Below are 55,173 nucleotides of genomic sequence, written 5' to 3'. Positions count from 1 at the left end.
CGCAGCGGCGCAAGCTGTTGCGCCATACGCTGGGCCGTTGGCTGGAGGAGCGAGGCTTTGGCGGCGCCTTCGACGTGCAGCGCCGCGCCGAGGAGGTGCCGGTGGCCGACTACGTCGCGCTGGCGCAGCGGCTCGCCGGCCTCACGCCAGCCTGAGCAGGATGCCGATCAGCACGCCGAACTGGGCCAGCGCCAGGCCGACGATCCACTTCAACAGGTCGTACTTCAGTTCCGCCAGATCGTGTTTGGTGGCGACCTGCGAGTCGGTGACCGCGTCCTTCAGCGCGTCGACCAGCGCCTCGGCCTGCTCCGGCGTCAGTCCGGAGGACTGCAGGCGCTTGACGAACTTGTGCGTGTCGAACGCAATGCTGCTCATACCTGCATGGTAGCGCAGGCGCGCCGGCGGCGCACGACCGCTGCCGGCCTCACGCCGCGCTGAGCCAGTAGCCGGCGTTGAACGGGCTGCTCATGCGCAGCGCCTGCGGGCTGACATCGACCAGCTTGTCGGTCAGCAGCGGCTCGTCGGTCTGCTCGAGGTCAGCGGGCTTGGGCGCGCGCGCCACCGAGAACGAGTAGAAGCAGCGGAACGGCACCTTGCGCTCGGCCCAGAAGTCGGCCACGTCGCGGAAGACATCGAGCAGCTGCTCGCGCGCCTCCTTGTCAAACTTCGGACTCGTGGGGATATGCTCCAACACCACCACGAAGCCGGTCTGGGGGCCGGACTTGAACACCGTGTCGGTCAGGCAGTCATAGAGCGCGTCCAGGTTTTTGCCATTGTGCGGCGGCAGCTGGAACTGGGTCGAAATCAGCTCCAGGATGTCCTGCTTGTTCAGCGCCGTGGCAAGGTTGGCATACAAAAAATGATGCCCGAGCGCCTCGGCGGCGGCTTGCAGATCCTTCACCGTAAAGGCGCGGATCGACTGAACGATGTTGGATCGAACGTTGCGCAGCGGCTGTTCCATGGTCTCGTTGCAATTGGGATAGGGTCAAAGACGATCGGCCTGATCGCACCTGCTGCCACAGCAGCACTGGCATCGGCCTCACGGCACGATACGGCGAAAGCTCGCGTAATGGTCGGCCGTGTAATAACAGGCGTCGGGCTCGGTGGGCGTCCAACCTCCGCAAACGATGCGCCGCGCTCCGCGGTGGTTCAGCCCTGGAGTGGGCACCGTGTATTCGCGGTAATAGCCGCGCTTGGCTGGCGGCAGCAGACGCTCGCGGTTGAAGAACACCGTCCCGTCCTTTTCGTAAGGGAATGGGCCCCCTTGGCGGATGCGTTGCCAGACAAGCTGCGCTTCGCGCGGCAACTGGCTTAAGGCTACGGTGGCGTCGTCCGGCAGGGGGCCGCGGGCCCAAGCCAGCAACGCCCAGCTCAAACTCAACCATACGATGGCCGCCCACGCAAGCCAACGCCATCGAAGCCTGTCGCGCACCGATCGCAACGCCTAGGGAAAACCCTCGAAACAGGGGCTTAAGTGTGCCGCAAAGAGGCTTGCAAAACAAGGTCTTGACAGCGCGGCCGCTTTTTGATCAAGCGATCCGCGATCAGCCCTCGGCTTCACTGGCCACCGCCCGCGGACCGACGTTGGCCTCCGCCACCGTCAGCGCCGTCATGTTGACGATGCGCCGCACGGTGGAGCTGGCCGTCAGGATGTGCACCGGCTTGGCCACGCCCAGCAACATCGGGCCGATGGCGATGCCGCCGCCGGCGGCGGTCTTGAGCAGGTTGTAGGCGATGTTGGCCGCGTCAATGTTGGGGCAGACCAGCAGGTTGGCCTCGCCGGTCAGCGTGCTGCGCGGCATGATGGCCTGGCGCATCGTCGCGTCCAACGCCACGTCGCCGTGCATCTCGCCGTCCACCTCCAGCCACGGCGCCTGCTCGCGCAGCAGGGCCAGCGCCTGGCGCATCTTGACGGCGCTGGGTGCATCCGACGAACCAAAGTTGGAGTGCGACAGCAGCGCGGCTTTGGGCGTGATGCCAAAGCGCATGATCTTGCGCGCAGCCATCTGCGTGATGGCCGCCAGCTGCTCAGCGCTCGGATCCACGTTGATGTGCGTATCCACCAGAAACACCTGCCGGCCCGGCAACAGCAGCGCGTTCATGGCCGCGTAGCAGCTGGCGCCCGAGCGCAGGCCAATGACCTGGTCGATGTAGGTCAGATGCATCGGCGGCGTGCCCCAGGTGCCGCAAATGAGGCCGTGCACGTCGCCGTGGCGCAGCAGCATGGCGCCGATCAGCGTCAGCCGCCGGCGCATCTCGATCTTGGCCAGCTGTTCGGTCACGCCGCGGCGCTCCATCAAGCGGTGGTAATCCTGCCAAAACGCCTTATAGCGGCGGTCGTGCTCCACATTGACCACGTCGTAATCAACGCCTTCGCGCAGACGCAGACCGAAGCGCTCGATGCGCTGCGCGATGATGGCCGGGCGCCCGATCAGCACTGGCCGCGCCAGCCCCTCGTCCACCACCACTTGGGCGGCCCGCAGCACGCGCTCTTCCTCGCCTTCGGCGTAGGCGATCAGCTTGTGCCGCGCCTGTTTGGCGATCGCATACACTGGCTTCATCAGCGTGCCGGAGGCGAACACAAAGCTTTGCAGCCGCTCGCGGTAGGCGTCCAAATCCTCGATCGGACGCGTGGCCACGCCGCTGCGCGCGGCGGCCTCGGCCACCGCAGGGGCAATGCGGATCATCAGCCGCGGGTCAAACGGCTTGGGGATCAGGTAGTCCGGCCCAAAGGCCAGCTGCTCGCCGGCGTAGGCCTGCGCCACCACGTCGCTCTGCTCGGCCTGCGCCAACTCGGCAATCGCGTGCACCGCGGCGATTTCCATCTCGTCGTTGATGGTGATGGCGCCGCAGTCCAGCGCGCCGCGAAAGATGTACGGAAAGCACAGAACGTTGTTGACCTGGTTCGGGTAGTCGCTGCGGCCGGTGGCGATCACCGCGTCGTCGCGCACCGCGCGCACCTGCTCCGGCAGGATCTCCGGCGTCGGGTTGGCCAGCGCCAGGATCAGCGGCCGCGGCGCCATGCGCGCCACCATCTCGGGCTTGAGCACGCCGCCGGCCGAAAGCCCCAGGAACACATCGGCGCCGTCGATGACCTCGGCCAGCGTGCGCGCCTCGGTCTTTTGCGCGAACTGCGCCTTGTCGGGGTCCATCAGCTCGGTGCGCCCCTCGTGGACGACGCCGGCCAGGTCGGTGACCCAGATGCGCTCGCGCGGCAACCCGAGCTTGACCAGCAAGTTCAGGCACGCCAGCGCCGCCGCGCCGGCCCCGCTGGTGACGAGCTTGACCTGCCGCAGGTCCTTGCCGACGACCTTGAGCCCGTTGAGGATCGCCGCGCCGACGACGATGGCCGTGCCGTGCTGGTCGTCGTGGAACACCGGAATCCGCATGCGCTCGCGCAGCTTGCGCTCGACGTAGAAGCAGTCCGGCGCCTTGATGTCCTCCAGGTTGATGCCGCCAAAGGTGGGCTCCAGCGCCGCGATGATCTCGACCAGCTTGTCAGGGTCTTTCTCGTTGATCTCCAGATCGAAGACATCGATGCCGGCGAACTTCTTGAACAGCACGGCCTTGCCTTCCATCACCGGCTTGGCCGCCAGCGGGCCGATGTCGCCCAGCCCGAGCACCGCCGTGCCGTTGGTGATGACCGCCACCAGGTTGCCGCGCCCGGTGTAGCGAAACGCGCTGGCCGGATCGGCGACGATCTCCTCGCACGGTGCGGCAACGCCCGGCGAGTAGGCCAGCGCCAGGTCGCGCTGGTTGGACAGCGCCTTGGTCGGCGTGACGGCCAGCTTGCCGGGCTGCGGATGGGCGTGGTAGTCCAGCGCGGCGCGCCGCAGCTGCGCGCGCGGGTCGGCGGCGGGATCGGTCACCTCAACAAACCTCCTGTGGGCAAAGATCCGAGTCTGAGCAGCTGCGCAGCTCGCAGGGCTTCTGCTCCCTATGGATCGCAAGCATTGTAGAAAGCCCTGGCTGTTGCTGTCCGCCGCCGGCTGTGCATGGCATGATGCGCGTTATGCATCCGCTGGCACCCCACGCGACGCTGCGCGCCGCCATCAATCTCGGCAACGCACTCTTGGCCCGCCGCAACCCTGACGCCACCCTGGCTGGCTTGTCGGTTGATTTGGCACAGGCGCTGGCCGATGAATGTCACCTGCCGTTGCAGCTGCTGGCGCTGCCCACCGCTGCGGCGGCAGTGGCAGCGGTTCGAGACGGTCAAGCCGACATCGGTTTTTTCGCCGTCGATCCCCAGCGCAGCGAGGGGCTGGCGTTTACCGCGCCCTACCTCTGGATTGAAGGCAGTTACCTGATCCGCGCGGACAGTGCTCTGCAATGCAACGACGACATCGATCAACCCGGCGTGCGCGTGGTGGTCGCGCAGGGCAGCGCCTATGACCTGTTTCTGAGCCGCACCTTGCGCCACGCCCGCATCGAGCGCGCGCCCTCAACCCCTGAAGTGGTGCCGCACTTCATAGCCAGCGGAGCCGAGGTGGCAGCCGGCATCCGGGCCGTCTTGCAGGGCGAGGTGAATCGGCAACCCGGCCTGCGCCTGTTACCCGGTCATTTCATGCGAATCGAGCAAGCGATGGCGTGCCGCGCCGCAGCCGGGCCCCAAGCGGCGCAGATATTGTTCGATTTCGTCGAGCGGGCCAAAGCCAGTGGGCTGATAGCCGCCCTAATGGCGCGCCATGGCGTCAACGGCGCGACCGTCGCGCCTGCAGCACGAGACTTATCGAGCCATGGCTCGTGAACGTTTCAGGGTCTGCGAAGGTTTTTCCGCGAACAGGATTCGATACTCTTTTGAGAAATGGCCCATATGCCAGAATCCCCAGCGGGCCGCAATATCGATCACCGTCTGACCCGGCGTCGCCTGCAACAGCTCCTGACGCACTCGATTCAAACGCACAGCTCTTAAATAGGCAGCTGGACTCATACCAAGCACCGATTGGAAACAGTTCTGCAGCGTTCGACGAGTGACATACAGCGCTTGACATAACTGATCCACGGTTAGGTAAGAAGCGGGATCGCTCAGCACCAACGATCGAGCCCGGTGCACAAGGTCGAGCCTGCGGCGCCAACGAAGCGTCACCGTCGGCTCCGTGTTTTCTAAACTTAAAACTTGAACCAGGGTCGATAAAATTGCCGACTGCAGCGCGGCTACGCTGCCCGCATGGCGCACAACCTGGGGATAGGCTTGCAAATTGTTGAGGGCCTCTCGCAACAAACCGGATAATCGTAACCGAGTTGGAAGCGTCAAGTTAAAAACCCGGGGCATCTCTAGTTGCCAGGCAGCAGCCTTGCTGTCATCGTCCATGGCGTGGGCGAGCTTCCAAGCAGTCTGCAGTTGCTGGGCCTTGATCACCACACCATAAAGACCGAATCCCTCTGGAACTTGGAGATCAAACAGGGTCCGGCCTTGCGCCACCATCATTTGGTTTGGTCGTAGCGCATGGCCCATATAAAGCAAATTCTGCCCCGTTTCCTCGACGGGCAAACCAAACCAGACACCCTCATCCCACGTCTGACAATATTGTGTGGTTGATCGATTGGCGATCTCCTCAAAAATCTGCAGCACCGAGTCTTGATACTCCCTCACCAATCCTTCAAACAGTCCAGGTGAGGTCTGCTCATAGTCTTGTCGCCAGCCGGTCAGGTTCTGCGCGTGGCAGTGCACTTCGGTGGTGCGTTTGACCGCAAAAACCGCCCCACTCCTAAGCAGAGTCCCGTTCATGGTGCGCCGGCGCCCTTATCTTCTTACGGGGGTTCTCACTATCAAGGTTCATGCCAGTCTTGGCCATGGGGCTTTCCCTTAGATCGCTATCCCATTTCGGCAAAAAAAGCTGCCTCAGCTGACTTTTTCCGACCTGGGATAGCCGCCTCACGCGTCCTTGTCGATGATGATATCCGGCTGCCCGAGCCATTCGGGTATCAACGGAATCTCGATTACCATGAGTACCACGACCTCCCAAGTTACACGTGAGCTCAAACCGGTGCTCGGCGCCCTGCCGCTATGGGGCATCGCGGTAGGGCTCGTTATCTCCGGAGAGTATTTTGGATGGAGCTATGGCTGGGCCAGCGCGGGAACGCTGGGGTTTTTAATCGCGACGACATTTGTCGCATTGATGTACACCACCTTTATTTTCAGTTTTACCGAACTCTCAACAGCTATTCCGCATGCTGGAGGCCCTTTTGCCTATGCTCGCCGGGCTTTCGGACCCACCGGAGGATACATCGCGGGCTTTGCCACTTTGGTTGAGTTCGTTTTTGCGCCACCAGCCATCTCCCTTGCGATAGGTGCCTACTTGAACGTTCAATTTCCTAGTTTGGATCCTAAAATTGCCGCGGTCGGAGCCTATATAATTTTCATCACCCTAAATGCTCTAGGAGTAACCATCGCCGCCACCTTTGAGCTGTTTGTAACGCTCCTGGCTGTTATTGAACTCTTGGTGTTTGCCGGAGTCGTGGCGCCCGGCTGGTCGCTGAGCAATTTTGTCGCAAACGGCTGGGCTGGATCGAATACTTTTACAGCCGCGACTTGGGCTGGAATTTTCGCCGCGATCCCGTTTGCCATATGGTTTTTCCTTGCTATTGAAGGGGCCGCAATGGCCGCTGAGGAAGCTAAGGATCCTCGTCGGACGATCCCAATCGCTTACATCGCTGGCATCCTCACGCTGGTCGCTCTCGCGTTTTTGGTCATGATCATGGCGGGCGGAGTTGGCGACTGGCGCGAGCTTTCGAACATCAATGACCCGCTTCCTCAAGCCATGAAAATCGTTGTTGGCCATGGGAGCGTTTGGCTTCACATGCTTGTCTGGATCGGGTTGTTTGGGCTTATTGCGTCATTCCATGGAATCATCCTAGGCTATTCCAGACAAATTTTTGCGCTCGCTCGAGCCGGCTATCTTCCTCGCTATTTTTCCAAAGTTCACCCACGGTTTCGCACACCAGTCAGAGCTCTTATCGCAGGCGGTGTCGTTGGAATTGCCGCCATCTACAGTGATGAGTGGATTACTTTCGGCGGTCAACCGTTAACAGCCAATATCGTGACCATGGCCGTCCTCGGCGCTTTGGTCATGTATATCGTTTCGATGGCGGCTTTGTTTCGCCTGAGAAAAACTGAGCCGAATTTGCGGCGGCCTTTCAAAGCTCCCTTCTACCCGGTTTTTCCGGCCATCGCGCTGGCTGGCGGGATCGTATGCCTGGCGGCTGTTGTTTATTTTAATTTTGAGCTTGCAGTCGTTTTTCTGCTGCTTCTAATTGCAGGTTACGGCTATTTCCGCCTCACCGAGCGACAACGTGCTCAGGCTCCACATGACGAGCTTCTAACAGGACGCTCCCATTCCTCCGTATCTGAATAAACCTTAAGGTAGGACGATAAGATGCGGTATCGCGCTCGCTTAGGCACCCAGCAATATGTTTTTGGAACGTTACGGGAAGTTTTGGCGAAAGCTAGCCCCTTGCGCTCAGGCGATTGCTTGGCCGGCGTTGCAGCAGCCAGCGAACAGGAGCGAGTGGCCGCCAGAATGGCGCTAGCCGAGGTTCCATTAAGCAGGTTTCTCGAAGAAGAGCTAATACCTTATGAAAAAGACGAAGTCACTCGGTTGATCTTCGATCAACATGACAAAGCAGCTTTTGCAACGGTTGCTGACATGACGGTCGGAGAATTTCGGGATTGGCTATTGAGCGAAGAAGCGAGCAGCGAGGCGTTAAAAAAACTCCGCATGGGCTTAACACCTGAAATGGTTGCAGCGGTTAGCAAGCTCATGCGCAACCAGGATTTGGTTATCGTCGCCCGCAAATGCGAAGTTGTCACGGCGTTTCGCAACACACTAGGTTTACGAGGGCACATGGCAACCCGTCTTCAACCCAATCACCCGACCGATGATCCATTCGGCATTGCCGCGGTCATTCTCGACGGATTAATACTGGGAGCGGGCGACGCAGTCATTGGAGTCAATCCGGCTTCGGACAGCGTTCCCGACCTTGTCAGATTAAATCACGTTTTAGCCGAAATAATAGAGAAAGGAAAGATTCCTACCCAAACCTGTGTTTTGACGCATATCACCAACACTATGGAGGCCATGCGTCTTGGCGCCCCGGTCGATTTAGTTTTTCAATCGATAGGGGGCACGGAAGACACGAACCGCTCTTTTGGAATTACATTAGCCATTTTAGATGAGGCTTATGAAATGGCGTTAGCCTTACAGCGGGGAGTCGTCGGCAACAATGTGATGTATTTTGAGACTGGACAGGGAAGCGCCTTATCAGCCAGCGCTCATCACGGGGTCGATCAGCAAACATGCGAAGCCAGAGCTTATGCCGTGGCCCGGCGCTATCAACCGTTGCTCGTCAACACCGTTGTTGGTTTTATTGGCCCCGAATATCTATATGATGGCAAGCAAATTACCCGAGCAGGATTAGAAGATCATTTTTGCGGGAAACTTTTAGGGCTGCCCATGGGTTGTGATATTTGCTACACCAATCATGCCGAGGCGGACCAAAATGACATGGATAACTTGCTGGTGCTCCTTGGCGTTGCTGGCATTAATTTTATCATAACCGTCCCCGGGGCCGACGATGTCATGTTAAATTACCAGAGCACTTCATTTCATGATGCCTTGGCTGTTCGAGATCTTCTCGGATTGAGGCGCGCGCCAGAATTTGAAAAGTGGCTTGACGAACAGGGGTGGGTTGATCGGCACGGACGTGTTTTAGGCGCAGAGCGCACGCTGAAAAAACTTTCCTTTTCGTTTTGGCCCGCAATGGAGGCTGCCGGATATGGCTGACAAATTAATAGATTCTCAAATCGTCCCCGACGAAGGCAAAACGCCTCCTTCGCTCAATTGGTCTGATTTACGCCGACTCACGCCGGCCCGTATTGGTTTAAAACGAACCGGGAGCTCGCTTACGACCGCGGAAATTCTACGGTTTGACGCTGCGCATGCACAGGCAAGGGATGCCGTTCACAACCCTCTGGATATCGATTGCCTTCGGCAGGAGTTGGTTTCCAGCGGATGGAATAACATGATCACAGTTCGCTCCCAAGCTCGAGACCGATCGCAATATTTGCTGCGACCTGACCTCGGCCGGCGACTTGACCTCGCCAGCCGACAGCTGTTAGAAGAATATCAGCTTAAATCAGGGCGCGCAGACGTCGTTTTTATATTGGCTGACGGCTTGTCGTCCAGTGGGATCCAACAGCATGCTCCGTCTTTACTGTTCCATATCCGCCAGATGATTGAGCGTGAATTTGTTATAGCCCCCCTTGTTATCGCAACCCAAGCTCGCGTAGCGTTGGGAGATGAAGTTGGCGAAGTTCTTCAAGCACGCATGGCTGTCGTGATCATTGGCGAACGTCCTGGCCTGAGTTCACCCGATAGCATTGGGCTTTATATGACATTTCAGCCTCGCGTCGGCTGCGTCGATGCCCAGAGAAATTGCATTTCAAATATCCGACCTCAGGGCCAACAGCCCAACATCGCCGCGCTGCGGTTTGCTTGGTTGCTTCGAGAAGCGTTTCGGCTGGGCGCAACTGGGGTCACCCTTAAAGATCACAGTGGTTTGCCCCTTATCAGTGGGACTTCTGCGCAGCATTGCTTAGGCGGCACGGCTTCGGCAACCGAGGCCGTGCTTCGGTCGTGATCGGGGCTGCTCCGTTTCAAACGCGCAGCCAACCCCGCTGCACCAGCGCCGCGCGCAGCCGGCGCGCGGTCTGCACCGCCTGCGGCTCGTCGCCGTGCACGCAGACGCTGTCGATTGGCGTCGGCAGCACGCGCCCGCCGCGGGTGATGAGGCCGCCGGCCTGCAGCATCGCCAGCACGTGCGCCACCGCCTCCTCCGGGTCGTGCAGCACGGCGCCCGGCTCGCGGCGGGGCACCAGCTGGCCGTCGTCCTGGTAGGCGCGGTCGGCGAACACCTCGCGCAGCAGCGGCTGGCCCAGTGCGAGCGCCGCGCGCTCCAGCGCCGAGCACGCCGGCGCCAGCAGCGGCAGCGCGGGGTCGTAGGCCCGCACCGCCTGGACCACGGTGCGCGCCAGCGCCTCGTCGGCGCAGGCCATGTTGTTGAGCGCGCCGTGCGGCTTGACGTGCGCCAGCCGCACCCCTTCAGCTTGGCACACGCCGGCCAGCGCGCCGATCTGGACGATCAGCAGCGCCTGCAACTCCTCGGGATCGAGGTCCATGCGCCGGCGGCCGAAGCCCTGCAGGTCCGGAAAGCCCGGATGGGCGCCGATGGCCACGCCGCGCTCGCGCGCCAGCCGCACGGTGCGGCGCATCACCAGCGGGTCGCCGGCGTGAAAGCCGCAGGCGACGTTGGCGCGCCCGACGATGGCCAGCAGCGCCTCGTCGTCGCCCATCGTCCAGGCGCCGAAGCTCTCGCCCAAGTCGGCGTTGAGGTCCACGCAAGGGGTTCGGGGGGTCATCCTCCATCCTCCAGCCCCGCCCACGGGGCGTCGTCGAGCGCAGCGCGCAGCACGCCGCTGATCAGGTTGGCGCCATGCAGCCGCGCCTCGTCCAGGTACCCGGGCGGGCGCCACGCGCGCCGCCGCGCCGCCCACGCGGCCCAAGCCGACTGGCGCGCGTGCAGGGCCGCGCGCGCCTGCTCCAGCGTCACCGCCGCAAAGCGCAGCGGCCGCGCCGCCGGCCAGCGCGCCAGCCGGCCCAGGTCGGCTTGGATGACGGTGGCGATCTTCGGGTAGCCGCCCACGGTCTGCGCGTCGGCCAGCAGCACGATCGGCTGGCCGCTGGCCGGCACCTGGATCGCGCCGGGCGCCACGCCGTCGGAGACGATGTCGGCATGCGCCGGGGTCAGGTGCTCAAGCGGCGGGCCCGCGAGCCGCATGCCCATGCGGTCGCGCTCGGGCGTGAGGCGCCAGTCGGCCTGCAGCAGCAACGTCCGCGCCGCCGGGGTGAAGTGGTCGTCCTGCGGGCCCCAGAGCACGCGGATCGGGCCGTCGTCGTCCGGCAAGGGGTCGGCGCGGCACTCGACGCCGCGGTCGGCGTCCGCCGCGGCGCACGGCAGCCGGTCGCCGCTGCGCAGCATCCGGCCCTGCAACCCGCCCATCGCGGTGCGCTCGTGGGTGGCGCGGCTGCCCAGCACCGGCGGCACGTCGAGGCCGCCGGCCACCGCCACGTAGGCCAGCCCCTGCACCGCGCCCAGGCGCAGCGCGTCGCCGGGCTGCAGCGTCACGCTGCACCAGCCGGGCAGCGGCTGCCGCGCGCCGGCGGCGCGCTCCACCGTGGCCGGCACGTCCCCCACCACCGCCACGCGCACGGCGGCCCCCCCAGCGCGCAGGCGCGGTCCCAGCAGGCGCAGCTCCAGCAGCGCCGCCTCGGGCGGGTTGTCCAGCAGCGCGTGGGCGGCGCGCGCCCACCACGGATCCAGCGCCCCGGCCAGCGCCACGCCCCAGTGGCGCCGTCCGCGGCGGCCCAGGTCCTGCACCGTGGCGCCGACGCCGCCGTCAAGCACCTCGAGCACCGCGCTCACGCGGCGGCCTCCGCGGGCGCGCCGCACCAGGCGGCCACGTTCAGCGCCCCGCGCTGCGCGGCCTGCCGCAGCCGTTCGTATTCGGCGGCGTCGATGGCGCGCCAGCGCACCACGTCGCCGCTGGCCAGCAGCGCCGGCGGGTCACGGCGCAGGTCCCACAACGGCACCGGCGTGCGGCCCACCAGGTGCCAGCCGCCGGGGCTTTCCCACGGGTAGACCGCCGCCATCGCGCCAGCCAGCGCGATCGATCCCGCCGGCACCGCCTTGCGCGGCGTGGGCAGGCGCGGCACCTGCAGCGCCGGCGGCACCCCGCCCATGTACGGAAAGCCCGGCATGAAGCCGATCTGGTAGACGCGCAGCTCCATGCTGAGCAGCTGCTCGACGACCGCGGCGGGGGTGAGCCCCTGCCGCGCCGCCAGCGCTGCCAGGTCCGGCGCCAGCGTCTCCTCGAAGCAGGCCGGCAGCGTCCAGCACCGCCCGCGCGGCGGCGCCGCGCCCGCCTGCTGCGCGAGCAGCAACAGCGCCTGCCCCAACGCCAAGCCATCGCCGGCCAGCGGGTCGTAGTGCACGGTTAGCGAGCGGAAGGTCGGCACCACGTCCTGCACCGCGTCCCACGGCGGCGCGCCGCTGGCACGCGCGGCGCACACCGCGGCCTCCAGCGCCAGCACGCGCGCGTGCAGCGCCGCATCGATCGCCGCGCCGAATTCCACCGTCCAGGCCGCGTCGCCCAGCGGCAGCAGGCGCGGCGCGGGACTCAGCCCGCCATGCGCTGCGGCAGCCACGTCACCAGCTCCGGAAAGACGGTCAGCAGCACCACCGCCAGCACCATGATGACGAACATCGGCGCTGCGTGGCGGGCCAGCTCCGTCACCTGCCGCCCGGTCATGCCCTGCAGCACGAACAGGTTGAAGCCCACCGGCGGCGTGATCTGCGCCATCTCCACCACCACGACGACGAAGATGCCGAACCAGATCAGGTCCAGCCCGGCGGCCTGCACGGTCGGCAGCAGCACGCCCATCGTCAGCACGACGATCGAGATGCCGTCCAGAAAACAGCCCAACACGATGAAAAAGAGCGCCAGAGCGGCGATGAGCTGCCAGGGCTGCAGCCCCAGTGAGCCGATCCACGCCGCCACATGGCGCGGCAGGCCCAAGTAGCCCATCGCCAGCGTCAGGAAGGCCGCGCCGGCCAGGATCAGCGCGATCATGCAGTACATGCGCACCGCACCCAGCAGGCTGTCGCGAAGGGTCGCCCAGGTCAGCGCCCGCTGCGCCGCGGCGATCAGCAGCGCGCCGACCACGCCGACTGCCGCCGCCTCGGTGGCGGTGGCAATCCCGGTGTAGATGGTGCCGAGCACCCCGCCGATCAGCAGCAGCACCGGCAGCAGGTGGCGGCTGGCGCGCAGCTTTTCCGCCAGGCTCAGCCGCTGGTGTTCTGGCGGGATGGCCTGCGGGTGCAGCAGCGACCAGACGATCACGTAGCCCATGAACAGCGCGGCCAGCAGCAGCCCCGGCACGATGCCACCGACGAACAGGCGCGCGATCGACACCTCGGCCGTCACGCCATAGACGATCATGATGATCGACGGCGGGATCAGCAGCCCGAGCGTGCTGGCACCGGCCAGCGTGCCCAGGCTCAGCGCGTCGGGATAGCCGCGGCGCTGCAGTTCGGGCAGGGTCATCTTGCCGACCGTGGCGCAGGTGGCCGCCGACGAGCCCGACACCGCCGCAAACAGCGTGCTGCCCAGGATGTTGGTGTGCAGCAGCCGCCCCGGCAGGCGCTGCAGCCATGGCGCCAGCCCCCGGAACAGATCCTCCGACAGCCGGGTGCGGAACAGGATCTCGCCCATCCAGATGAACAGCGGCAGCGCCGTCAGCGTCCACGACGAGGCCGAGCCCCAGATGGTCAACGCCATCGCGTCGCCGACCGAGCGCTGGGTGAACAGCGCCATGCCGATCCAGGCCACGCCGATCAGCGCCAGGCCGATCCAGACCCCGGCGGCCAACAGCAGCAGCAAGGCGCCGATCAACACCCCGGTAATGAGCAAGTCCATGGCCGTGTCCCCCGCCGCGTCATTCGATGCGTGCGGGCTCGTCGCCCGGCGCAGCGGGCGCGGGCTGGCCGCGCAGGTGTTCGACGAACTGCACCGCCAGCGCCAGCACCAGCAGCACGGTGCCCGCTGCCATGCCGAGCTGCGGAATCCACAGCGGCGTGGCGTCCAGCCCGGTGGAGATGTCGTGGAAGGCGTGGCTCTGCCACACCAGCCGCAGCGAGAACCACGCCAGCCCGCCGGCCAGCGCCAGACCTACCGCGTGCACCGCCAGCTCCAGCGCGCGCCGCGCCGGCACCGGCAGGCGCTGCAACACCAGCATCACGCGGATGTGCTCGCCGCGGCGCAGCGTCGGCGCCAGCGCCAGGAACGCCGCCGCAGCCATGCAGTAGCCGGCATAGGCGTCGGAGCCGGGCAGCGCCAGCGCGGGCCAGAGCCGCCCGGCGATGCCGAGCAGCACCATCGCCAGCGTGCCGATCAGAAAACCCGCCGCCAGCCAAGCGGCGAGGTCGAACAGGCGGTCCAGCGCCTTCATCGCCGGCTCGGGCACGTCGCCGTCACTTGCGGTAGGCGGCCAGCACCGCCGCGCCCTCGGCCCCGGCCTGGCGCGTCCACTCCTCGATCATCGTCTCGCCGATCTTGCGCAGATCGGCCTGCAGCTGCGGCGAGCCCTTGCTCACCGTCATGCCGTTCCTGCGCAGCTGCTCCAGATACCAGGCGGTCTTCTCCTCGCTCTCGCGCCAGCCGCGCGCCTCGGCGTCGGCCGCAGCCTTCAGCAGCGCCTGCTGGGTCGGCTTGTCCAGCGCATCGAAGGCCCGTTTCGACACAAACACTACGTTTTTAGGCAGCCAAGCCGCGACATCATAGAAATATTTGATCTGCTCCCAAACTTTGCTGTCATAGCCGGTGGCGCCGGAGGTCATGAAGGCGCTGACCGCGCCAGTGGCCAGGGCTTGCGTCAACTCGGCAGCTTGAATCGTCACCGGCTGCGCGCCCACCAGCTGCGCAATGCGGCTGGTGTTGGGGTTGTAGGCCCTCCATTTGACGCCTCTAAGATCAGCCACAGACTCAATTGACTTGGCGCTGAAGATGCCCTGCGGCGGCCACGGCACGGCATACAACACTTTCAAGCCTTGCTTGTTCAGCGCTGCTTCGATGGCCGGGCGTGACACCTGCCACAGCTTGCGCGCGTCAGCATAGCTGGTGGCCAGGAACGGGATCGAGTCGACGCCGAACAGCGGGTTCTCGTTGGAGAAGTTGGAGATCAGCACCTCGCCGATCTGCGCCTGGCCGCTCTGCACGGCGCGCTTGATCTCCGGCGCCTTGAACAGCGAGCCGTTCTCGTGCACGGTGATCGAGAGCTTGCCGCCGCTGGCGCGCTCGACGTCCTTGGCGAACATCAGGATGTTGGCGGTATGGAAGTTGCCGGCCGGGTAGGCGGTGGGCATGTCCCACTTGACGCTCTGGGCGGCGGCGGTGGCGTGGGCCAGCGCGAGCGTCGCGGCGGCGGCGAAGGAGGCAAGGGTGGCGCGCATGGTTTGCTTCTCCTGTCGTAGAGGGGTAACCCAAGGTCTGGCAGTAACCTTCTTGAACTTTCTCAAGAGGGAGCACAATAAAATCATCAAACGTTGTGTAGAAAACATAAACGTTTTCTTGACGAAGCGAGACTAGGGATATCCCTAAAGCTGGCGCTGATCAAGCCCAACAGGCTAGGATTCGCTCTCATGACGCCTAGCGCCGCTGCCATGAAACCTTCTGCCTCTTTGTCATCCAACGAGGAGTCTCCAGCGCCGGATCGGCCCATCGTATCGTCGGCTCACTTGATTTCAGAGAAGTCACCCGAACTATCGGAATTTGAGTTCGGTCTGATCATCGCGGCGCATGCGTTTCAGCGCTGGCTAATTCGCTGCATGGGCGCCGCCGGCGTCAAGGACATGACGCCTACCGACGTGCTGGTGCTGCACCACATCAACCATCGCCGCACCCCGAAGCGCCTGGCGGATATCGCCTTTGTGCTCAACATCGAGGACGCGCACGTGGTGTCCTATTCGGTGCGTAAGCTACAGGGCATGGGGCTGGTGGCTGGCACCAAGCGCGGCAAAGAAGTGTTCTACGCCACCACCGATGCCGGCCACGCGCTTTGCCTGCGCTACCGCGCGGTACGCGAGGCGTGTCTGATGCCGGGCTTTTCCGGCGCACCGGAGGAAAACCGCCGCCTGGCGGAGGTGGCGCGCACGCTGCGCCAGCTCAGCGGCCGCTACGACCAGGCGGCGCGAGCGGCCACTGCTTATGGGTAAGGCCGCGGATGCTTGTCACCCGGACGTGCCGCACGCAGCTTGGGGTGTTAGGCCGACTGCCGATGCGTCAGCCCGCCTGTTTTCCACCCGCGCCCATGCCCGCTCGTGGAAGAAATAGGCCACCGCCTGCACGGTCGGCTCCAGCAGGCTCAGCGTCAGCGCGGCCAGCCAGCTGCCGGTGACGGCGTAGGCCACCGCCATCGCCACCGTAATGTGCATCACGTAGTAAGTGGCGGTTTTCATCAAGGCGAGGCGGTGGGTTTGGGCGATTCGGCGTAGGCGGGCCATGTCGGGCTCCTTCACAAAAGGGTCTGGCTTCTGAGCCCTTAAGGTAGCAGCAGACACCTGTAAATGCAATCGATTCTCTTTATCCGATAGATTGAGTCTGAGCGTTAACCTCCGTCGCTGCGGCGCAAGCCCCGCCATGCCAGCGACAACTGCCGTCTGCATCCAAAGCTGGATGGGCGTGGCCTTGGCAGCCTACACGGCACAGCACGCGGGCCGCCTGCTCTGGCGCTTGGGGTGACGCCAGGGTCTGAACCATGCGTGCGGTGGCGGTCGAGGTCCAACTGAGCGCGACCGGCAGACCCCACAGCAGCGCGGTGCGCACCGCCAGCAAGCGCCCGCGCAAGCGAATCACGTCACGCTCCAGAGCTTGACACTGCTGCTGCCACAGCCGCAATCCGTGCTCGGCATGACGCTGTGCGCGCGCCCATTGACGGCACAGCACCAGGTATTCCTCCGTTAAGGCCGTCATCGCTCTACCCTTGGGTTCAGCCGCGCTTCAATGCAAGCGGCTGTGGGCCGGGCCGGATGCGGGGTCGCTATCTTCGGCCTGCGTGGCGAAGGCTGCCGCGTGCGCGCGCTCCCGCCACGCCGCCGACAAACGCTCCAGCACCGCCGCCATCGGCTCCGACAGGGCCGGATGATTGGCCAGCCGATGCAAGTTGAGCGCCAGCTTGTGCGCGGCGTAGGGACAGGGCGGGCGCTGGGCGTCACGGGTGGCCAAGTGGTGCATCAGCGCCAAGGTGCCCGCCAACAAAGGCTCCAGGGGCGTCAAGCGGTGAAAGGTGGTCATGGATCAAGCTCCTCAACGAAGTTGTCAACTCAAGCTGGCTGACCGAGACGCGGACGGGCCTGGACACGCACGTGCCTCTTATCAAACTATAACGATAATCATTCGTGTTTGCAATCATGAATGAGCCCCTAGGTGGTTCTGAACTTGACAAGCAAGGGGTAAAAAGCCGCGTGGTGTCGCTTCGCCCCGCTAAAGACAGAGGCGAGCGCCCCCTACGGCACACGCCAAACCCTAGCCCTCGCAGGGCCAGCGCCCAGCTAGGGCTACGTGACCACGAAGGCTGGACACAGCGGCAAAGTCGATTCAGCCCCAGCCGAGCGCCACGGCGAGGTGATACACGGCGTAGCAGGCGAGCCACGCCAAGCCAAACAGATACAGCGCCATCACGCCGACCCATTTCCAGCTGCCGGTTTCGCGGCGCACCGCAGCCAAGGTCGAAAGACACTGCGGGGCAAAGATAAACCACGTCAGCAACGACAGCCCCGTGGCCAGGCTCCAGTTTTCGGCGATCAGCGGCGTGAGGGCTTGCGCGGTGTCGTCGCCGCTGGCCGACAGGGCATACACCGTGGCGAGCGCCGAAATCGCCACCTCGCGTGCGGCCATGCTCGGCACCAGGGCGATGCTGATCTGCCAGTTGAACCCAATCGGCTCCAGCACCACCGCCAGCAAGCGGCCCAGCGTGCCGGCCAGGCTGGTTTCGATCGCTGGGGCACTGCTGCCCGGCGGCGGCGCCGGAAAACTGGCCAGGAACCACATCAGCACGGTCAGCGCCAGGATGACGCTGCCGACACGCTTTAAAAAGATCTCCGCGCGCTGCCAAAGGCCGATGGCGATGTTGCGCAGTGCTGGCCAGTGGTAGGCGGGCAGCTCCATCATCAGTGGCCGCGGCAGATGACGGTCGGTCACCCGCTTGACCAGCCAAGCCACGGCCATCGCGCTGGCAATCCCCGCCAGATACAGGCCAAACAGCACCAGCCCCCGCAAGTCGAACAGGCCGGCCACCGTGCGCTCGGGGATGAAGGCGCCAATCAACAGCGCATAGACGGGCAGCCGCGCCGAGCAGGTCATCAACGGCGCAATCATGATGGTCAGCAGCCGATCGCGCGGGTTGGCGATGGTGCGCGTGGCCATGATGCCCGGCACCGCGCACGCAAACGACGACAGCAGCGGGATGAACGAGCGGCCCGACAGCCCCACGCTGGCCATGAAGCGGTCGAGCAAAAAGGCTGCGCGCGGCAGGTAGCCCGACTCCTCCAGCACCAGGATAAAAAAGAACAGAATCAGGATCTGCGGCAAAAACACCAACACCGCACCGACCCCGGCGATGACGCCCTCCACCAACAGGCTGGTCAGCCACCCCGCCGGCAGCGCGTCGGTGGCCGCCTCGCCAAGCCACGCCATGGCCGATTCGATCCACTCCATCGGCGCTTCGGCCCAGGCGAACACCGCCTGAAACATGAGGAACAGCACCAGTGCCAACAGCGCCAGCCCCCACACCGGGTGCAGCACCACGCGGTCGATGCGATCCGAGCGCGTCGGCGGCAGGTGCCGATCCAAACCCAGTGTGGACAGAATGCGCTGCACGGCGTCGTGGTCGGCCTCGAGCGTGGCGAATGTTTCAGCCTGCGGCGCGGCGGCGGCGCCCCATTCGTCCACCGGCGCTTGCAGCCACGCGCGCAGCGCCTGCGTGCCGTCCTTGCGCACCGCCACCGTCGGCACCACCGGCACCCCCAGTTCCGCGGCCAGCCGCGGCACATCGATGGCGATGCCGCGGCGCTCGGCCAAATCCACCATGTTGAGCGCCACCACGCAGGGGATGCCCAGCCGCTTGACCGCCAACACCAGCCGCAGGTTGCGGCGCAGGTTGGTGGCATCCACCACGCAGATCACGCGGTCGGGCCGCCGCTCACCGCGGGCCTGGCCGCGCAGCACCTCCACCGTGACCCGCTCATCCGGCGAGCGCGGGCTGAGGCTGTAGATGCCGGGCAGATCCAAGATGCGCAGCTTGCGGCCATCGGCGGCGACGAACAGCCCTTCCTTGCGCTCCACCGTCACCCCGGCGTAGTTGGCCACTTTCTGCCGGCTGCCGGTCAAGGCGTTGAACAGCGCCGTCTTGCCGCAGTTGGGCGTGCCCACCAGCGCCACCAGCGGCTCGCCACGGTGGAAATGGATCGGCTGTGCCGTGCCTTGGGCGGGCCGCGCGTGACAGGTCAGGCTCATGCCGAAGCGCTCGCGGCGACCACTTCAACGCACGCCGCCTCGGCGCGGCGCAGGGCGTAGGTGCTCGCTCCCACCCGCACCACCACGGGATCGCCGCCGGGGGCGCGCGCCATCAGCATGACCGGCTCACCCGGCAAAAAACCAAGCTCCGCCAGTTGCTGCGCCCAATGCGGCGCCGGCTGCGGCGCGTGCACCGCCGCGACGCGGTAGGGCTGAGCTTGAGGGCATTGATCAAGCGTGGCGCGCTGCATCGATTCACCTCCATCGGCAACGGGCAGGCAGGGGGCACATGCGGACAGCCAACCAGCGGCCTCGGCGCGGCTTGAAGCCCAAACCCGTGGTTGGCATTGTAACGAAACTCAATGAGAATGAGTTGTGTTTGTTATGTTAGAGACGCGCACCTGGCGCCCGTTGACCGCGAGCGGCTCGGTGACCTCGCGGAAGTTGGCGCTCATGCCCACCGACATCTGCAGCGGGAAGTCCGCCTTCAGCAGCGCGGCGATCTGGCGGCCCGCATCGGTGGCGTCGATCACCTCGCCCTCGATGCGCAGGCCGGTCGTGCCATCGGGCTGGCGAAAGCGATAGATGCGGCCCTTGCCGGCAATGGCATCGACGCTGGCCTGGTGGTCCACCAGCACCGGAAGCTCGTCGCCGTCGGCGTTCTTGAGGCCCGCGAGATCGATCACCACGTCGCCGTGCCAGCCGTAGGCCGGCACCACGCCGCCGGAGTAGGCGATGCCCTCGAAGCGCAGCGGCCCGCCCTCGGCCCGCTCGGCAGGCCGCACGGCAAACGTCAGGGTGTGCAGTCGCGATGCATCCATGCCAGCCGATGGTGGCGGGCGGATGCGGTCAGGTCAGGATGAACAGGTTCGCCGGGTGAGCGGCTGCATGAGCTCAGACACCTTTGGCACTCCTTCGACGAAGGAGCAAGGCCATGCAGGTTCATCGCATCGGATACGGCATCCGGGGCTTTGACCGGGTAGCGCACTTGGGGCATCTTGGGGAGATGACCCCCAAGGATGCCCAACAAAGGCTGCGTATCCTGCATTTCTGGGATCGGCACGGGCTGGCGGCCACCATCGATGCCTTTGGCGTGTCCGAGCGCACGCTGTATCGCTGGTGCCAAAGGCTGCACCAGGCCGGCGGCAACCCCGCAGCGCTAGCGGCCAAGTCCTGCCGGCCCCATCAGGTGCGCCAGAGCCACCATGATCCGCGCCTGGTGCACAGAATCCGCCATCTGCGCAGGCTCTACCCCAATCTCGGCTTGGGCCTTGCCTGCACGCGTTGCTTGAGCCCTGGCGCCGCCAGCATGGCCTGCAGCTGCCTTCGGTCTCCACCATCGGGCGCATCATCGCCTCAGCCGCCGATAAGATGCGCCATGCGCCAGCGCGCATCGACCGCCGCGGCCGCCCCAAGCCCGTGCGCCGCCAGCGCAAATCGCGCAAGCCCCGCGGGGCGCGCCCCGCGCCGCTGCAGTGCCTGGCGGTGGACACCGTCGAGCGCGTGCACGATGGCCTGCGCCGCTCTATCCTGACTTGCATCGATCCAGCCAGCGCCTTCGGCCTGGCCGTGGCCTTGCCCAGCAAGGCCGCCTGCCACACCGAGGCGGCCATGGCCGCCATCCTGTCGCTGCTGCCCGCCAAACCCAAGGTGGTGCTGTCAGACAACGGCTCCGAGTTCGAAGCCGGCTTTGCCAAGCTGCTCAAGCAGCATGGCATCCAGCGCTGCTACACCTACCCCAACTCCCCCAAGATGAAGGCGCACGTCGAGCGCTTCAACCGCACCGTGCAGGAGTCCTTCGTCGACGACCACGAGGACCTGCTCTTGACGGATTTGGCCCTCTTCAACCAGAAACTGGCCAACTGGCTCGTCTTCTACAACGCCCAGCGTCCACACCATCGCCTCGGACAGAGGCCCCCACTATCATGCCTGCTCCAACACCACCCCGAGTGCCAAAGGTGGTGGACTCATACAATGCGCCGGACTCGTTCACGCTGGCGGCTGGCGGACAGGAGCGCGAAGCCAACGCGTTTGCCGCCGCCATCCTGATGCCGGCCGATGCGCTGCGCTTCGTCATGCAGGAGGGCTTGGCCGAGACGCTGGAGGGGCTTGCCCGCATGTTCGACGTCTCGCAGGCGGCGATGCATTGGCGTGTGCATAAGCTTGGGCTCTTCTCGGCACTATGACCGATGGCCGGCGCGCGCGGTTGAGGGCGAGCAGGCGCGCAAGGATTTCCTCGTCGGGCATGGCGGGGGTGTAGTCGGCCCAGCCGTAGGCGGCGGCCACCGCCGCATCGAGCGCTTCGTGCGCCTGCGCCAGCCACGCCGGGCGCTGGTTGTAGAGGTGGGTGAGCGTGCGGGCTTTGAGCTGCGCCTCAAAGCCGGGCCTCGGCACGGGCCGGGACGGAAAGCCGGCGGCCTCCTCCTCGGGCGTGCGCTGCCACTGCACCCACTCGGGCGGGTTGAGCCACGCTTCGCGCAGGGTGTGGAGCCGATGCGCGGCGCGGGCGATGGCCTCGGCGCCGGGGCGCGCCTCGGGCGGAAGATCAGCCGGGATGCGCGCGCCGTCCGCGAGCGTTTCGGTTTGCTGGTGCGCGGTGTCGGCAGGCGTCAAGCCCGGCGGGAAGGGGAAGGTCTCGAAGGTGGTGGTGGGGGTGTAGCGGGGCCGATCCTCAAGCGACGTGCCCAGCCGCAGCGACCAGAGTTCGTGAAAGCGGCTGTGCAGGATGCCGAAGGTGGCGTCGTCGGCGCGGGCGATGGCGACGACAGCGTCAGATGGCCAGCATACCGACGGAAACCACACAAAAGTGCGGTGTTTGGCAACACGTGTTGTCGCGATGTAACGCGGCAGGCTTGCGGTTGCGGCGCGCCAGTCCGTGCCAAGCCGACCGTGCAGCCACCAACGGCTACGGCGTGAGGCGTCGCGGTTGTTGTCCCGCATCGGCTTGACGTGCTGGCGCACGTATTCGAACGGCAGTTCGTAGAGGCTTGCGTCGGCTTCGCTCATCGCGGCGAAGTCCACCACCCAAAGGCCGCGGCTGCGCGCGGTGATGTCCTTGCCATTGGTCAGCGGCCGCAGCACGTCGCTGTTGGGTCGTCCGTGCGGGTTGGGGGCTGCCAGCCAGGCGCGCGCCACGTCGCCCTCAATCTCAAACGGCCCGACCAGCACCGGCCCCTGAAAGGCCACACCCTTGTTTTCCGCCAGCGGCACCGCCCGCGTCAGGTCCAGCCCCGCCTCTTGCCCCTGCGCCGCCGTGAGGTCGGCATGAATCGCCGCCACCTCCCGCCCATCCAGCCGCGCGGGCCCGTCGTGGCGGCCAAAGCACACCAGCGACACCCGCACCGCCGCGCCGTCGTTGAACCAGGGCTCGTCGCTCCAGGCCTCGAAGATCGTCAGAGCAGCTTGACCAGCGCCGCGATCACCGCCGCCTGGGCGACCAGCGCCCCCGTCATCCACTTGATGAGGTCGGTTTTCAGCTCGGCCAGCCGGATGTCCAGATAGTCGCGGGTCACCATGCCCTCCTGCGAGCGGACGATGGCGCGCACCACCGCCTCGGCCTGCTCCGGCGGCAGCCCCGCTTCCTTCAGGATGCGGGTCAGCTCCAGGGTGTCGAAGGTCACCGTAGTGATCGCCAGGATTGTTGGATCGGGCCTTGGCGCTGTCAAGGATACGATCCAAGACCCGCCGGTTGGCCCCGCCGCGGATGGAGTTGGTGGCCACCAGCCCCGCGCGGCTCGCCCGCCCAGCCTCGATGGCCGCGCGCGCCTTCTCGAACCAGTAGGTGACGAGGTCCGCCCCGCCCGGCACGCGGCCCGCGTAAGTCTGGCGCAGCCGCTCGGTGTAGGCGTCGCCCAGTTCCGCGCGCATCTTCTTGTCGCCCAGAAACGGCGGGTTGCCGAGGATGACGTGGGCCTCGGGCCACTCGGCTTCGCCGCCGTCGGGGGCCAGCAGCGCGTCGCGGCATTCGATGTGATCGAGCCGCGCCAGAATGGGGTCGCGGCGGATCGGGTAGCCGTGCTTCATCATCCACTGGATTTCGCCGATCCACACCGTGACGCGCGCCAGCTCCGCGGCGTAGGGGTTGAGTTCGATGCCGAGCACGTTGGCGGGGCTCGTCTCGATGCCGAGCTGGCGCTCAAGGCCCAGCGCCTCGGCGTCCAGGTTGGCGCGGTGCTCCAGGTCTTTGAGCGCGCGCAGCGCCAGATACAGGAAGTTGCCCGAGCCGCAGGCCGGATCGAGCACGCGAAAGTTTTTCAGCCGCTCCAGATAGCCGAGGAAGGCCGCCTGCGCGGCCTGGCGGGCGGTGTGCGAGCCCCTGCCGCCGGCGGCGTAGCGGGCCATCTCCCGCTCGATGACGGCGCGGGCGGCGGCCCATTCGCGGGAAAGCGGCTGCACGATCAGCGGGTCGATGAGCTTGGCAATCGTGGCCGGGTCGGTGTAGTGCGCGCCGAGCTGGCTGCGCTTGGCCGGGTCCAGCCCGCGCTCAAACAGCGTGCCAAAGATCGAGGGCTCGATCTGCGACCAGTCCATGCGCGCGGCCTCGCGCAGGATGGCCGCATCCTCGGCGGAAAGCGGCAGCGGGGCAATCGTCTCGAACAGCCCGCCGTTGAACCAGGCGATGTCTTCCAGCAGGAAGTCGCCGCCCAAGCGCATGGCGGCAAAGAGCTCGGCCAGGCGCGGCGCAAGCTTGTCCGGCGCGGCGGCGCTTTTGTCGAGGATGCGCTCAAAAAGCCGCGCGGGCAAAAGCCCCGCGTCTTCGGCAAAGAGGCAGAAGAGGCACTGGATGAGGAAGTGCGCCACCGCCTGTGGGTCGTGGCCGCGCGCGGTGAGCCGCTGCGCCAGCTCGGCAAAGCGCGCGGCGGCGGAGGCGGTGACGTCCTGCGTGGTGCGGCTGGGGCGAAAGCGCTCGGGCTCCGTCCAGGCCCAGCGCAGGCGCTGGCGCTGCCGCGCATCGAGCAGGTCGTGTAGCTCGAAGACGTGGCATTCGCTGGGCGTGCCGGTGAAGTGGGTGTGGATTTCGATGCGCTGGCGGTCGCTGACGATGAGCAGCGGCGGGTTGTCCAGCGCCAGCGCGTAGGTCATGAGCTGGCGCAGCGCGGCGGCGAGATCGCGCCCAGGCGCCTTGTATTCCCAGGCAAAGCAGCCGCGCTTCCACACATCGGCCCAGCCGCTTGCGCCGCCGGTTTTCTTCAGGCCCCGCTCGAAGCAGCAGGCGTCGGGGTCGGCGGGCTCGGGCACGTCCAGCAGCCGGCACAGGTCGATGAAATGCGCCTGCGCGCCGGCGCGCTCCGAGAGGCCGTCGGCTGCGCCGCCGGCGAACCATTTGGCGATGAAGGCCTGCGGGGTCATGGCGCAAGGGTAGCATCGCGGGCCGGGGCTTTCTTGTCGGCCTGCGGGCTTGGGTGCAATCGCAAGGGCGGGATGACGATGCAGGTCCTAGGTGTGTATGGTGTTGATCGTTCGGGCTTTGGTGGATACAATCCACACCGTGAACAGCCGGGAACTCATCAGGCTGCTCGAGGCGCACGGCTGGACGCTGCGCGCCGTCAAGGGCAGTCACCCCATCTTTCGGCATGCGGATCGACCCGGCCACCTCAGCGTCCCGCATCCGAAGAAGGACCTCGGCGCAGGGCTTGTGCACAAGCTGCTCAAGCAAGCCGGCATACCTGACCGAAGGAGCTGAACCATGAAATTCCCCATCGCGCTGGAACCCGGCACCGACACGACGGCATGGGGCGTGGTCGTGCCCGATCTGCCGGGGTGCTTTTCCGCTGGCGATACCGCCGAGCAGGCGTTTGCCAACGCCGTGGAGGCCATCGAGGCCCATCTGGAGCTGCTGGCCGAAGACGGACGCGACATCCCGCTGCCGCGTCCGCTGGATCACTGGCAGGCCGATCCGCAGTTCGCCGGCTGGGTCTGGGGTCTGGTGGAGGTGGACACGTCGCGCTTCGAGGGCAAGGCCGAGAAGATCAACATCACCCTGCCACGCCGGCTGCTGGCGCGTGTGGACGAGTACGCCCGCGCGCACGGCATGACGCGCTCGGGCTTTCTGGCGCAGGCCGCGCAGCGGGCCATGCAGGCAAGCTGAACGAGTCCGCATCACGCCCCAGCGCCGTAGCTGCGCACGATTTCGATGGTGGGCGGCTGGGACGCTTCGTCCAGCCCCCAGGCCCGTGACCTCGCCGAGCCGGCCGTGTCGCCGCCGCGGCGGGCGCGCGACGCTACAATGACTGTCGTAATTTTGTTACCGACTCAGGGTACGCTGCGCGCCCAAATCACCCGAGGAGACCGACCGCCATGCCGCTGCGCGCCACCAAGATCGTCGCCACGCTGGGCCCGGCCAGCGATACGCCCGAACTGCTGGAGGCCATGATCCGCGCCGGCGTGGATGTGGTGCGGCTCAACTTTTCGCACGGCACGGCGGACGACCATCGCCGTCGCGCCGCCGCGGTGCGCGAGGCCGCTGCCCGCGTCGGCAAGGAAGTGGCCGTGATGGCCGACCTGCAGGGGCCCAAGATCCGGGTCGGCAAGTTCGCGCACGGCAAGGTGACGCTGGTGGAAGGCGCCGCCTTCACGCTGGATGCCGCGCGCACCGAGCCGGGCGACGAGCACGCGGTGGGGCTGGATTACAAGGAGCTGCCGCGCGACGTGGCGCCGGGAGACGTGCTGCTGCTCAACGACGGGCTGATCGAGCTGCGCGTCGAGCGCGTGGAGGGCGCGGCGGTGCACACGCGCGTGGTCACGGGCGGCGAGCTGTCCAACCACAAGGGCATCAACAAGCGCGGCGGAGGGCTGACGGCGCCGGCGCTCACGCCCAAGGACATGGCCGACATCGCCACCGCGATGGCGCTGCAGGCCGACTACGTGGCGGTCAGCTTTCCAAAGAACGCCGACGACATGCGGCTGGCGCGCCGGCTGTGCGAGGAGGCCGCGCGCGACGGCCACCGCCCGGGCCTGATCGCCAAGATCGAGCGCGCCGAGGCCATCCCCGAGCTGGAGGCGATCCTGCAGGCCAGCGACGGCATCATGGTGGCGCGCGGCGACCTGGCGGTGGAAGTCGGCAACGCCGCCGTGCCGGCGCTGCAAAAGCGCATGATCCGCCTGGCGCGCGAGCACGACCGGCTGGTCATCACCGCCACGCAGATGATGGAGAGCATGATCCACGCGCCGATCCCGACGCGCGCCGAGGTCAGCGACGTGGCCAACGCCGTGCTGGACGGCACCGACGCGGTGATGCTCAGCGCCGAAACCGCCGCTGGCAAATACCCGCTGCAGACGGTGCAGGAGATGGCGCGCATTTGCCTAGCGGCCGAGCAGGCGTATCACGACGCGCTGGATCATGATTTCATCGGCAAAACGTTCGAGCGCATCGACCAATCGATTGCGCTGGGGGCGCTGTTCATCGCCTCCCATCTACAAGCGCGCGCCATCATCGCGTTGACGGCTTCGGGCTCCACGCCGCTGTGGATGAGCCGCCACACCATCGACATCCCGATTTACGCGATGACGCCCAACCTGGCCACCGCGCGCAAGCTGGCGCTGTTTCGCAACGTGCACGCGGTGCACAGCGTTGGCGGCAGCGCCGACCGCGACACCGCGCTGGAACAGGCGGTGCAGCAGCTCAAGGCGCACGGCGCACTGCAAGCCGGCGACCGCTACGTCATCACCGCCGGTGAGCCGCTGGGCCAGCCGGGCGGCACCAACATGCTCAAAGTCGGCACGGTGGCGTAAAAGCCGGGTCTGCTCTGCGGCCAGCGTCGAACCAGATTGGCTTGGTTAGCGGCATGATGCGCGGTGTGGTTCCCAGCCCCGAAGTGCAACAGCGTCACCGCCGGCAACATCGCCTTTGGGTGGTCGGCTCGCTGGTGCTGTGGGCCGGTGTCACGTTTGGTGTGGCTTACGCTGCGCGGCAGTTGAATGTTGACTTTCTGGGCTGGCCGTTTAGTTTTTGGGTCGGCGCTCAAGGGGCGCTGGGGGTGTATGTGCTGATCATCGCCTTGTATGCGCGGGCGATGAACCGGCTGGATCAAGCTTGGCTGCGCGCTGCTGAGTCTGCACCCAGCCCTATGGACGGCGTCACAGCGGTTGGTTCACCGTCCCAGGCCGTCGATCGGTTAAGCTAGCATGACCTGCAGTTGCCCGCCGGGCTTTCTGGGCCTTGCCTGGCGGTCTTGGGGCCGCCGTGACGCCATGGCGGCTTTTTTCTTGGCCGCCCGGCGTCGAGCGCTACGCTACCATCACGGCCCATGACGCGCGCACTGCACACCTCCCAGTTGACAAGCCTGCCGCTGCTGGGCCGCGGCAAGGTGCGGGACAATTACGCCGTCGGCGACGACCGCATCCTGATGGTGACGACCGACCGCATCAGCGCGTTTGACGTCGTCATGGGCGAGCCGATCCCCGGCAAGGGCGAGCTGCTGACCCGGCTCAGCCTGTTCTGGTTCGACCGGCTGGGGCCCCGAGGCGCCAACCTGTGCCCGATCCACCTGACCGGCGAGGATCCGGAGAGCGTCGTGGCGCCGCAGGAGCGCGAGCAGGTGCGCGGGCGCTCGATGCTGGTCAAGCGCCTGCAGCCAATCCCGGTGGAGGCGGTGGTGCGCGGGTATCTGGCCGGCAGCGGCTGGAAGGAGTATCAGCAGACGCAGGCGGTGTGCGGCGTGCCGCTGCCGCCGGGGCTGCGCAACGCCAGCCGGCTGCCGCGGCCGATCTTCACGCCGGCGGCCAAGGCCGCGGTCGGCGAGCACGACGAGAACATCACGTTCGACGCGATGGCCGCGCGCATCGGCGGCGCGCTGGCCGAGCGCATCCGCGACGTCTCGATCCGGCTCTACGAGGCCGCCAGCGCCTACGCCGCCACGCGCGGCATCCTGATCGCCGACACCAAGTTCGAGTTCGGGCTGGACGCCGACGGCACGCTGACGCTGATGGACGAGGTGCTGACCCCCGACTCGTCGCGCTACTGGCCGGCGGAGTCGTACGCCGAGGGCGCCAACCCGCCGAGCTTCGACAAGCAGTATCTGCGCGATTGGCTGGAGACGGCGCAGGTGGACGGGCGGCCGTGGAACAAGCAGCCCCCGCCGCCGAAGCTGCCGGCGGAGGTGATCGAGCAGACCGCGGCGCGCTACCGCGAGGCGCTGGCGCGGCTGCTCGGCTGATCCGCGGTGCGGCGCGGCAGCCGCAGCACGAAGCAGGCCCCGCCACCGGGGTGATCCTCGCAGTGCACGCCGCCGCCGTGCGCCTGCGCGATCTGGCGCACGAGGCTCAGCCCCAGCCCCACGCCCCCGTCGGCCTCGGCGTGACCCGGCAGGCGGTAAAACGGCTCGAAGATGCGCTCGCGCTCAGCCGCCGGCACCCCGGGGCCGCGGTCGGCCACGCGCAGCTCGACGTGGTCGCCGCCATCGCGCAGCGTGACCTGCGGCGGCTCGCCCGGCGCGTAGCGGCGCGCGTTGTCCAGCAGGTTGCGCAGCGCGCGGCGCAGCAGCCGCGCGTTGCCCGGCACCGGGTCGAGCCGCGGCGGCAGGTCGAGCCGCGCGCCGGCGGCAGCGCCTTCCTCGGCGACGAGGGCGCGCAGATCGAGCGGCTGCATCGGGATGGCGGGCGGCGCGTCGCCAGCCTGCAACCGCGCCGCCAGCAGGATGTCGCCGACCAGCGCATCGAGCTCGGCGACGTTGCGCGCGATCTCGGCTCGGTGGCGCGCCGCCGCCTCGGGCGGGGCGCCGTCCAGCAGCTCCAGCGCGAGCTTGAGCCGCGCCAGCGGCGAGCGCAGCTCGTGCGAGGCGTGCGCCAGCAATTGGCGCTGCGCCTGCACCAGCGCCTCCAGCCGCGCCGCGGCGGCGTTGAACGCGGCGGCCAGCTCCGCCACCTCGTCGCGGCCCTGCACCGGCACGCGCCGGCCCAGCTCGCCGGCGCCGAAGCCCTGCACGCCGGCCCGCAGCGCCTCCAGCCGGCGGCTGAGCGAGCGCATCACTGGGTAGGATGCTACCCCAATCACCAACGCCAGCGTCGCCAACGTCGCCGCCACCCAGGCCAGCCTGCGCGCCAGCGGCGCATCGTCTTCGGTCAGAGGCTCCAGCGCCGGCTCCGCCCAGCCGCCCGCCAAATCGATCCAGACCGCGCGTTCCTGCTCGCTTTGCGCCTGCACGTGGTATTCAAACGCAGCCAGCGCCAGCGCGCCAAACAGCAGCAAGGCCGCCAGCAAAGCCGCGTAGAAACGCAAGTAGAGGCGCTTCATCCCTGATCGGCTTCGGCAGACGGCTCGCGGGATCGCGCCAGCAGATAGCCATGGCCGCGCACGGTCAAAATGCGCCGCGGCTGGCGTGGATCGTCTTCGATGGCGGCTCGGATGCGCGAGATGTGCACGTCGATCGAGCGGTCAAACGCCTCCTGCGGATGGCCTTTGAGGGCGTCCATGATCTGATCGCGCGTCAGCACGCGCCCGGCGTGGCGCGCCAGCAGCGCCAACAGCTGAAACTGGTAAGCGGTCAGCTCGCACCGTTGGCCGCGCACGCGCACTTGGTGCGCGCCTAAATCCAGTTCCAAATCGCCCACGCGCAGATATTCCGGGTTGGCGGCTGCCTGCGCCCGCCGCAGCAGCGCGCGCAGCCGCGCCAGCAGCTCGCGCGCCTCAAACGGCTTGGGCAGGTAATCGTCGGCGCCCAGTTCTAGCCCCACCACGCGGTCAGCCGGCTCGCCGCGCGCCGATAGCATCAGAACCGGCAGCGTGCGCGTGGCGGCCTGCGCGCGCAGCTCACGGCACAAGTCGAGCCCGTCGCCGTCGGGCAGCATCAGATCCAACACCAGCGCCTGGGGCAGCGGCGACGAGCGCAGGCGCTGGCGCGCCGCGGTCAGGCTGGCGGCGGTCTGCACCGGCAAGCCTGCCGCGCCCAGATACTCGGCCAGCATGCCGGCCAAGCGCAGGTCGTCATCGACGAGCAGGATGCAGCTGTCCTTCGGGGCCATGCTCAGGAGGATGGGGTCTGCCGCGGCGCGCTTGGCGCTCGGCCCAGCGCTGGCGTTGCTCGGGCGTCAGCACTTTGGCGACGTCAAGGGTAAAGCGCTGCATGCGCGCGCTGAGGCGATCGTGATGCGCCAGTTCGCGCTGCCGCAACGCCTCCAACGCCGCCTCATCCAGCGTGGGCGCGCCCAGCAACCGGTGGCGCTCTTCGCGCAAGGCGCGACCCTCCTCGCGCAAGGCGCGCAAATCGGCGCTGGCCGCTTGCGCCAGGGCGCGCACTTGCTCGCGCTGCGCGGGCTGCAAATCCAAGCCACGGGTCAAATGTTCGACCATGCGCTCGGCGCGCGCTTCGTCGTTGGGTGCGGGCGGATGCCGCGGGCCATGGTGAGGCGGGCGTCCATCAGGCCCGCCCATGCCCGGCGCCGCCCAGCCCGGCGCGGCGGCAACCGCCAACAGGCCAGCAGCCAACCAAGCAGGCCATGAAGAGATGTGGGAACCTTGCTTGCTCATCGCGCAACACTCCTGTTCGACTCAACGCAAACCGACGCGCCAGGAAGCCCGACGGATCCAGACCTTGCCGTGCGCGCCGGCATGTCTCAGAGTGTGGAGCAAGCATGTCACTTGGACTTGGCGCCGATGTAAAGAAGTGTCAAGCGCGACGCAACGGCCAAGTTGGGCGAGCCGCTGGATCGACCCGCCGCTTCAATATTGCCGCTCCGGCAGCTCAACCCACAAGCCATCCAACTCCGGGTGCAAGCGGATTTGGCAGCTGAGGCGGCTGCCGCTTTGGCGCGGCACCGCCGTGTAGTCCAGCATCGTGTCCTCATCGGCGGACGGCGCGCCAACGCGCGCCTGCCACTCGGGCGGCACGATCACATGGCAGGTGGCGCAGGTGAGGTTGCCGCCGCAGTCGGCGGCGATGGCGTCGATTCCTGCATCGACCGCCGCCTTCATCAGGCTGCGGCCATCGGCGCTTGCCTGCACCTCGGTGTCGATGCGCGGGCCGTGCGGCCCCGGCTGCACGAAGCGGACGGTGATCGTCGTCATCAGTTCAGCGCCATGCTGAGCTTGCGCCGGTAGCGCGAGATGAGCTCGGCCTGCGGGTCAGGCGCAGCGGCGCTGTGGCCGGCGATCTCCAGCCCCGCGGCGGACTTCGGCGCGGCCATGCCGGCGTCGCGCGGCGGCGGCGTCATCAGCTCCAACAGCGCCACGTAAGTCTTGCGCGGCGCCTCGTCGCCCCACTTCTTGTCGCGCATGATGATCTCGGCCAACTCGTCCATCGCCGCGGTCCACTCGCCGCGCGCAATCAGCACGCGCGCCTTGGCCAGGCGCGTCTCGAAGTCGCGCCGGTTGGCGGCGATGAGCTCGTCGAACTTCTCCAGCGGCCACTGCCCGCGCGGGTCGTGGCGCGCAAATTCCAGCGCGTCGATCCAGTGCCGCAACGCTTCAAAACGCAGCGGCAGCGGCAGCTTGCCCAACGCCGGCGCCAGCGCCGCTGAGGCCTCTTCCAAGCGCCCGTTTTCCACCAACAGGCGCACGAGGTCGTAGCGCGCGTCGTCGTTGTCCGGGTCGCGCGCCAGCGCCTCGCGCAAATGCTGCAGCGCCGCTTCGGTGTCGCCACTGGCGGCGGCCTGCAGCGCCTCCTGCACGTCGGCCTGCGCCTCCAGCTGCTCCGGCGTCGGCAGGCTGCGGTCGAGGAAGGCCTTGATCTGCCCCTCCGGCAGCGCGCCCATGAAGCCGTCCACCGGCTGGCCGCCAACAAACAGGATGCAGGTCGGGATGCTGCGGATCTGGAAGTAGGCGGCGAGCTGCTGCTCCTCCTCGGTGTTGACCTTGGCCAGCTTGAAGCGGCCGCCGTAGGCCTGCTCGACCTTTTCCAGGATCGGGCCCAGCACCTTGCACGGGCCGCACCACGGGGCCCAGAAGTCCACCAGCACCGGGGTTTTGGAAGAGGCGTCAAGCACCTCGGTCTGGAAGTTGGCAAGCGTGACGTCGATCATTGTGGCAGCGTCCGTTTCTCTAGAATGTTGGGTTCTTGCCCCCGGGGTCGCCATGTCCAGCAGCAACGTCCAGGTCGGTGTCGTGATGGGGTCCAGCAGCGACTGGGACACCATGCAGCACGCGGTCGCCATTTTCCAACAGTTCGGCATCGCGCACGAGGCGCGCGTGGTCTCGGCGCACCGCATGCCGGACGACATGTTCGCCTATGCCGAGGCTGCTGAGGCGCGCGGGCTCAAAGCCATCGTGGCCGGCGCCGGCGGCGCGGCGCACCTGCCCGGCATGCTGGCGGCCAAGACCACCGTGCCGGTGCTGGGCGTGCCGGTGCCAAGCCGTCATTTGCAGGGGGTGGACTCGCTGCACTCGATCGTGCAAATGCCCAAGGGCGTGCCGGTGGCCACCTTCGCGATCGGCGCAGCGGGCGCAGCCAATGCTGCGCTGTTTGTGGTGGCGATGCTGGCCAATGAGGACGCCGCGCTGCGCCAGCGCCTGCAGGCGTTTCGCGCCGAACAAACAGCGGCGGCGCGCGCGATGACGCTGCCGCCGGCGGGAGCGGCCTGATGGCCGGGGTGATCCTGCCGGGGCCGCTGGCCAACAGCAGCCGGCCGGCTACGCTGGGTGTGCTGGGCGGCGGGCAGCTGGGCCGCATGTTCGTGCACGCGGCGCAGGCGATGGGCTATCAGGCCGCGGTATTGGATCCCGATCCGGTCAGTCCCGCCGGCAAAGTGGCGGATGTTCACATCGCCACTGCGTATGACGACGAGCAGGGTCTGGCGCAGTTGCTGCAGCGCTGCGAGGCGGTGACAACCGAGTTCGAGAACGTCCCCGCCGAGGTGCTGGCCACACTGGGGGCGCATCGGCCCGTGGCGCCCGGCGCCGCTGCGGTGGCGGTGGCGCAGGACCGTCGCGCCGAAAAGGCGCACTTCGCCGCCAGCGCGCGCTTAAGCGGTGTCGGCCCTGCGCCGCATGCGGTGATCGAATCCGAGGCCGACCTCGCGCGCGTGCCGCAGGCGCTGCTGCCGGGAATCTTGAAGAGCGCGCGCCTGGGCTACGACGGCAAGGGCCAGCGGCGCGTGGCCAGCCGCGACGAGCTGGCGGCTGCCTGGGCGCAGCTCGGCGGCGTGCCGTGCGTGCTGGAGCGGCAACTGGGGTTGCGCGACGAGCTGTCGGTGATCGTGGCGCGTGGCGCCGACGGCGCGATGGTGACGTTGCCAGTGCAGCGTAACGTGCACCGCCACGGTATCCTGGCCGTCACCGAGGTGTTCGAAGGGGTGCTGCCGGTGCGGTTGGCGCAGCAGGCGCGTGACGCCACGATGGCGGTCGCTGCGGAGCTGGATTACGTTGGCGTGCTGTGCGTGGAGTTCTTCGTTATCGACGACGGCAGCGCCGACGGCGCGCTGGTGGTCAACGAAATGGCGCCCAGGCCGCACAACAGCGGCCACTATTCGATCGACGCCTGCGACGTGTCGCAATTTGAGTTGCAAGTGCGCACGCTTGCGGGGCTGCCGCTGACGTCGCCGCGCGCGCACAGCGCGGCGGTGATGCTGAACCTGTTGGGCGATCTGTGGTGGCGCAGCGGCAACCCGACGACGCCTGACTGGGCCGGCGTGCTGGCGCTGCCCGGCGTGCACCTGCACCTGTATGGCAAGCTCGACGCGCGCCCGGGCCGCAAGATGGGGCACCTCACCGTCACGGCTGCTGACGGCCACGAGGCGCGGCGCGTGGCATGGGAGGCAGCCGCCCGGCTGGGCCTCGCACCATGGCGCTGATCCTTGACGCCCAGGGGCCCCAGCGCGACGCCGCGATCGCCGCGGCGGTGGTGCGACTGCGCGCTGGCGGTCTGGTGGCCATGCCGACCGAAACCGTGTATGGCCTGGCCGCCGACGCCGATCAGCCTGAAGCGGTGGCTCGCATCTTTGCTGCCAAGGGTCGCCCGAGCGACCATCCGTTGATCGTGCACATCGGCGGCGCCACCGCGTCCGAGCGCGAGGCGGCGTTGACCTACTACGCCGCAGCGGCGCCGGACTTCGCGCGCGCGCTGATGGCCGCGTTTTGGCCGGGGCCTCTGACGCTGATCCTGCCGCGTCGTTCAGACGTGGCGCAGGCCGCCGCCGGGGGTCAGGCCTCGATCGGGCTGCGTTGCCCGGCCCACCCGGTGGCGCAAGCCTTGCTCGTGAGCTGCCGCGCCGCGGGCATCTGGGGACTGGCCGCGCCCAGCGCCAACCGCTTCGGTCGCATCAGCCCGACGCACGCCGCGCATGTGGCGGCGGATCTGGGCTGCCTGGCCGACGAGGAGCTTTTGATTTTGGACGGCGGCGCGTGCCCCGTCGGCATCGAATCGACCATCATCGATTGCACGCGCGATGAACCCGTGCTGCTGCGCCCTGGCACACTCAGCCGCAAGCAACTGGAACACGCGCTGGGTTGCAGCCTGCGCGATCGAGACGCCGCGGCGCCGCGCGCTTCGGGCACACTGGCTTCTCATTACGCCCCCAACGCCCCGGTGCGGCTGTTGGACGCTGCGCAGCTGCAAACCGCATTGGATCTACTGGGCGCGCAAGCGCCCGACCTGGCGGTGTATCACCGCAGCCCGCTGCGTTGCGCCTGTCCGCGTGTGCGGTTGCGACGCATGCCCGACAATCCCCAAGCCGCTGCCCAAGAGTTGTTTGCGGCGTTGCGCGAGCTCGACGCGGCGCAGCCGCGCTTCATCTGGGTCGAACGTCCCCCTGCGGACGAAGCCTGGGACGGCGTGCGCGACCGCCTGCAACGCGCCGCGGCTTGACGTTGCCGTTTTGTTCGCCATCAAGCGACGGTTGATCAGCCTTAAGAGTGCATGGCCAACCTGGCCCGCCACGCTTGCAAACTTGCCGGATCGCTACAGGGTTTCGGATCGACGGCGGCGGCGATAGCGCACGCACATGGTCAGGATCATCAGCGCCAAGGTCAGCGTGATGGCATTGGCGATGATGATGGGCCACGACCCCAGCAGCAGCCCATAGATCAGCCACAGGGCGACCCCCGTGGCAAACGTGGCATACATGCCCAGCGAAATCCCTGACACGTCACGCGTGCGCCACGTGCGCCAGGCCTGCGGCACAAAACTCACCGTGGTCAGCACGGCTGCAACGCCGCCGATGGCCTCAGTCCAGCCAGCGGTGGTCATGGCCGGGTTTCCGGCAGCTCGATCTTGACCTCCAGCACCTCCAGATCGTCATGGCGCTCCAGGTTGACCTTGATGTCGTCGGGGTGGATGGTGATGTATTTGCCGATCACCGCCACCAGATCTCGCTGCAGCGCGGGCAGGTAATCCGGCTGGCTGGCGTTGCGCCCGGCGCGCTCGTGCGCCAAAATGATCTGCAGGCGTTCCTTGGCCACCGCCGCGGTTTTTTTCTTTTCGCCCAGCAGAAACGACAGCAACGACACAGCGCTTACCTCCCGCCGAAGAGGCGCTTGAAAAAGCTGGGCTTTTCCGCTTCGATGAAACGCAGCGGCTTGTCTTGCCCTAGAAAGCGATCGATGACGTCTTTGTAGGCTTCGGACACGTCGGTGCCCTGCAAGTGAATCGCCGGGATGCCTTGGTTGGAGGCGTGCAACACCGCTTCGCTTTCGGGGATCACCCCGATCAGCGGAATGCGCAGAATATCCTGAATATCCTGCAACGACAGCATTTGCCCTTCCTGCACGCGGTTGGGGTTGTAGCGCGTGATCAGAAGGTGTTCCTTGACCGGCTCGCGCCCTTCGATGGCGCGGCGCGTCTTGGACGCCAACATGCCCAGGATGCGGTCCGAGTCGCGCACGGAGGAGACCTCGGGATTGGTCACCACCAACGCCTCATCGGCGTAGTGCATCGCCATCAGCGCGCCGGTTTCGATGCCAGCGGGCGAATCGCAAACGATGTATTCAAACCCCATGCCGAGGAGCTCGTTCAACACCCGCTCGACGCCTTCTTGCTTGAGCGCCTCCTTGTCGCGCGTCTGGCTGGCGGCCAGCACGTAAAGGCTGTCCACCTGCTTGTCGCGAATTAGGGCCTGGTTGAGGTTGGCCTCGCCCTGGATGACATTGACAAAGTCATACACGACGCGGCGCTCGCACCCCATGATGAGGTCAAGGTTGCGCAAGCCGACGTCAAAGTCGATCACCACCGTCTTGTGGCCTTTGAGCGCAAGCCCCGTGGCAAAAGAGGCGCTGGTGGTGGTCTTGCCCACGCCGCCCTTGCCCGAAGTGACGACGACGATTTTGGCCATGGATACTTTGCTTTCCGTCGAACAAATGAAAAACCCGTTACCTTACTGCAGCGCTTCGAACAGGAGCGTGTCGCGTCCGTCTTGATGTTGCAGACGCACCTGGGCCGCACGCCCTCGAACCCGCTCGGGCCAGCCGTGCTCGGCGGTTTGATACACCCCCGCCACCGACACCAACTCCGGCTCGAACACCAGGGCAAAGACCCGCGCTTGTCCATCGCCCCGGGCGCCTGCCAGTGCGCGACCCCTCAAAGGAGCGTAAACGTGAATGTGGCCGTCGGCGATGATTTCCGCTCCCGGGTTGACCATCGCCAGCACCACCAAATCCCGCCCGCGCGCATAGACCTGCTGGCCTGAGCGCAGCGGTCGCTCGACCACCAACGCGCTGGTTGGCGCAGGCTGCGTTTCCTGCGGCACTTGGGCAACGGCCTGGTGGGGCTCGGACGTCATGGCCGCACCGTAATGAAGCTCTTCGGCGCGGTTTAGCCCCAGATCCAGCAGGCGTTGCTGCCAGGCGTTGGCGACGCCATAAAACGCCACAGGCCGCAAGCCAACTTCGCGCAGCGCGCGCAGCAGGGCATCCAACTCCAAGGCTGTGGGCGGAGGTTGCTGGGGCCACAGCGACCAATCCAGGATCAGCGGTTCCGCCTCAAAAAACCCGCTGTGCCCGTAGCGTTGCTGCAGCTCGTGCAACACCGCATCGATCGATCCGCCTCGCAGCCGCGCGCCCAGCACCGGCCAAGCCGTGGGGCGAATGTCAAGCGCGGTTTCTGAAGCGGCGGATGTTTTCATGCAGGTTCGCGGCGGACAACGGTGCGCATCTTAGCAGCCGAGCTGAGCGAACCCGGGCTGTGGCCAGCCGGATGGGGCTTCGAACAGCTTCGGTTTTCAGAGCCATTTTTTCAAATGTCGTGGTAGCTGCTAGAAGCGACCGCAGCGGCGTGGATAAAGCCTAAAATCCTTTTCTCAACAAAGACTTACAACAAAAGCATACCTGTGGGCGAATCAGGATTGCCCCCCGCGCGGGATGGGGACAAGCGCGCGCTCGCCTTGAACTGTTGTGGATAACCGAGATTCAGTTCAAAAGTTATCCACCGCTTTGTCCCCAATCGTCGCAGCGGATCGGTGCAGACCCATTCAGGTTGCGACGTCGTAACCTTCGGCCCGGATGGCCTGCGCCAGCGCCTCGCGCGGCTGGCTGGAGCGCACTTCGACGCGGCCTTGCGCCAGATCGATCTGCACCTCGGCGTGCGCATCGAGGCTGCGCAGGGCGTGCTCGATCGCCTTGACGCAGTGTTGGCACGACATGCCCTGGACTTGGAACACTTGGAGGGTTGACATGGTTCGTCTCCTTTCGCTTTGAGCGCCACCTTAGAAGGAAAAAGGGATCCAGGTTGCCGTCGATCGGCGGCCTGAAACCTGCATGGCATGATAGGAGCCGTGGCGGAACCAACGACGCAAATGGGGCGCCTGGCCCTCGCGCCGCAAGGGGGACCAGCCGATCGGTCGAATCAGACGACGTGCGACCTCGCCATCGGCGGCATGACCTGCGCCTCGTGCGTGGCGCGGGTGGAGCGCGCGCTGGCGCGCGTGCCGGGCGTGACGTCGGCGCAGGTCAACCTGGCCACGGGGCGCGCGCGCGTGCAGGGGGACGGCACGCTGCCGGCAGCGGAGCTGCGGGCGCGGCTGCAGCGTGCGGTGCGCGATGCCGGGTATGAGCCGCGCGCGCTGGACGACGGGGCCGATGAGGAGCAGCGCGCCGAAGCCGAGCTGCGCCGTGAGGGTTGGTGGGTGCTGCTGGGCTTGGTGCTGGCGGCGCCGCTCGCGCTGCCGATGGCGGGGATGCTGGTCGGCTGGCACGCGATGCTGCCGCCGCTCGTGCAGTTTCTGCTGGCCACGCCGGTGCAGTTCGTCCTCGGGGCGCGTTTCTACCGTGCCGGCTGGGCGGCGCTGCGCCATGGCAGCGGCAACATGGAGCTTTTGGTGGCCTTGGGCACCAGCGCCGCCTGGGGCCTGAGCACGTGGCTGTGGTGGCGCGCTGCGCCGGGCGAGACGCCGCACCTCTACTACGAGGCGGCGGCGGTGGTGATCGCGCTGGTGCGGCTCGGCAAGTGGCTGGAGGCGCGCGCGCGGCGGCGCACCGCGGCGGCGATCCGTGCGCTGCAGGCGCTGCGGCCGGAGGTGGCGCACCTGCTGCCGGACGGCGTGCGCCGCACCGAGACCCAGGATATTCCGGCCGCCGAGCTGCTGCCGGGCGACCGGGTGCTCGTGCGCGCCGGCGAGCGCATTCCCGCCGACGGCGTCATCGAGGCCGGGCAGACCGCGGTCGACGAGTCGCTGCTGACCGGCGAGGCGCTGCCGCAGCCGCGCGGCGTTGGCGACCGCGTGATCGGCGGCAGCGTTAATGGCGACGGTGCGATCGAGGTGCGCGTGACGGCGGTCGGCGCGGCCTCGACGCTGCAGCGCATCATCGCGCTGGTGCAGGACGCGCAGGCGGCCAAGCCGCCGGTGCAGCGCCGGGTGGACCGCGTGGCGGCGGTGTTCGTGCCGGCGGTGGTGCTGACGGCGCTGGTCACGCTGCTGGGGTGGTGGCTGGGCGCAGGCGCCCCGCTGGAGCAGGCAGTGCTGCACGCGGTGGCGGTGCTGGTGATCGCTTGCCCGTGCGCGCTTGGGCTGGCCACGCCCGCCGCCATCCTGGCCGGTACCGGCGCCGCGGCGCGCCACGGCATCCTGATCCGCGATCCCGAGGCGCTGGAGCGCGCGCGGCAGGTGCGCGCGGTGGCGTTCGACAAGACCGGCACGCTGACCGAGGGCAAGCCGCGCCTGGTTCAGCTGGAGCCGGCGCCGGGGGTCGATGCGGCGGCGGCGCTGCGCGCGGCGGCGGCGCTGCAGCAGGGCAGTAGCCATCCGCTGGCGCAGGCGGTGCGAGCGGCGGCCGGTGATGCGGCGCTGGCCCCGGCGGTGGACGTGCAGGCGGTGCCGGGCCGCGGCGTGCGCGGCTGGGTGGAGGGCGTGCCGCTGGCGCTCGGCAGCCTGGCCTGGCTGGCGGAGCTGGAGCCGGGCTGGTCCGAGGCGGCGCTGCCGCCGGCCTGGCAGCCGGTGCTGGCCGGGCAACGGCAGGCCGGCGCGACGCTTTCGGTGCTGGCCTGGCAGCACGCGGGGCACTGGCGGCCGCTGGCCTTGCTGGCGTTTGCCGACGCGCCGAAGGCGGGTGCCGCCGAAGCGCTGGCGGACCTGAAGCGCCGCGGCCTGGTGGTGCGCCTGATCACCGGCGACCAGCGCGCCGCCGCCATGGCGCTGGCCGCGCGGCTTGGGTTGGCAGCGGATGAGGTGCAGGCCGAGGTGCTGCCGGCGGACAAGGCCGCCGCGGTGGCGGCGCTGCGCCAGCGCTTCGGTGCGGTGGCGATGGTCGGCGACGGCGTCAACGACGCCCCGGCGCTGGCCGCCGCTGACCTCGGCATCGCGATGGGCGAGGGCACCGAGGCCGCGATGCAGGCCGCCGGCGTGACGCTGCTGCGCGGCGATCCGCGGCTGGTGCCGGCGGCGCTGGACATCGCGCAGCGCACCGTGCGCAAGATCCGCCAGAACCTGTTCTGGGCCTTCGTTTACAACGCCGCTGGCGTGCCGCTGGCGGCGCTGGGCTGGCTCGACCCGGTGCTGGCCGGCGCGGCGATGGCGGCAAGTTCCGTCAGCGTCGTCAGCAACGCGCTGCTGCTGGCGCGCTGGCGGCCCGCCGCGCCGCACGCTTGACTTGCGTCAAGCCCGGCACGGCGCGACGGTGCCAAGCTCACGGACAGTCCGGTGCCGCTTCCCGACATGGCGGGCACCGTGGCGGACAGGAGCATCCGATGGCCGTGGCCCCTTCGTTGCGCATCATCCGGGAGGAGCACGCCGCGCTGGCGGCGATGCTGCAGTCGCTGCTGTGGCTGATCCGCCGCGGCCCGGAGGAGGGGCAGCGCGCGCGCTTCTTCGACACCGTGCGCGCGATGCTGTTCTACGTCGACGAATTTCCGGAGCGGCTGCACCATCCGAAGGAATCCAACCTGCTGTTTCCGCGCGTGGCCAAGCGCGCGCGGGAGATGCTGCCGGTGATCGACCGGCTGGAGCAGGACCACATGCGCGGCGAGCAGCAGGTGCGTGAGCTGCAGCACCTGCTGCTGGCGTGGGAGTGGCTGGGCGAAGAGCGGCGCGAGGCCTTCGTGCAGGCGTGCGAGCGTTACCTGACGTTCTACCTCGAGCACATGCGGCTGGAGGAGCAGGAGATCCTGCCGGCGGCGCAGCGCGTGCTGGACGAAGCCGACTGGCAGGCGCTGGACGAGGCGTTCGCCGCCAACCGCGACCCGCTGACCGGCCACCGCCCGGAGCCGGCCTACGAGCGGCTGTTCCAGCGCATCCTGGAGGTGGCGCCGGCGCCGATCGGGCTGGGCGCCTGAGCCGGCGCAGGCGGCGCGGTCACACCAGCGCCGCCAGCCAGTCGTCGAACGCTTGCAGCAGCCGCTCGACGTGCGCCGCGCTCGTGGCCGGGCTGCACAGCAGCATGCCGTGAAACGGCGTCAGCAGCACGCCGCGGTTCAGCATGAACAGGTGCAGGCTCTGTTCCAGCCGCGGCTGCAGGTGGCGGCGCACGTCGTCAGCGTTGCGCGGCGTCGTTGGCATGAATTGCAGCTCCATGCGCGCGCCGAGGCGCGTGACGGTCCATGGCCGCCCGCGGCGCCGCAGCGCCGCCTCCAGCCCGGCCTGCAGCGCGTCGGCCGCCTGCTGCATGGCGGCGTAGGTGGCCTCGGTGTGCAGGTGCGTCAGCGCCGCGTGCAGCGCGGCCAGCGCCAGCGCGTTGGCGGTCAGCGTCGTGCCGATACCGCTGTGGCCTTCCGGCGCGGCTTCCTTGACGGCGCGCAGGCGCTGCGCCACCTCTTCGGTGAAGCCGTACACCGCGCACGGCACGCCGCCAGCCACCGCCTTGCCGGCGACCCAGACGTCGGGCGTCACGCCGTGCGTGCGCGCCCAGCCGCCGACGCCGCTGGACAGCGTGTGCGTCTCGTCCAGCACCAGCAGCGTGCCGTGGCGGCGGCACAGCGCTTGCGCCTCGGCCCAGAAGCCGTCCTGCGGCGGCACCAGGCCGAAGTTGGTCAGCGCCGGCTCCGCCAGCAGCGCCGCTACCTGTCGGTCGACCAGCGCGCGTTCCAGCGCCGCCAGGTCGTTGAACGGCGCCACGCGCGTGAACGCCGGGTGGTCGTGCACCGCGCCCAGTACCGAGGGGCGGCGCAGCGTGGCGCCGGTGGCGGGGTCGCGATCCACCAGCGTGTCGTCCACTGCGCCGTGGTAGCAGCCGTCGAACACCAGCACCTGCGGCCGGCCGGTGGCGGCGCGCGCCCAGCGCAGCACGAAGCGGTTGGCGTCGCTGGCGGTCATCGCCAGCTGCCAGCACGGCAGGCCGAAACGCTGCGCCAGCAGCGCGCCGACCTCGGCTGCGCGCTCGTCCGGCAGCATGCTGGTCAGGCCCCGCGCGGCCTGCTCGGCCAGCGCCTGCGCCACCGCCGGCGGCGAGTGGCCGAACATCGCGCCGGTGTCGCCGAGGCAGAAATCGGCCAACACGTGCCCGTCGGCGCAGGTCAGCTCCGCCCCGCGCGCCGCGCGCACGAACAGCGTGGCGGGCGTCGGCCAGTCGCGCATCCAGTGCAGCGGCACCCCGAACAAAAAATGCCCGGCGGCTTGCTGCGCCAGCGCGCAGGAGCGCGGGTGCCGCGCGAGGAAGCGCTGGCGTTCGGCGTCCATCAACGTCCTCAGGCGCGCCGGATCGATCGAAGCAGGGGATGAAGCCATGGCGTGAGCTTAAAACTTCGTCGGCTCGGCCACCGGAACCACCCGCGTTGGGTTCCAAAGAGCCGCTTGGTCGTCGCCTGCTCGGGCAGCCAAGCGAAATGCGGCGACGGATGCGCCGCTCAGGCTAAAGCAAGAAAAAACCCGCGTCGCACTGCGCAACGCGGGTCCATCGTCATCCGCGAGCGTTGAAACAAGTTGCGGATTTACCCCTTGGAGATGTATGCTTGGACGATGGAAACGTTTGCCTGTTGATCGGCGCGCAAAGCTCGCCCGACGCTGTTAAAAGTCGTGACGAACCCCCACCGCGTAGAGCCGTTCGTCTTTGGTCTTGACGCCGACGTTGTTTTTGACTTCGACATCGCGATAACCCGCATACAGACGGGTGCGCTTGGACAACGCGTAAGTGACCCCAAGCGCAAATCCCTGAGCTTTGGCATTTTTAGTGCCGCCGGTCGAGTTTTTGGTTTTGCTGGAGGCATAACCGGCTGAGAACGTCCATGCATCGACGGGAATCGCCACGCCGATGGCGTATTCGTTGTCGTCCCCGTTGGCCGCGGCGCCGTTGCGGTGGTTGTAAGAAGCCGACAGCGCGAAGCTGCCAAAATTGTAGTTGCCGGCCAGCACGGTATATTTGTCGCCTTTGTCTTTTTCGTTCTGGTAGCCCAGCGCGATTTCAAAGGCTTTTTCTTTGTAACCGAACTTCAGCGCGTAACGATCGGCGCTCTTGGTCTTATCTTCGTCAAAGCTGTAGTCCAAGCCGGCGTAAAAGCCGCCAAAGTCGGGCGAGTAGTAGCTGATTTTGTTGTCCAGCCGGTTGGCGTAATCCCCGCCGGATTTGAAAACCCCGTTGCTGGAGGCGGTGAACGCGGAGTCAAACACGTCAAACTTCTGGCCGACCGCGCGCACATCATCATAAACCGAAGTGCTGCGACCGAGCTTGATTTCGCCAAAACCCCCGATCAGCGACAGGCTTGATTCGCCTTTAAAGAAGGGATCTTGCGACGCGCCAGTGTCGGCGTCAAAGCGGTTTTCCAATTTGAACGCCGCTTTCAGGCCGCCCCCCAGGTCTTCCGTGCCGCGCAGTCCCCAGCGCGAGGTGGTCAAGCCGCCGTCGCCGCCTTGGAACATGCGCGTCACCGATTGACCGCGGGTGTTGTTGACCAGCTTGTTGGACGTGGCGCCCGTGCCGTTGTCTTTGATCGAGCCCACCGACAGATCGATGCGACCATAAAAGGTGACGCTGGACTGTGCCCAGGCCGACCCCGCGGTCAGCAGGGCGGCAACCGCCCAAATGGATTTTTTCATGATTGAACCTCTTGAAGGAGCGAGTAAAAGAAGCGATCGTTTTGGGTTTCGCCCGAAGCAGTCGCTATCGCGACAACGACCGACCTCCGGTTGATTCGGGCGCTATTGCAGCAGGCGTGGATGACATCGCCATGAAAGCAGACGTGAGCGTGGCATGCACGCAACAGTCCGCCTTCAACGCTCTGTCACGGCTTGCCTTCAGCATGAACGTCTGTGAAGGTCTAAAACAAGGGCAAGAAAGGGCAGCTGAGCATGCAAGCCAAGCGAGACGCAGCGCGGGGTCGGCGCTGGATGAAGGCAGGCCCATTGGCCGCCATGGGGTTGGCGTGGGGGCTTGGGTTGGCGCCCGCGTGGGCCGGCGGCTGGTTTGAGCGCGTCGCGGTGTTCGAAGCGGCGCGCAACGCCCCGGCCGGTACCGAGGCCAAGCCGGCGGTGGCCGAGATCGTGGCCGCCAGCGCCGACGGCCGCTGGCTGCTCTACACCGACAGCCAGCGCCGCGCAGTTGGCCTTGTCGATCTGCGCGACCCGGCCCGGCCGCGTCCGGGCGGTCTGATCGAGGTTTCTGGCGAGCCGACCTCGGTGGCGGTGCGCGGCCGCTACGCCTGGGTGGTGGTGGACCAGACGACCGATCACGCGATGCCGCAGGGCGAACTGCTGGCGTTGGACTGGCGGCGCGGGCGCGTGGTGGAGCGCTGCCCGCTTTTCGGGCAACCCGATGCCATTGCGTTCGACCCGCAGGGGCGTCATGCGGTGATCGTGATCGAGAACGAACGTGACGAGAAGCTCGACAAGGGCAAGCTGCCGCAGCTTCCCGGGGGCAACCTGTCGATCGTGCCGGTGCGCGCCGGCGGCCTGCCGGATTGCACGCGGATCCACCCCGTCTCGCTAAGCGGTCTGGCGGCGGTGGCGCCACAGGATCCGGAGCCCGAGTTCGTGCACGTCAACCGGCAGGGGCTTGCGGTCGTCTCCCTGCAGGAGAACAACCATCTGGTGCTGGTGGACGTGGCGCGGCGGCAAGTGGTCGGCCACTTCAGCGCCGGCGCGGTGGATCTGGACGGCATCGACGCGACCACCGATGGGCGCATCGTGTTGAATGAGCGGCGCACTGGGCTCGTGCGCGAGCCGGATGCCGTGGCGTGGCTGGACGACGAACGCTTTGTCACCGCCAACGAGGGCGACTGGGTCGGCGGCTCGCGCGGCATCACCATCTTCGACCGCCAGGGGCGCGTGCTGTGGGACAGCGGCGCGTTGCTGGAGCACTGGGCGGTGCGGCTCGGGCACTATCCGGACAAGCGCTCGCGCGCCAAGGGCAACGAGCCGGAAGGGCTGGCGGTCGGCACCTTCGGCGGTCAGCGGCTGTTCTTCGTCGGCTCGGAGCGCTCCAGCCTTGTGACGGTGTGGCACGACGAGGGGCCGGGGCGCGCGCCGATGCCGCTGCAGGCGCTGCCGGCGTTGCAGGGGCCGGAAGGCCTGCTGGCGCTGCCCAAGCGCGGCCTGCTGGTGGTGGCCAGCGAAGTGGACAAGGGCGCCCGGGCTGGTCTGACCATCTACCGCTGGGTCGAGCGGCCCCGCGACGCCGCGCCGCCGTACCCGATGCTGCAGTCCGACGACGACGCGCAGGGCCGCCCGATCCCGTGGGGGGCGCTGTCGGGGCTGGCGGCCGATCCGCAGCGCCCGGGCCGGCTGTGGGCGGTGTCGGACAGCTTCTTTGCCGAAACCTACCTGTATGAAATCGACGCCACGCGCCATCCAGCGCGCATCGTGCGGCGTCTGACCGTGACCCGCGACGGCCAGCCGGTCGGCTACGACGGCGAGGGGATCGCGGTGCGTGCGGACGGCGGTTTCTGGCTGGCCTCGGAAGGCGACCCCGACGCCAAGGGCGCGCCGCGGCCCAATCTGCTGATCCAGCTCGACGCCGAGGGGCGCGTGGTGCGCGAGGTGGCGCTGCCGGAAGCGATCGCGCGCCACGCCACCCGCTTCGGCCTGGAAGGCGTGGCGGTGACGGGCCGCGGCGCCGACGAGGCCGTCTGGGCGATCGTGCAGCGCGAGTGGAAGGACGACCCCAAGGGCCACGTCAAGCTGTTGCGCTATCGGCCTGCCAGCGGCGAATGGGGCGTCTGGCACGTGCCGCTGGAGACGCCGCGACTCGAGGGCTCGTGGGTGGGCATGTCGGAGCTGGTGGCCGTCGGCGACGACGCCTTCGTGCTGATCGAGCGCGACAACCAATTTGGCCCGCAAGCGCTGAAGCGGCTCTCGTTCGTGTCGGTGCGCGGCGTGGCCCCCGCGGCCCCGGGGCAGTCGCCGGTGCCGGTGCTGGCCAAGCGCCTGGTGCGCGACGTCGTGCCGGATCTGGCGGCGCATGGCGGCTTCGTGCCGGACAAGCTGGAGGGGCTGACCCGCGACGCCGCGGGCCATTGGTTTGCCGTTACCGACAACGACGGGGTGGACGGCAGCAATGGCGAGACGATGCTGCTGCGCTGGCCGACGCTTGCGCTGCCGTAAAGAGCAGGAGGTCGCGGCCTCGGGGCGGGCTTGCGATGGCAAGAGCTTGGACCGGCTGGCGGATCAAGCGAGCCGGCTCGCAAGCTTTATTTGGATTCGATGGTGCGCGGGTTTGTGGTTTCAGAAAAAGCCTGAGCGATCAATCAACGGCATAGGAAATTTCGAACACGGCATACTCCCCGGGGTTGTATAGTGACACCTGCAGCGGCGCCTTTCTGCCCTGCAATCACATGGAAAAGGAGTGTGTCATGGAAAATGCCGTGATCGGTTTGCCGCGCATCAACGAACCCGCCCCTGATTTTCAGGTCAACACCACGCATGGCCCGCGTTCGCTGGCCGACTACAAAGGCAAGTGGCTGATTCTGTTTTCTCACCCTGCCGACTTCACGCCCGTTTGCACGACCGAGTTCATTGCCTTTGCCAAGGCAGCCGACCAGTTCAAGGCCATGAACTGCGAGTTGCTGGGCCTGTCGGTGGACAGCATCTATTCGCACCTGGCGTGGATGCAAAGCATCAAGCAGAACTTTGGCGTTGAGATTCCATTCCCGATCATTGACGATATCAAAATGGAAGTGGCTCGCGCCTATGGCATGATCCACCCTGGCGCTGCCGATACGCAAGCGGTGCGGGCGACGTTTTTCATTGATCCGGAAAGCAAGCTGCGCGCCATGGTCTATTACCCGATGACCAACGGGCGCTCCATCGACGAATTTTTGCGTCTGCTCAAAGCCATGCAGACCAGCGACGCGCACAAGGTGGCCACGCCGGAAGGCTGGACGCCGGGTTGTGACGTGATCGTGCCGCCGCCGAAGACGCCGCAGGCGATTGAAGCGCGCAAGGGCGAAGGCTACGCGATGAAAGATTGGTATTTCGCCACCAAACCGCTGTAAGCCTAAACCCATCGGCTGCCAACCTTTCGTGAATAAGGCCCCGGCCCCCAGGGCCGGGTTTTTTGACGCCTTTGAGGAGACGGGGTCATGTCCGAACAAGGCCGCTTGAGCATTGAGTCGTTTTTTGATCCGGTCACGCACACCGTGACGCATTTGGCTTGGGATCGCCAAACGGGTCACAGCGCCATCATCGACAGCGTGTTGGATTACGATCCCAACAGCGGACGCACCTCCACCGCCAGCGCCGATCGGGTGATCGAACGCGTGCGGGCTTTGGGCTTGAAAGTGCAGTGGCTGCTGGAGACGCATGTGCACGCCGATCATTTGTCGGCGGCTCCGTACCTGCAGCAACAACTGGGAGGGCAGCTGGCCATTGGGGCTGAGATCATCACCGTGCAGCAGGTTTTTGGCAAACTTTTCAACGCGGGGACGGAGTTCGCCCGCGACGGGCGCCAGTTTGATCGTCTGTTGCACGACGGCGAGACGTTCGAGATCGGAGGTTTGCCGGTGCAAGCGCTGCATACGCCGGGCCATACCCCGGCGTGCATGACCTACGTGGTCACCGACGTCGAATCCACGCCGCCGCGCCGCGTGGCTTTTGTCGGCGATACCTTGTTTAGGCCCGACTATGGCACTGCGCGCTGCGATTTTCCGGGCGGCAGCGCCCCGGCGCTTTACCGCTCCATTCAAAAGATTTTCAGCTTGCCCGATGACACCCAGCTCTACCTGTGCCACGATTACCCGGCGCCTGGGCAGCCGCCAAGCTGGGTGACGACGGTGGGCGAGCAAAAGCGCCGCAACGTGCACGTGCACCAAGGCGTGGACGAAGCCGCCTTCGTGCAGATGCGACAGCAGCGCGATGCCCAGTTGCCGCTGCCTGCGTTGATGCTGCCGTCGGTGCAGGTCAACATGCGGGCGGGCCGCATGCCGCCGCCAGAGGACAACGGGCTGTCGTATTTGAAAATTCCGGTCAATGCGCTGTGAAGAAAAAGCCGGCTTGCGGACAGGGCCGCAGGCCGGCTGCGTGGCGCGTCAGCGAGCGGGCGCAAGGCCCGCATCCTTGCACCCAGGCGCTTACAGTCCGATCACCCCGCCATCGTTTTTGGTGATGACCACGGTGGCCGAGCGCGGACGGCCGCCATCTGGCCAGCGTGAAAATTTCATCGGCTCGTCCGGGTCGCTGCGCTCACTGGGGCTTTCGCCGGGGTGCTGGATGTTGATGAACATCGTGCGCAAATCCGGCGTCATCGTGATGCCGGTCACCTCACAGCCGCGCGGGCCAACCAGGAAACGGCGAATCTCGCCTTTGGTCGGGTCGCAGGCCAGCATTTGGTTGTTCGGCAGGTTGACGTAGTCGCCTTTGCCCAGCGTGGAGGTGGACACGTCGGTTTGGATCCACAGCACGCCGCGCGGATCGACCCAAAGGCCATCGGGGCTGCCGAAGATGTCGCCCCGAATGTTGCCTTTGGCCTCCGCGCGCGGCAACGAGGGGTCGCCTGCCAGCACGAAGTGGCTCCAGGTAAAGCGTGTGGCGTCCAGGTCGCCGCTTTCTTTCCAGCGGATGATATGACCCATGGTGTTGTTGGCGCGCGGGTTGGCCGCATCCACGCCCGGGCTCTTGTCGCGGCCGCGGTTGCTGTTGTTGGTCAGCGTGCAATAGACCTCTTTGCTGATCGGGTCCACCGCGGTCCATTCGGGGCGGTCCATTTTGGTGGCGCCCAACAGGTCGCTGGCCTGGCGCGCCTTGATCAGCACCGCGCCCTGGTTGGCAAAGCCATTGGCCGCGGTCAGCGGCCCGCGGTCGTGCACCAGCGGCAGCCACTCGCCGGTGCCGTCGGCATTGAATTTCGCCACATACAGCGTGCCGTGGTCGAGCAGGTCGCGGTTGGCGGCAAAGCCGCCGGGTTTGACGCGGTCGCGGCTGACGAACTTGTAGATGTATTCGAAGCGCGCGTCCTCGCCCATGTACACCACCGCGCGACCGTCGTCGGTGAGCGCCACCGTCGCCCCCTCGTGCGCCGCGCGGCCGAGCGCGGTGCGCTTGATCGGCGTCATCGAGGGGTCCATCGGGTCGATTTCGACCACCCAGCCGAAGCGGTTCGGTTCGTTGGGGTGCTTGGTGGCGTCAAAGCGCTCGTCGAACTCGTGCCAGCGGTAGCCCGCGCCGCCCTTCTTCAGGCCCCAGCGCTTGCCATGTTCGTCGGGGTTGTCCGGCCCATGGAAGTAATTGATGAAGTTTTCCTCGCAGGTCAAGTAGGTGCCCCACGGCGTGTAGCCGTTGGCGCAGTTGTTGAGCGTGCCCAAGACCCGCGTGCCGGTTGGATCGGCGGCGGTTTTCATCCAGGTGTGGCCGGCGGCAGGGCCGCTGATCAGCATAGGGGTGGCGGCGGTGATGCGGCGCGCATACTTGGAGGGCAGCACTTGGCGCCAGCCGTTGGGGGTAGCTTCCACCTCGACGATGGACACGCCGTGCGCGGCCTGAGCCTTGCGCACTTTGTCCGCTGTCCAGGTCTTCATGCCGTCCGGGTGCAGCAGGCCATCGTCGGTATATTCATGGTTGATCGCCAACAGGCCGCGGCGGCTGCCGTCCAGCGGGAAGTAGGCCATCCCATCGTGATGCATGCCGAGCTGCACCGCCTGCTCCTCCGCGCTGTTGGAACCATCCGGCTTGAAGGCCGGCATCTTGCCGGCGATGCCGACGGGGTCGCCCCAGCGGCAAATCACGCGCGCGGTGTAGCCTGGCGGCACCAGCACGTCGTCCACATCGCGCATCGGCACGCTGGCAAAGCCAATGTCGCGGCCCAGCGCTGCGGCTTTGGACGAGCCGGTGCTGGCGCAGCCGGCCAGCAGGCCGCCGCCGAACAGCGCCGCCGTGGCGCTGGCCAGCGCCCCGCGCACGAAGATGCGCCGCGCCGGATCCGACACGTCGTAAATGGTTGGATTGGCGCTGCGGTTGGAGTTTTCCATCAGGTCAAAATCTTTGGCCATGGCAGAGTCCGATCTTGCAACAGTGACACGTCGTCCCGCGCCCGTGCGGGCGTGCCCGCATTGTTTGGAGCCTGCATGACCGTAGCGTGACAAAGCCCCGCGGCGCGCCCCCGGTGGCCCTGGCGGCGCCACAGCCAATGGCGCGGATCGGCCACGCGGTAGGCCGTATCGTGCGCCAACCTTGCTGAGCCGGGCGGCTTGCCGCTGTTGCGTGAGATGCTTATGACCTGGATGCGCCCTAGTTTGTTGCGCTCGGATACCCAGCTCAACACCGATAGCTACTACGAAGCCAGCGTGCGCCGCCCGCCCCCGCAACCTGCCCTGCGCGGCAGCGTGCACGCCGATGTGGTGGTGGTGGGCGCCGGGTTGGCAGGGCTGAGCGCGGCGCTGGAGCTGGCCGAACGCGGCCGCCGCGTGATCGTGCTGGAAGCCGGTCGCGTCGGCGGCGGCGCCAGCGGCCGCAACGGCGGGCAGGCCCTCGTCGGCTACGCCAGCGGCATGGCGCCGTTTGAGCGCCAGCTTGGCCGGGATCTCGCGCGTCAGGCATGGCAATGGTCGCTGGAGGCGGTGGAGCTCATCGAGCAGCGTGTGCAGCGCCATCGCATCGACTGCGAATGGCGCCGCGGCTATGTCTATGTGGCCGATCGCCCGCGCAAGGCGCGCCAGCTGCGCGCCGAAATGGAGGCGCTGGCGCGCGACTACGACTTCGCCACTGAGTGGGCCGAGGGAGCGGCGCTGCGCGCCTGGGTGGACAGCCCGCGCTACGTCGCCGCCGCGCTGGAGCGCGTCTCCGGGCATCTGCATCCGCTGAAATACACCTTGGGCTTGGCCCAGGCGGCGCTGCAAGCTGGCGCCGTGCTGCACGAAGGCAGCGCCGTGCGGCGGCTGGAGCGCACCGCCACGGGCGTGCGCGCGGTGACCGATGCCGGCGAGGTGCAGGCCGAGCTGGCGGTGGTGGCGGGCAATTGCTTGCTGCCGGAGCATGGGCCTGGCGTGCTGCCCTCGATCCACGCCCGCGTGATGCCGGTGGGCACCTACATCGTGGCCACCGAGCCGCTGGAGCCGACGCGGGCGGCGGCGTTGATTCCGAGCCGCGCGGCGGTGTGCGACAACAATGTCGTGCTGGATTATTTTCGCGTCAGCGCCGACCACCGGCTGCTGTTTGGCGGACGGGTCAGCTACACGACGATGACGCCGCCACGGCTGCGCCAGACCCTGCAGCGGCGCATGGAGGCGGTGTTTCCGCCATTGCGCGGCGTGCGCCTGACGCACTTGTGGGGCGGCTTTGTGGACATCACGATGGATCGCGCGCCCGATTTTGGGCGGATCAGCGATCGCATCTATTACTTGCAGGGCTTTAGCGGTCACGGCGTGGCGCTGACCGGGTTGGCTGGCCGCTTGGTGGCCGAAGCAGTATGCGCGCAGACTGAGCGCTTCGATGTGCTGGCGCGTCTGCGCCACCTGCCCTTTCCCGGCGGGCCATGGCTGCGCACGCCGCTGCTGGCGCTGGGCATGGCTTGGCATCGCTTGCGCGACGCCTTGGGTTGAACCTGACCGGATTGCAAGGCGGTGCTCGGATGACCTTGTCGCTTTCCCCCAACCCTGATGCCTGGGCGCTGGTGCAAGCTTACGAGGCGCAGCGTCATCTCTGGCCCGAGGCGCCAAAGGCCAGCCACGCGCCGCAGCTGCTGCACAGCCTGGATGAGCTGCTGCCCCTGGCCGATGCTTTGCTGCTGGATGCGTTTGGCGTGCTCAACCTCGGCGCGCAAGCGATCCCAGGCGCGGCCGCGGCGCTGGCGCGCGCCCGGGCCGCCGGGGTGGCGGTGCGGGTGGTGAGCAACGCGGCCAGCGTGCCCAAAGCCGCGCTGCTGGAACGCTACCGCGCCATGGGCTTTGATGGGGCTGCCGAGGAGTGGATCACCAGCCGCGACGTCACCGTGGCCGCGCTGCAGGCGGCCCCGCCAACTTGGCGCTGGGCGGTGGTGACCCCGCCGCAAGCGCCGCTGGACGATTTGCCGCTGCGCCAGGTGCGCCGCTGCGGTGACGGGCAGCTCTTCGACGGCGACGACGCGGTGCTGTTTTTGGCCTCGCAAGGTTGGGATGAGGCGGCGCAAGCGCGGCTGGAGGCTGGCTTGCGCCAGCAGCCGCGTCCGGTCTGGGTGGCCAACCCGGATTTGATCTCCCCGTGGGAGCGCGGCTGGGTGCGCGAGCCCGGCGGCTGGTGCGCCGGGTTGGAAGCCCGCACCGGCGCGCCGGTGCAGCGTCTGGGCAAGCCCTACCCAGCCATCTTTGAACGCGCGTTGGCGACGTTGCCGCAGCCGGTGCGCCGCGATCGCGTCTGGATGCTGGGCGACACCCTGCACACCGATGTCCTGGGCGCGCTGGCCAGCGGGCTGCGCGCGGCTTGGGTGACCGGCGCCGGCGCCAGCGCGGGCTTGGACTGGGCGCGCGCCAGCGCCCTGACCGGCATTGTGCCGCATGCGGTGCTGCCGTTCTTGGGGCCGGCTTAGCGCCCTGAGGGCAGCGCCTGCTGCACCACTTCGGCCAAGCGCCGCGCGCAGGGCTCAATCAAGGCCGGCTGCGCGTAGCCGTAACCGATCAGCAGCCCGCGCAGGTCGCCCCGCGTCAAACAATACGCCGACAAAGGCCGCACCGTGATGCCCTCGGTCGCCAGACGCTCGGCGATGGCGGCATCATCGACGCAGCTTGGCAGCTGCAAGCACAGATGCAACCCTTGGGCGGCCCCGTTCAACGCCACGCCGGGCTGCGCCAACAAGGGCTGCAGCGCCTGCAGCAGCTGGGCCCGTCGTGCGGCATACACCTGGCGGGCTCGGCGCAGCGCGCTGGCCAGATGGCCTAGTTCAATGAATTCCGCTAGCGCCGCTTGCAGCGGCAGCTGGCCCGGGCGGTTGAGGTCGTAGTGCGCCTGGCGAAAGTCGTCCACCAGCGCGCGCGGCGCCACCAGGTAGCCCAGCTTCAAGCCCGGATAGAGCAGTTTGGAGAAGGTGCCCAGGTAGCAGACCCGTCCGTCCAGATCCAAGCCGGCCAGCGCCGCGATGGGCGGCGCGTCAAAGCGAAATTCACTGTCGTAATCATCCTCCAGCACCCACGCCCGGTGACGGGCCGCCTCGGCCAGCAGCGCGCGGCGGCGCGCCAGCGGCATGACCGCGCCGGTGGGGTATTGATGCGACGGCGTGACATAGATCAGCCGGGGCGCCGGGGCTGGCTGTGCGGGAGGAGCCCAGCCGTGCGCGTCCACCGGCAGCGGGTGCAGCCGCAGCCCGCAGGCGTCCAGCGCCTTGACCGCGCCCCAGTAGGCCGGATCTTCGATCCAGACGGTGTCGCCCTCGTCGGCCAACAGGCGCGCGCACAGCTCCAGCGACTGCTGGGTGCCGCTGGTGATGATGACCTGCTCAGGTTCCAGCCGCACGCCGCGCGCGATGCGCAGGTGATCCGCGACGGCGCGGCGCAGCGGCCCGTAGCCGCCAGAGGTGGTGTAGTCCAGCATCTCCGGGCGCGCGCCGCGCCAGTGCTTGTTTTGCAGCCGCTGCCACAGCGCCAGCGGGAAGGCGCTGAAGTCCGCGGGCCCTGGCGTGAACGGTTGCAGCTCCAGGTGCTGCGCGTTGCGCGTGCGCGCCAGCCGTTGCCCGCGCTGCGACAGCCCAGCCCAGCGGATCGCGGGGGCGCGCGGCTTGGCCGCGCTCAAGCCCGCGGGGGGCTCGGCCACGAACGTGCCACTGCCGACGCGCCCGCGCACATAGCCTTCGGCGGCCAGCTGCTCCAGCGCCGCCACCACCGTGTTGCGTGACACACCTAAGTCCTGCGCCAGTTCGCGGCTGGAGGGCAAGCGCGCGCCGGCCGCCAAACGCCCATCGGCGATGGCGCGGCGCAGGGTCTCGGCCAGTCGGCGGTGCAGGGGCAAGCCGCTCTTGCGGCCCGCAGGCCCGTCATCGCGAGCAAGTTCCGCCGCCAGGTGATCGGCCAGCAAAGTGGTGGACTGCGTCATGGTGGCAAAAGGGTGAAAGCCCTCAAGTGGCTCCTTGGGGTCGGCGCAAATGGCACCTGTGGTGCCCGCCTTGGGCGCTCAGAATGGCTCCATCATGCACGAAGACGCTGGGTTGCCTTGGGTTTGGATGCCGGCTGACCACCGTCTGTTGGGCGAGACGGCGCACGCGCAGCCTTACCTGGTGCTGGGCGACAAGTATGCGCGCGCGGTCAAGATCAGCGCGCAAGCGCAGCCGGTGATGTTTCCGCTCGCGGACGCCGCGCAGGTGCCGCAGCTGCTGGCGCAGGTGGACGGCGTGGTGCTGACCGGCTCGCCATCCAACGTGCATCCGCGCCACTTCGGCGAAGCGGTGGCCGACCCGCGCCTGCCGCTGGACGAGCAGCGCGACGAGGTGACGCTGGCGGTGGTGCGCGAGGCGCTGGCGCGGGACGTGCCGCTGCTGGGCATCTGCCGCGGCTTTCAGGAGATCAACGTCGCACTCGGCGGCAGCCTGCACCAGGCGGTGCACGCGCTGCCCGGGCATTTGGATCACCGCGAGCCGAAGGAGGCGCCGCTGGAGCAGCAATATGCGCCGCGCCACGAGGTGACGCTGCAGCCCGGCAGCCTCCTGCACCGGCTGGCTGGCGGCGCGCCGGTGGTGCGCGTCAACTCGCTGCACGGCCAGGGCATCAAGCGGCTCGGCCGCGGCCTGCGCGCGGTGGCGCACGCGCCGGACGGGCTGATCGAGGCGGTCGAGTTCGAGGCCGCGCACGCGTTCGCGCTGGCGGTGCAGTGGCACCCGGAGTGGCGCTGCTGGGAGGATGCGCTCTCCAGCGCGATCTTCCGCGCCTTCGGCGAGGCGGTGCGCCAGCGCCGCGCGCGCCGGCTGCGCGAGGCGCGCACCTTTGCCGCCGCGCCCGAAACCCCTGCCTGAGGGTCGGTCGTGCGCGGGCTGGACGCCGCGCGTCGCTCGCGCCGACAATGTTTCCGCACCCGGCGGCAGCGCGCCGCCGCCCCCGCGGGGGCTACGGAGAAGACCATCATGAGCAGTGCCAAGCAACTCAAGTCCTTCAATGATCTGGAGCAGTGGCTCAACGAGCGCCGCGTCACCGAGGTCGAGTGCCTGGTGCCCGACCTCACTGGCGTGGCGCGCGGCAAGATCCTGCCGCGCGAAAAGTTCACCGAGGACCGCGGCATGCGCCTGCCGGCCTCGGTGGTGGCGATGAGCGTCACCGGCGAGCAGCCCTCCAGCGGGCCCTATTACGACGTCATCGACCCGACCGAGCGCGACATGCAGCTGCGCCCCGACCCGTCCACCGCGCGCATCGTGCCGTGGGTGGCCGACCCGACTGCGCAGGTCATTC

General features: G+C 67.4%; 56 protein-coding genes and 2 pseudogenes (2 of these 58 cut by a window edge). 26 read left to right on the top strand and 32 right to left on the bottom strand.

Going from position 1 to position 55,173, the window contains the following annotated elements; genetic code table 11:
* Positions 1-155 carry the end of a 16S rRNA (adenine(1518)-N(6)/adenine(1519)-N(6))-dimethyltransferase RsmA gene (rsmA, locus tag Talka_RS07175; RefSeq protein ID WP_246100615.1) on the top strand. It extends 646 nt beyond the left edge of the window, so the window shows 155 of its 801 coding nt (coding positions 647-801); its start codon lies off the left edge, out of view; it ends in the stop codon at positions 153-155.
* Here the strand turns inward: rsmA and Talka_RS07170 are convergent.
* The 4 genes and pseudogenes from Talka_RS07170 to Talka_RS07155 form a co-directional block, all read right to left on the bottom strand.
* Positions 142-375 (bottom strand): coiled-coil domain-containing protein, encoded by a 234-nt coding sequence (locus Talka_RS07170; protein ID WP_143890435.1) that lies wholly within the window; start codon positions 373-375, stop codon positions 142-144. The two genes, rsmA and Talka_RS07170, sit on opposite strands and share 14 nt — an antisense overlap.
* A 190-nt stretch (positions 376-565) precedes the next feature.
* Positions 566-961: pseudogene (locus Talka_RS07165) on the bottom strand (barstar family protein); the annotation flags it as partial.
* Positions 962-1,039: 78 nt separating this feature from the next.
* Positions 1,040-1,381 (bottom strand): guanyl-specific ribonuclease, encoded by a 342-nt coding sequence (locus Talka_RS07160; RefSeq protein ID WP_246100614.1) that lies wholly within the window; start codon positions 1,379-1,381, stop codon positions 1,040-1,042.
* A 163-nt stretch (positions 1,382-1,544) separates the two neighbouring features.
* A complete protein-coding gene (locus tag Talka_RS07155; RefSeq protein WP_143890432.1) occupies positions 1,545-3,869 on the bottom strand; it encodes an NADP-dependent malic enzyme in 2,325 nt (774 codons plus the stop codon).
* Between the two features lie 143 nt (positions 3,870-4,012).
* On the opposite strand from Talka_RS07155, the gene Talka_RS07150 reads away from it, so the two are divergent.
* Positions 4,013-4,747: a transporter substrate-binding domain-containing protein gene (locus Talka_RS07150; RefSeq protein ID WP_246100613.1), complete on the top strand. Its 735-nt coding sequence runs from the start codon at positions 4,013-4,015 to the stop codon at positions 4,745-4,747.
* Here Talka_RS07150 and Talka_RS07145 read toward each other — a convergent pair.
* Positions 4,727-5,728 (bottom strand): helix-turn-helix domain-containing protein, encoded by a 1,002-nt coding sequence (locus tag Talka_RS07145; protein ID WP_143890430.1) that lies wholly within the window; start codon positions 5,726-5,728, stop codon positions 4,727-4,729. The genes Talka_RS07150 and Talka_RS07145 overlap by 21 nt on opposite strands.
* Before the next feature lie 217 nt (positions 5,729-5,945).
* Between Talka_RS07145 and eat the strand changes: the two genes are divergently transcribed.
* Genes eat through eutC form a run of 3 tightly spaced genes read left to right on the top strand, consistent with a single transcriptional unit; the run spans position 5,946 to position 9,639 of the window.
* Positions 5,946-7,355: an ethanolamine permease gene (gene eat, locus Talka_RS07140; protein ID WP_143890429.1), complete on the top strand. Its 1,410-nt coding sequence runs from the start codon at positions 5,946-5,948 to the stop codon at positions 7,353-7,355.
* 21 nt (positions 7,356-7,376) lie between these two features.
* Positions 7,377-8,783 carry an ethanolamine ammonia-lyase subunit EutB gene (locus tag Talka_RS07135; RefSeq protein ID WP_143890428.1) on the top strand — a complete coding sequence of 469 codons (1,407 nt, stop codon included), beginning with the start codon at positions 7,377-7,379 and terminating at the stop codon, positions 8,781-8,783.
* Complete coding sequence (eutC, locus tag Talka_RS07130; protein WP_143890427.1) at positions 8,776-9,639, top strand: ethanolamine ammonia-lyase subunit EutC; 864 nt, start codon at positions 8,776-8,778, stop codon at positions 9,637-9,639. Before Talka_RS07135 ends, eutC begins: the two co-directional genes overlap by 8 nt.
* Positions 9,640-9,655: 16 nt before the next feature.
* Here the strand turns inward: eutC and Talka_RS07125 are convergent, their stop codons facing one another.
* Genes Talka_RS07125 through Talka_RS07100 form a run of 6 tightly spaced genes read right to left on the bottom strand, consistent with a single transcriptional unit; the run spans position 9,656 to position 15,066 of the window.
* A complete protein-coding gene (locus tag Talka_RS07125; protein ID WP_143890426.1) occupies positions 9,656-10,417 on the bottom strand; it encodes a LamB/YcsF family protein in 762 nt (253 codons plus the stop codon).
* Positions 10,414-11,481, bottom strand: a complete 1,068-nt coding sequence (locus tag Talka_RS07120) for a 5-oxoprolinase subunit C family protein (protein ID WP_143890425.1) — start codon at positions 11,479-11,481, stop codon at positions 10,414-10,416. Before Talka_RS07120 ends, Talka_RS07125 begins: the two co-directional genes overlap by 4 nt.
* Positions 11,478-12,263: a 5-oxoprolinase subunit B family protein gene (locus Talka_RS07115; protein ID WP_221933867.1), complete on the bottom strand. Its 786-nt coding sequence runs from the start codon at positions 12,261-12,263 to the stop codon at positions 11,478-11,480. Before Talka_RS07115 ends, Talka_RS07120 begins: the two co-directional genes overlap by 4 nt.
* Positions 12,236-13,534, bottom strand: coding sequence for a TRAP transporter large permease (locus tag Talka_RS07110; RefSeq protein ID WP_143890424.1), 1,299 nt, complete (start codon positions 13,532-13,534; stop codon positions 12,236-12,238). Before Talka_RS07110 ends, Talka_RS07115 begins: the two co-directional genes overlap by 28 nt.
* 19 nt (positions 13,535-13,553) lie before the next feature.
* Positions 13,554-14,066, bottom strand: coding sequence for a TRAP transporter small permease (locus Talka_RS07105; RefSeq protein ID WP_143890423.1), 513 nt, complete (start codon positions 14,064-14,066; stop codon positions 13,554-13,556).
* Positions 14,067-14,088: 22 nt separating this feature from the next.
* Complete coding sequence (locus Talka_RS07100; protein WP_143890422.1) at positions 14,089-15,066, bottom strand: TRAP transporter substrate-binding protein; 978 nt, start codon at positions 15,064-15,066, stop codon at positions 14,089-14,091.
* A gap of 210 nt (positions 15,067-15,276) precedes the next feature.
* Between Talka_RS07100 and Talka_RS07095 the strand changes: the two genes are divergently transcribed.
* Positions 15,277-15,828, top strand: a complete 552-nt coding sequence (locus Talka_RS07095) for a winged helix DNA-binding protein (protein WP_143890421.1) — start codon at positions 15,277-15,279, stop codon at positions 15,826-15,828.
* Between the two features lie 15 nt (positions 15,829-15,843).
* On the opposite strand, the gene Talka_RS07090 is transcribed toward Talka_RS07095, so the two are convergent.
* The 6 genes from Talka_RS07090 to Talka_RS07065 all read right to left on the bottom strand — a co-directional run bounded on the left by Talka_RS07090 (position 15,844) and on the right by Talka_RS07065 (position 19,947).
* Positions 15,844-16,116 (bottom strand): DUF2061 domain-containing protein, encoded by a 273-nt coding sequence (locus Talka_RS07090; protein WP_143890420.1) that lies wholly within the window; start codon positions 16,114-16,116, stop codon positions 15,844-15,846.
* A 79-nt stretch (positions 16,117-16,195) separates the two neighbouring features.
* Entirely contained in the window at positions 16,196-16,585 is a 390-nt protein-coding gene (locus Talka_RS07085; protein ID WP_143890419.1) for a hypothetical protein, read from the bottom strand.
* Positions 16,586-16,612: 27 nt separating this feature from the next.
* On the bottom strand, positions 16,613-16,906 hold the full coding sequence (locus tag Talka_RS07080) for a hypothetical protein (protein WP_143890418.1): 294 nt from the start codon (positions 16,904-16,906) through the stop codon (positions 16,613-16,615).
* A gap of 303 nt (positions 16,907-17,209) precedes the next feature.
* Entirely contained in the window at positions 17,210-19,126 is a 1,917-nt protein-coding gene (gene feoB, locus Talka_RS07075) for a ferrous iron transporter B (RefSeq protein ID WP_143890417.1), read from the bottom strand.
* Positions 19,123-19,377 (bottom strand): FeoA family protein, encoded by a 255-nt coding sequence (locus Talka_RS07070; protein WP_143890416.1) that lies wholly within the window; start codon positions 19,375-19,377, stop codon positions 19,123-19,125. Before Talka_RS07070 ends, feoB begins: the two co-directional genes overlap by 4 nt.
* 108 nt (positions 19,378-19,485) lie before the next feature.
* Positions 19,486-19,947: a hypothetical protein gene (locus Talka_RS07065; RefSeq protein ID WP_143890415.1), complete on the bottom strand. Its 462-nt coding sequence runs from the start codon at positions 19,945-19,947 to the stop codon at positions 19,486-19,488.
* A gap of 113 nt (positions 19,948-20,060) precedes the next feature.
* On the opposite strand from Talka_RS07065, the pseudogene Talka_RS12300 reads away from it, so the two are divergent.
* From Talka_RS12300 to Talka_RS12295, 3 genes and pseudogenes are all read left to right on the top strand, one after another.
* Positions 20,061-20,288, top strand: a pseudogene (locus Talka_RS12300) (helix-turn-helix domain-containing protein); the annotation flags it as partial.
* 122 nt (positions 20,289-20,410) lie between these two features.
* Positions 20,411-21,175: an integrase core domain-containing protein gene (locus tag Talka_RS11985; protein WP_246100612.1), complete on the top strand. Its 765-nt coding sequence runs from the start codon at positions 20,411-20,413 to the stop codon at positions 21,173-21,175.
* Positions 21,076-21,312 (top strand): ImmA/IrrE family metallo-endopeptidase, encoded by a 237-nt coding sequence (locus Talka_RS12295; RefSeq protein ID WP_425472645.1) that lies wholly within the window; start codon positions 21,076-21,078, stop codon positions 21,310-21,312. The genes Talka_RS11985 and Talka_RS12295 overlap by 100 nt, the downstream gene beginning before the upstream one ends.
* Here the strand turns inward: Talka_RS12295 and Talka_RS07050 are convergent.
* Positions 21,200-24,475 (bottom strand): class I SAM-dependent DNA methyltransferase, encoded by a 3,276-nt coding sequence (locus Talka_RS07050; RefSeq protein WP_143890413.1) that lies wholly within the window; start codon positions 24,473-24,475, stop codon positions 21,200-21,202. The two genes, Talka_RS12295 and Talka_RS07050, sit on opposite strands and share 113 nt — an antisense overlap.
* Positions 24,476-24,614: 139 nt before the next feature.
* On the opposite strand from Talka_RS07050, the gene Talka_RS07045 reads away from it, so the two are divergent.
* From Talka_RS07045 to Talka_RS07025, 5 genes are all read left to right on the top strand, one after another.
* A complete protein-coding gene (locus tag Talka_RS07045; protein WP_143890477.1) occupies positions 24,615-24,809 on the top strand; it encodes a type II toxin-antitoxin system HicA family toxin in 195 nt (64 codons plus the stop codon).
* Between the two features lie 3 nt (positions 24,810-24,812).
* Positions 24,813-25,214 (top strand): type II toxin-antitoxin system HicB family antitoxin, encoded by a 402-nt coding sequence (locus Talka_RS07040; protein WP_143890412.1) that lies wholly within the window; start codon positions 24,813-24,815, stop codon positions 25,212-25,214.
* A 209-nt stretch (positions 25,215-25,423) separates the two neighbouring features.
* Complete coding sequence (gene pyk / locus Talka_RS07035; RefSeq protein WP_143890411.1) at positions 25,424-26,857, top strand: pyruvate kinase; 1,434 nt, start codon at positions 25,424-25,426, stop codon at positions 26,855-26,857.
* 56 nt (positions 26,858-26,913) lie between these two features.
* Positions 26,914-27,249 carry a DUF4212 domain-containing protein gene (locus tag Talka_RS07030; RefSeq protein ID WP_143890410.1) on the top strand — a complete coding sequence of 112 codons (336 nt, stop codon included), beginning with the start codon at positions 26,914-26,916 and terminating at the stop codon, positions 27,247-27,249.
* A 123-nt stretch (positions 27,250-27,372) separates the two neighbouring features.
* On the top strand, positions 27,373-28,281 hold the full coding sequence (locus Talka_RS07025; RefSeq protein ID WP_143890409.1) for a phosphoribosylaminoimidazolesuccinocarboxamide synthase: 909 nt from the start codon (positions 27,373-27,375) through the stop codon (positions 28,279-28,281).
* Here the strand turns inward: Talka_RS07025 and Talka_RS07020 are convergent.
* The 5 genes from Talka_RS07020 to trxA form a co-directional block, all read right to left on the bottom strand.
* On the bottom strand, positions 28,248-29,357 hold the full coding sequence (locus Talka_RS07020; RefSeq protein WP_143890408.1) for a sensor histidine kinase: 1,110 nt from the start codon (positions 29,355-29,357) through the stop codon (positions 28,248-28,250). The genes Talka_RS07025 and Talka_RS07020 overlap by 34 nt on opposite strands.
* A complete protein-coding gene (locus tag Talka_RS07015) occupies positions 29,354-30,085 on the bottom strand; it encodes a response regulator transcription factor (RefSeq protein ID WP_143890407.1) in 732 nt (243 codons plus the stop codon). Before Talka_RS07015 ends, Talka_RS07020 begins: the two co-directional genes overlap by 4 nt.
* Positions 30,048-30,590, bottom strand: a complete 543-nt coding sequence (locus Talka_RS07010) for a Spy/CpxP family protein refolding chaperone (protein ID WP_143890406.1) — start codon at positions 30,588-30,590, stop codon at positions 30,048-30,050. The genes Talka_RS07015 and Talka_RS07010 overlap by 38 nt, the downstream gene beginning before the upstream one ends.
* Positions 30,591-30,782: 192 nt before the next feature.
* Positions 30,783-31,127, bottom strand: coding sequence for a 2Fe-2S iron-sulfur cluster-binding protein (locus tag Talka_RS07005; RefSeq protein ID WP_143890405.1), 345 nt, complete (start codon positions 31,125-31,127; stop codon positions 30,783-30,785).
* Entirely contained in the window at positions 31,127-32,080 is a 954-nt protein-coding gene (trxA, locus tag Talka_RS07000; protein WP_143890404.1) for a thioredoxin, read from the bottom strand. Before trxA ends, Talka_RS07005 begins: the two co-directional genes overlap by 1 nt.
* Before the next feature lie 52 nt (positions 32,081-32,132).
* Between trxA and purE the strand changes: the two genes are divergently transcribed.
* Genes purE through Talka_RS06985 form a run of 3 tightly spaced genes read left to right on the top strand, consistent with a single transcriptional unit; the run spans position 32,133 to position 34,860 of the window.
* Positions 32,133-32,639, top strand: a complete 507-nt coding sequence (purE, locus tag Talka_RS06995) for a 5-(carboxyamino)imidazole ribonucleotide mutase (RefSeq protein ID WP_143890403.1) — start codon at positions 32,133-32,135, stop codon at positions 32,637-32,639.
* Positions 32,639-33,847, top strand: a complete 1,209-nt coding sequence (locus Talka_RS06990) for a 5-(carboxyamino)imidazole ribonucleotide synthase (protein WP_143890402.1) — start codon at positions 32,639-32,641, stop codon at positions 33,845-33,847. The genes purE and Talka_RS06990 overlap by 1 nt, the downstream gene beginning before the upstream one ends.
* Positions 33,844-34,860 (top strand): L-threonylcarbamoyladenylate synthase, encoded by a 1,017-nt coding sequence (locus Talka_RS06985; protein ID WP_425472646.1) that lies wholly within the window; start codon positions 33,844-33,846, stop codon positions 34,858-34,860. The genes Talka_RS06990 and Talka_RS06985 overlap by 4 nt, the downstream gene beginning before the upstream one ends.
* A 93-nt stretch (positions 34,861-34,953) precedes the next feature.
* Here the strand turns inward: Talka_RS06985 and Talka_RS06980 are convergent, their stop codons facing one another.
* The 5 genes from Talka_RS06980 to Talka_RS06960 all read right to left on the bottom strand — a co-directional run bounded on the left by Talka_RS06980 (position 34,954) and on the right by Talka_RS06960 (position 37,660).
* A complete protein-coding gene (locus Talka_RS06980; RefSeq protein WP_143890400.1) occupies positions 34,954-35,241 on the bottom strand; it encodes a SemiSWEET transporter in 288 nt (95 codons plus the stop codon).
* Positions 35,238-35,501: a cell division topological specificity factor MinE gene (gene minE, locus Talka_RS06975; RefSeq protein WP_143890399.1), complete on the bottom strand. Its 264-nt coding sequence runs from the start codon at positions 35,499-35,501 to the stop codon at positions 35,238-35,240. Before minE ends, Talka_RS06980 begins: the two co-directional genes overlap by 4 nt.
* A 5-nt stretch (positions 35,502-35,506) precedes the next feature.
* The gene (gene minD, locus Talka_RS06970) at positions 35,507-36,322 is read right to left on the bottom strand and encodes a septum site-determining protein MinD (protein WP_143890398.1); all 816 of its coding nucleotides are present in this window, start codon (positions 36,320-36,322) and stop codon (positions 35,507-35,509) included.
* A gap of 42 nt (positions 36,323-36,364) precedes the next feature.
* Complete coding sequence (gene minC, locus Talka_RS06965) at positions 36,365-37,111, bottom strand: septum site-determining protein MinC (protein ID WP_143890397.1); 747 nt, start codon at positions 37,109-37,111, stop codon at positions 36,365-36,367.
* Between the two features lie 345 nt (positions 37,112-37,456).
* Positions 37,457-37,660 carry a heavy-metal-associated domain-containing protein gene (locus tag Talka_RS06960; RefSeq protein ID WP_143890396.1) on the bottom strand — a complete coding sequence of 68 codons (204 nt, stop codon included), beginning with the start codon at positions 37,658-37,660 and terminating at the stop codon, positions 37,457-37,459.
* A 120-nt stretch (positions 37,661-37,780) separates the two neighbouring features.
* Here Talka_RS06960 and Talka_RS06955 point away from each other — a divergent pair, with 120 nt between their 5' ends.
* Together Talka_RS06955 and Talka_RS06950 are read left to right on the top strand one after the other, a co-directional pair.
* A complete protein-coding gene (locus Talka_RS06955) occupies positions 37,781-40,069 on the top strand; it encodes a heavy metal translocating P-type ATPase (RefSeq protein WP_342781050.1) in 2,289 nt (762 codons plus the stop codon).
* 98 nt (positions 40,070-40,167) lie between these two features.
* A complete protein-coding gene (locus Talka_RS06950) occupies positions 40,168-40,752 on the top strand; it encodes a hemerythrin domain-containing protein (RefSeq protein ID WP_143890394.1) in 585 nt (194 codons plus the stop codon).
* A 19-nt stretch (positions 40,753-40,771) separates the two neighbouring features.
* Here Talka_RS06950 and Talka_RS06945 read toward each other — a convergent pair whose 3' ends face one another.
* Both Talka_RS06945 and Talka_RS06940 read right to left on the bottom strand, forming a co-directional pair.
* Positions 40,772-42,139, bottom strand: a complete 1,368-nt coding sequence (locus Talka_RS06945) for a transaminase (protein ID WP_143890393.1) — start codon at positions 42,137-42,139, stop codon at positions 40,772-40,774.
* Between the two features lie 279 nt (positions 42,140-42,418).
* Entirely contained in the window at positions 42,419-43,444 is a 1,026-nt protein-coding gene (locus Talka_RS06940) for a porin (RefSeq protein WP_143890392.1), read from the bottom strand.
* 252 nt (positions 43,445-43,696) lie between these two features.
* Here Talka_RS06940 and Talka_RS06935 point away from each other — a divergent pair, with 252 nt between their 5' ends.
* From Talka_RS06935 to Talka_RS06925, 3 genes are all read left to right on the top strand, one after another.
* Positions 43,697-45,946, top strand: coding sequence for an esterase-like activity of phytase family protein (locus Talka_RS06935; protein ID WP_221933864.1), 2,250 nt, complete (start codon positions 43,697-43,699; stop codon positions 45,944-45,946).
* Between the two features lie 248 nt (positions 45,947-46,194).
* Positions 46,195-46,836: a peroxiredoxin gene (locus Talka_RS06930; RefSeq protein WP_143890391.1), complete on the top strand. Its 642-nt coding sequence runs from the start codon at positions 46,195-46,197 to the stop codon at positions 46,834-46,836.
* Positions 46,837-46,923: 87 nt separating this feature from the next.
* Positions 46,924-47,820 carry an MBL fold metallo-hydrolase gene (locus Talka_RS06925; RefSeq protein ID WP_143890390.1) on the top strand — a complete coding sequence of 299 codons (897 nt, stop codon included), beginning with the start codon at positions 46,924-46,926 and terminating at the stop codon, positions 47,818-47,820.
* Between the two features lie 90 nt (positions 47,821-47,910).
* Here Talka_RS06925 and Talka_RS06920 read toward each other — a convergent pair whose 3' ends face one another.
* Positions 47,911-49,824 (bottom strand): PhoX family protein, encoded by a 1,914-nt coding sequence (locus tag Talka_RS06920; RefSeq protein ID WP_143890389.1) that lies wholly within the window; start codon positions 49,822-49,824, stop codon positions 47,911-47,913.
* Positions 49,825-50,046: 222 nt separating this feature from the next.
* On the opposite strand from Talka_RS06920, the gene Talka_RS06915 reads away from it, so the two are divergent.
* Positions 50,047-51,372, top strand: coding sequence for an NAD(P)/FAD-dependent oxidoreductase (locus Talka_RS06915; RefSeq protein ID WP_246100611.1), 1,326 nt, complete (start codon positions 50,047-50,049; stop codon positions 51,370-51,372).
* Between the two features lie 29 nt (positions 51,373-51,401).
* Entirely contained in the window at positions 51,402-52,334 is a 933-nt protein-coding gene (locus tag Talka_RS06910) for an HAD hydrolase-like protein (RefSeq protein WP_185970091.1), read from the top strand.
* Here Talka_RS06910 and pdxR read toward each other — a convergent pair.
* Positions 52,331-53,812, bottom strand: coding sequence for a MocR-like pyridoxine biosynthesis transcription factor PdxR (pdxR, locus tag Talka_RS06905; RefSeq protein ID WP_143890474.1), 1,482 nt, complete (start codon positions 53,810-53,812; stop codon positions 52,331-52,333). The two genes, Talka_RS06910 and pdxR, sit on opposite strands and share 4 nt — an antisense overlap.
* A gap of 112 nt (positions 53,813-53,924) precedes the next feature.
* On the opposite strand from pdxR, the gene Talka_RS06900 reads away from it, so the two are divergent.
* Positions 53,925-54,743, top strand: a complete 819-nt coding sequence (locus Talka_RS06900) for a gamma-glutamyl-gamma-aminobutyrate hydrolase family protein (protein ID WP_143890387.1) — start codon at positions 53,925-53,927, stop codon at positions 54,741-54,743.
* A 108-nt stretch (positions 54,744-54,851) separates the two neighbouring features.
* Positions 54,852-55,173, top strand: partial view of a glutamine synthetase family protein gene (locus Talka_RS06895; protein WP_143890386.1) — the start only. It continues 1,049 nt past the right edge of the window; the window shows 322 of its 1,371 coding nt (coding positions 1-322); its start codon is at positions 54,852-54,854; its stop codon lies beyond the right edge, outside the window.

Source organism: Tepidimonas alkaliphilus, assembly GCF_007556595.1.
Lineage (GTDB): Bacteria > Pseudomonadota > Gammaproteobacteria > Burkholderiales > Burkholderiaceae_C > Tepidimonas > Tepidimonas alkaliphila.
This window is presented reverse-complemented; position numbering and strand designations above follow the sequence as displayed.

Coding starts and splice junctions, on each gene's coding strand:
- Talka_RS07170 (WP_143890435.1), bottom strand. CDS start 375: ATGAGCAGCATTGCGTTCGACACGCACAAGTTCGTCAAGCGCCTGCAG.
- Talka_RS07150 (WP_246100613.1), top strand. CDS start 4,013: ATGCATCCGCTGGCACCCCACGCGACGCTGCGCGCCGCCATCAATCTC.
- Talka_RS07145 (WP_143890430.1), bottom strand. CDS start 5,728: ATGAACGGGACTCTGCTTAGGAGTGGGGCGGTTTTTGCGGTCAAACGC.
- eat (WP_143890429.1), top strand. CDS start 5,946: ATGAGTACCACGACCTCCCAAGTTACACGTGAGCTCAAACCGGTGCTC.
- Talka_RS07135 (WP_143890428.1), top strand. CDS start 7,377: ATGCGGTATCGCGCTCGCTTAGGCACCCAGCAATATGTTTTTGGAACG.
- eutC (WP_143890427.1), top strand. CDS start 8,776: ATGGCTGACAAATTAATAGATTCTCAAATCGTCCCCGACGAAGGCAAA.
- Talka_RS07125 (WP_143890426.1), bottom strand. CDS start 10,417: ATGACCCCCCGAACCCCTTGCGTGGACCTCAACGCCGACTTGGGCGAG.
- Talka_RS07110 (WP_143890424.1), bottom strand. CDS start 13,534: ATGGACTTGCTCATTACCGGGGTGTTGATCGGCGCCTTGCTGCTGCTG.
- Talka_RS07105 (WP_143890423.1), bottom strand. CDS start 14,066: ATGAAGGCGCTGGACCGCCTGTTCGACCTCGCCGCTTGGCTGGCGGCG.
- Talka_RS07100 (WP_143890422.1), bottom strand. CDS start 15,066: ATGCGCGCCACCCTTGCCTCCTTCGCCGCCGCCGCGACGCTCGCGCTG.
- Talka_RS07095 (WP_143890421.1), top strand. CDS start 15,277: ATGAAACCTTCTGCCTCTTTGTCATCCAACGAGGAGTCTCCAGCGCCG.
- Talka_RS07090 (WP_143890420.1), bottom strand. CDS start 16,116: ATGGCCCGCCTACGCCGAATCGCCCAAACCCACCGCCTCGCCTTGATG.
- Talka_RS07085 (WP_143890419.1), bottom strand. CDS start 16,585: ATGACGGCCTTAACGGAGGAATACCTGGTGCTGTGCCGTCAATGGGCG.
- Talka_RS07080 (WP_143890418.1), bottom strand. CDS start 16,906: ATGACCACCTTTCACCGCTTGACGCCCCTGGAGCCTTTGTTGGCGGGC.
- feoB (WP_143890417.1), bottom strand. CDS start 19,126: ATGAGCCTGACCTGTCACGCGCGGCCCGCCCAAGGCACGGCACAGCCG.
- Talka_RS07070 (WP_143890416.1), bottom strand. CDS start 19,377: ATGCAGCGCGCCACGCTTGATCAATGCCCTCAAGCTCAGCCCTACCGC.
- Talka_RS07065 (WP_143890415.1), bottom strand. CDS start 19,947: ATGGATGCATCGCGACTGCACACCCTGACGTTTGCCGTGCGGCCTGCC.
- Talka_RS07050 (WP_143890413.1), bottom strand. CDS start 24,475: ATGACCCCGCAGGCCTTCATCGCCAAATGGTTCGCCGGCGGCGCAGCC.
- Talka_RS07040 (WP_143890412.1), top strand. CDS start 24,813: ATGAAATTCCCCATCGCGCTGGAACCCGGCACCGACACGACGGCATGG.
- pyk (WP_143890411.1), top strand. CDS start 25,424: ATGCCGCTGCGCGCCACCAAGATCGTCGCCACGCTGGGCCCGGCCAGC.
- Talka_RS07030 (WP_143890410.1), top strand. CDS start 26,914: ATGCGCGGTGTGGTTCCCAGCCCCGAAGTGCAACAGCGTCACCGCCGG.
- Talka_RS07025 (WP_143890409.1), top strand. CDS start 27,373: ATGACGCGCGCACTGCACACCTCCCAGTTGACAAGCCTGCCGCTGCTG.
- Talka_RS07020 (WP_143890408.1), bottom strand. CDS start 29,357: ATGAAGCGCCTCTACTTGCGTTTCTACGCGGCTTTGCTGGCGGCCTTG.
- Talka_RS07015 (WP_143890407.1), bottom strand. CDS start 30,085: ATGGCCCCGAAGGACAGCTGCATCCTGCTCGTCGATGACGACCTGCGC.
- Talka_RS07010 (WP_143890406.1), bottom strand. CDS start 30,590: ATGAGCAAGCAAGGTTCCCACATCTCTTCATGGCCTGCTTGGTTGGCT.
- Talka_RS07005 (WP_143890405.1), bottom strand. CDS start 31,127: ATGACGACGATCACCGTCCGCTTCGTGCAGCCGGGGCCGCACGGCCCG.
- trxA (WP_143890404.1), bottom strand. CDS start 32,080: ATGATCGACGTCACGCTTGCCAACTTCCAGACCGAGGTGCTTGACGCC.
- purE (WP_143890403.1), top strand. CDS start 32,133: ATGTCCAGCAGCAACGTCCAGGTCGGTGTCGTGATGGGGTCCAGCAGC.
- Talka_RS06990 (WP_143890402.1), top strand. CDS start 32,639: ATGGCCGGGGTGATCCTGCCGGGGCCGCTGGCCAACAGCAGCCGGCCG.
- Talka_RS06980 (WP_143890400.1), bottom strand. CDS start 35,241: ATGACCACCGCTGGCTGGACTGAGGCCATCGGCGGCGTTGCAGCCGTG.
- minD (WP_143890398.1), bottom strand. CDS start 36,322: ATGGCCAAAATCGTCGTCGTCACTTCGGGCAAGGGCGGCGTGGGCAAG.
- minC (WP_143890397.1), bottom strand. CDS start 37,111: ATGAAAACATCCGCCGCTTCAGAAACCGCGCTTGACATTCGCCCCACG.
- Talka_RS06960 (WP_143890396.1), bottom strand. CDS start 37,660: ATGTCAACCCTCCAAGTGTTCCAAGTCCAGGGCATGTCGTGCCAACAC.
- Talka_RS06955 (WP_342781050.1), top strand. CDS start 37,781: ATGGGGCGCCTGGCCCTCGCGCCGCAAGGGGGACCAGCCGATCGGTCG.
- Talka_RS06950 (WP_143890394.1), top strand. CDS start 40,168: ATGGCCGTGGCCCCTTCGTTGCGCATCATCCGGGAGGAGCACGCCGCG.
- Talka_RS06945 (WP_143890393.1), bottom strand. CDS start 42,139: ATGGCTTCATCCCCTGCTTCGATCGATCCGGCGCGCCTGAGGACGTTG.
- Talka_RS06940 (WP_143890392.1), bottom strand. CDS start 43,444: ATGAAAAAATCCATTTGGGCGGTTGCCGCCCTGCTGACCGCGGGGTCG.
- Talka_RS06935 (WP_221933864.1), top strand. CDS start 43,697: ATGCAAGCCAAGCGAGACGCAGCGCGGGGTCGGCGCTGGATGAAGGCA.
- Talka_RS06930 (WP_143890391.1), top strand. CDS start 46,195: ATGGAAAATGCCGTGATCGGTTTGCCGCGCATCAACGAACCCGCCCCT.
- Talka_RS06925 (WP_143890390.1), top strand. CDS start 46,924: ATGTCCGAACAAGGCCGCTTGAGCATTGAGTCGTTTTTTGATCCGGTC.
- Talka_RS06920 (WP_143890389.1), bottom strand. CDS start 49,824: ATGGCCAAAGATTTTGACCTGATGGAAAACTCCAACCGCAGCGCCAAT.
- Talka_RS06915 (WP_246100611.1), top strand. CDS start 50,047: ATGACCTGGATGCGCCCTAGTTTGTTGCGCTCGGATACCCAGCTCAAC.
- Talka_RS06910 (WP_185970091.1), top strand. CDS start 51,402: ATGACCTTGTCGCTTTCCCCCAACCCTGATGCCTGGGCGCTGGTGCAA.
- Talka_RS06900 (WP_143890387.1), top strand. CDS start 53,925: ATGCACGAAGACGCTGGGTTGCCTTGGGTTTGGATGCCGGCTGACCAC.